This window comes from Salirhabdus euzebyi (assembly GCF_014207435.1).
In the GTDB taxonomy this organism is placed as follows: Bacteria; Bacillota; Bacilli; order Bacillales; family Alkalibacillaceae; genus Salirhabdus; species Salirhabdus euzebyi.
The window spans coordinates 1-57,671 of record NZ_JACHGH010000013.1 but is presented as its reverse complement, the minus strand read 5'-3'; the positions used below and the strand labels follow the sequence as shown (position 1 = coordinate 57,671).

45 protein-coding genes, 4 tRNA genes, 1 rRNA gene, 1 pseudogene and 2 riboswitches (1 of these 53 running past the window's edge) are annotated in these 57,671 nt (G+C 36.0%); of the genes and pseudogenes, 7 read left to right on the top strand and 44 right to left on the bottom strand.

Annotated elements, in window-relative coordinates; translation table 11 throughout:
- From gatC to pcrB, 9 genes are all read right to left on the bottom strand, one after another.
- Window positions 1–258, bottom strand: the 5' portion of a protein-coding gene (gene gatC / locus HNQ94_RS16705) for an Asp-tRNA(Asn)/Glu-tRNA(Gln) amidotransferase subunit GatC (RefSeq protein WP_174497285.1). Its footprint begins 33 nt before the window's first position; 258 of the gene's 291 nt are visible here — the first part of the coding sequence; it begins with the start codon at window positions 256–258; its stop codon lies beyond the left edge, outside the window.
- Window positions 259–679: 421 nt separating this feature from the next.
- A complete protein-coding gene (gene aceA, locus HNQ94_RS16700) occupies window positions 680–1,963 on the bottom strand; it encodes an isocitrate lyase (protein ID WP_174497286.1) in 1,284 nt (427 codons plus the stop codon).
- A 15-nt stretch (window positions 1,964–1,978) separates the two neighbouring features.
- Complete coding sequence (aceB, locus tag HNQ94_RS16695) at window positions 1,979–3,574, bottom strand: malate synthase A (protein WP_174497287.1); 1,596 nt, start codon at window positions 3,572–3,574, stop codon at window positions 1,979–1,981.
- Between the two features lie 261 nt (window positions 3,575–3,835).
- A complete protein-coding gene (putP, locus tag HNQ94_RS16690) occupies window positions 3,836–5,299 on the bottom strand; it encodes a sodium/proline symporter PutP (RefSeq protein WP_174497288.1) in 1,464 nt (487 codons plus the stop codon).
- Between the two features lie 336 nt (window positions 5,300–5,635).
- On the bottom strand, window positions 5,636–7,189 hold the full coding sequence (pruA, locus tag HNQ94_RS16685; RefSeq protein WP_174497289.1) for an L-glutamate gamma-semialdehyde dehydrogenase: 1,554 nt from the start codon (window positions 7,187–7,189) through the stop codon (window positions 5,636–5,638).
- Between the two features lie 160 nt (window positions 7,190–7,349).
- Entirely contained in the window at window positions 7,350–8,555 is a 1,206-nt protein-coding gene (locus tag HNQ94_RS16680; RefSeq protein ID WP_311771635.1) for a CamS family sex pheromone protein, read from the bottom strand.
- A gap of 9 nt (window positions 8,556–8,564) precedes the next feature.
- The gene (gene ligA / locus HNQ94_RS16675; RefSeq protein ID WP_174497290.1) at window positions 8,565–10,571 is read right to left on the bottom strand and encodes an NAD-dependent DNA ligase LigA; all 2,007 of its coding nucleotides are present in this window, start codon (window positions 10,569–10,571) and stop codon (window positions 8,565–8,567) included.
- Window positions 10,572–10,585: 14 nt separating this feature from the next.
- Entirely contained in the window at window positions 10,586–12,829 is a 2,244-nt protein-coding gene (gene pcrA / locus HNQ94_RS16670; RefSeq protein WP_246200043.1) for a DNA helicase PcrA, read from the bottom strand.
- A gap of 12 nt (window positions 12,830–12,841) precedes the next feature.
- Window positions 12,842–13,531 carry a heptaprenylglyceryl phosphate synthase gene (gene pcrB / locus HNQ94_RS16665; RefSeq protein WP_174497291.1) on the bottom strand — a complete coding sequence of 230 codons (690 nt, stop codon included), beginning with the start codon at window positions 13,529–13,531 and terminating at the stop codon, window positions 12,842–12,844.
- Between the two features lie 445 nt (window positions 13,532–13,976).
- Between pcrB and HNQ94_RS16660 the strand changes: the two genes are divergently transcribed.
- Window positions 13,977–15,362: a glycine--tRNA ligase gene (locus tag HNQ94_RS16660; protein ID WP_174497292.1), complete on the top strand. Its 1,386-nt coding sequence runs from the start codon at window positions 13,977–13,979 to the stop codon at window positions 15,360–15,362.
- A 300-nt stretch (window positions 15,363–15,662) separates the two neighbouring features.
- Here the strand turns inward: HNQ94_RS16660 and HNQ94_RS16655 are convergent, their stop codons facing one another.
- From HNQ94_RS16655 to HNQ94_RS16645, 3 genes are read right to left on the bottom strand one after another with little or no spacing between them, the layout of a single operon-like run.
- A complete protein-coding gene (locus HNQ94_RS16655; protein WP_174497293.1) occupies window positions 15,663–15,962 on the bottom strand; it encodes a YerC/YecD family TrpR-related protein in 300 nt (99 codons plus the stop codon).
- Window positions 15,963–15,980: 18 nt separating this feature from the next.
- Window positions 15,981–17,048, bottom strand: coding sequence for a DUF3048 domain-containing protein (locus HNQ94_RS16650; RefSeq protein ID WP_246200044.1), 1,068 nt, complete (start codon window positions 17,046–17,048; stop codon window positions 15,981–15,983).
- Window positions 17,049–17,094: 46 nt separating this feature from the next.
- A complete protein-coding gene (locus HNQ94_RS16645; protein WP_174497294.1) occupies window positions 17,095–18,837 on the bottom strand; it encodes an adenine deaminase C-terminal domain-containing protein in 1,743 nt (580 codons plus the stop codon).
- Window positions 18,838–18,912: 75 nt separating this feature from the next.
- Between HNQ94_RS16645 and HNQ94_RS16640 the strand changes: the two genes are divergently transcribed.
- Entirely contained in the window at window positions 18,913–19,197 is a 285-nt protein-coding gene (locus HNQ94_RS16640) for a YgaP family membrane protein (RefSeq protein ID WP_174497295.1), read from the top strand.
- A 74-nt stretch (window positions 19,198–19,271) separates the two neighbouring features.
- Here HNQ94_RS16640 and HNQ94_RS16635 read toward each other — a convergent pair whose 3' ends face one another.
- Genes HNQ94_RS16635 through HNQ94_RS16620 form a run of 4 tightly spaced genes read right to left on the bottom strand, consistent with a single transcriptional unit; the run spans window position 19,272 to window position 21,844 of the window.
- Complete coding sequence (locus HNQ94_RS16635; protein ID WP_174497296.1) at window positions 19,272–19,742, bottom strand: DinB family protein; 471 nt, start codon at window positions 19,740–19,742, stop codon at window positions 19,272–19,274.
- Between the two features lie 21 nt (window positions 19,743–19,763).
- Window positions 19,764–21,056, bottom strand: a complete 1,293-nt coding sequence (gene purB / locus HNQ94_RS16630; protein ID WP_174497297.1) for an adenylosuccinate lyase — start codon at window positions 21,054–21,056, stop codon at window positions 19,764–19,766.
- Window positions 21,057–21,075: 19 nt separating this feature from the next.
- Complete coding sequence (locus HNQ94_RS16625; RefSeq protein ID WP_174497298.1) at window positions 21,076–21,282, bottom strand: NETI motif-containing protein; 207 nt, start codon at window positions 21,280–21,282, stop codon at window positions 21,076–21,078.
- A complete protein-coding gene (locus HNQ94_RS16620) occupies window positions 21,272–21,844 on the bottom strand; it encodes a DUF2179 domain-containing protein (protein WP_174497299.1) in 573 nt (190 codons plus the stop codon). Before HNQ94_RS16620 ends, HNQ94_RS16625 begins: the two co-directional genes overlap by 11 nt.
- Before the next feature lie 105 nt (window positions 21,845–21,949).
- On the opposite strand from HNQ94_RS16620, the gene HNQ94_RS16615 reads away from it, so the two are divergent.
- Entirely contained in the window at window positions 21,950–22,381 is a 432-nt protein-coding gene (locus HNQ94_RS16615) for an Hsp20/alpha crystallin family protein (RefSeq protein ID WP_174497300.1), read from the top strand.
- A gap of 104 nt (window positions 22,382–22,485) precedes the next feature.
- Here the strand turns inward: HNQ94_RS16615 and HNQ94_RS16610 are convergent.
- From HNQ94_RS16610 to HNQ94_RS16535, 16 genes are all read right to left on the bottom strand, one after another.
- Window positions 22,486–22,558, bottom strand: a tRNA-Ala gene (locus HNQ94_RS16610).
- Window positions 22,559–22,566: 8 nt separating this feature from the next.
- Window positions 22,567–22,643: transfer RNA gene (locus tag HNQ94_RS16605), tRNA-Ile, on the bottom strand.
- Window positions 22,644–22,771: 128 nt separating this feature from the next.
- Window positions 22,772–23,899 (bottom strand): hypothetical protein, encoded by a 1,128-nt coding sequence (locus HNQ94_RS16600; RefSeq protein ID WP_174497301.1) that lies wholly within the window; start codon window positions 23,897–23,899, stop codon window positions 22,772–22,774.
- Complete coding sequence (locus HNQ94_RS16595; protein WP_246200045.1) at window positions 23,886–24,461, bottom strand: sigma-70 family RNA polymerase sigma factor; 576 nt, start codon at window positions 24,459–24,461, stop codon at window positions 23,886–23,888. The genes HNQ94_RS16600 and HNQ94_RS16595 overlap by 14 nt, the downstream gene beginning before the upstream one ends.
- 58 nt (window positions 24,462–24,519) lie before the next feature.
- Window positions 24,520–25,500 (bottom strand): nuclease-related domain-containing protein, encoded by a 981-nt coding sequence (locus HNQ94_RS16590; RefSeq protein WP_246200049.1) that lies wholly within the window; start codon window positions 25,498–25,500, stop codon window positions 24,520–24,522.
- A 298-nt stretch (window positions 25,501–25,798) separates the two neighbouring features.
- The gene (locus HNQ94_RS16585; RefSeq protein WP_174497303.1) at window positions 25,799–27,115 is read right to left on the bottom strand and encodes an NCS2 family permease; all 1,317 of its coding nucleotides are present in this window, start codon (window positions 27,113–27,115) and stop codon (window positions 25,799–25,801) included.
- 138 nt (window positions 27,116–27,253) lie between these two features.
- Window positions 27,254–27,355: riboswitch (purine riboswitch) on the bottom strand.
- Between the two features lie 86 nt (window positions 27,356–27,441).
- Window positions 27,442–28,983 (bottom strand): glutamine-hydrolyzing GMP synthase, encoded by a 1,542-nt coding sequence (guaA, locus tag HNQ94_RS16580; protein WP_174497304.1) that lies wholly within the window; start codon window positions 28,981–28,983, stop codon window positions 27,442–27,444.
- A 126-nt stretch (window positions 28,984–29,109) separates the two neighbouring features.
- A riboswitch (purine riboswitch) is annotated at window positions 29,110–29,209 on the bottom strand.
- Between the two features lie 39 nt (window positions 29,210–29,248).
- Window positions 29,249–31,453 carry a DUF4129 domain-containing transglutaminase family protein gene (locus HNQ94_RS16575; protein WP_174497305.1) on the bottom strand — a complete coding sequence of 735 codons (2,205 nt, stop codon included), beginning with the start codon at window positions 31,451–31,453 and terminating at the stop codon, window positions 29,249–29,251.
- Entirely contained in the window at window positions 31,453–32,718 is a 1,266-nt protein-coding gene (locus HNQ94_RS16570) for a DUF58 domain-containing protein (RefSeq protein WP_174497306.1), read from the bottom strand. Before HNQ94_RS16570 ends, HNQ94_RS16575 begins: the two co-directional genes overlap by 1 nt.
- Window positions 32,719–32,720: 2 nt before the next feature.
- Entirely contained in the window at window positions 32,721–33,677 is a 957-nt protein-coding gene (locus HNQ94_RS16565; RefSeq protein ID WP_174497307.1) for an AAA family ATPase, read from the bottom strand.
- A gap of 205 nt (window positions 33,678–33,882) precedes the next feature.
- Window positions 33,883–34,767, bottom strand: coding sequence for a protease HtpX (gene htpX, locus HNQ94_RS16560; RefSeq protein ID WP_174497308.1), 885 nt, complete (start codon window positions 34,765–34,767; stop codon window positions 33,883–33,885).
- Window positions 34,768–35,308: 541 nt separating this feature from the next.
- Window positions 35,309–39,541 (bottom strand): NACHT domain-containing protein, encoded by a 4,233-nt coding sequence (locus tag HNQ94_RS16555; RefSeq protein WP_174497309.1) that lies wholly within the window; start codon window positions 39,539–39,541, stop codon window positions 35,309–35,311.
- Window positions 39,542–39,691: 150 nt separating this feature from the next.
- The gene (locus HNQ94_RS16550) at window positions 39,692–40,816 is read right to left on the bottom strand and encodes a UvrD-helicase domain-containing protein (RefSeq protein ID WP_174497310.1); all 1,125 of its coding nucleotides are present in this window, start codon (window positions 40,814–40,816) and stop codon (window positions 39,692–39,694) included.
- Window positions 40,800–42,404 carry an ATP-dependent nuclease gene (locus HNQ94_RS16545; RefSeq protein WP_174497311.1) on the bottom strand — a complete coding sequence of 535 codons (1,605 nt, stop codon included), beginning with the start codon at window positions 42,402–42,404 and terminating at the stop codon, window positions 40,800–40,802. Before HNQ94_RS16545 ends, HNQ94_RS16550 begins: the two co-directional genes overlap by 17 nt.
- A gap of 521 nt (window positions 42,405–42,925) precedes the next feature.
- Window positions 42,926–43,225, bottom strand: coding sequence for a hypothetical protein (locus tag HNQ94_RS16540; RefSeq protein WP_282960582.1), 300 nt, complete (start codon window positions 43,223–43,225; stop codon window positions 42,926–42,928).
- A 372-nt stretch (window positions 43,226–43,597) separates the two neighbouring features.
- The gene (locus HNQ94_RS16535) at window positions 43,598–43,834 is read right to left on the bottom strand and encodes a hypothetical protein (protein ID WP_174497312.1); all 237 of its coding nucleotides are present in this window, start codon (window positions 43,832–43,834) and stop codon (window positions 43,598–43,600) included.
- 186 nt (window positions 43,835–44,020) lie between these two features.
- Here HNQ94_RS16535 and HNQ94_RS16530 point away from each other — a divergent pair.
- Window positions 44,021–45,232: pseudogene (locus HNQ94_RS16530) on the top strand (site-specific integrase).
- A gap of 82 nt (window positions 45,233–45,314) precedes the next feature.
- Here HNQ94_RS16530 and groL read toward each other — a convergent pair.
- Both groL and groES read right to left on the bottom strand, forming a co-directional pair.
- Window positions 45,315–46,946 carry a chaperonin GroEL gene (gene groL, locus HNQ94_RS16525; RefSeq protein WP_174497313.1) on the bottom strand — a complete coding sequence of 544 codons (1,632 nt, stop codon included), beginning with the start codon at window positions 46,944–46,946 and terminating at the stop codon, window positions 45,315–45,317.
- Window positions 46,947–47,006: 60 nt separating this feature from the next.
- Window positions 47,007–47,291, bottom strand: coding sequence for a co-chaperone GroES (gene groES, locus HNQ94_RS16520; RefSeq protein ID WP_174497314.1), 285 nt, complete (start codon window positions 47,289–47,291; stop codon window positions 47,007–47,009).
- A gap of 389 nt (window positions 47,292–47,680) precedes the next feature.
- Between groES and HNQ94_RS16515 the strand changes: the two genes are divergently transcribed.
- Both HNQ94_RS16515 and HNQ94_RS16510 read left to right on the top strand, forming a co-directional pair.
- A complete protein-coding gene (locus tag HNQ94_RS16515; RefSeq protein ID WP_174497315.1) occupies window positions 47,681–48,388 on the top strand; it encodes a CPBP family intramembrane glutamic endopeptidase in 708 nt (235 codons plus the stop codon).
- A 6-nt stretch (window positions 48,389–48,394) separates the two neighbouring features.
- Window positions 48,395–48,604, top strand: a complete 210-nt coding sequence (locus tag HNQ94_RS16510) for a YdiK family protein (RefSeq protein WP_174497316.1) — start codon at window positions 48,395–48,397, stop codon at window positions 48,602–48,604.
- Window positions 48,605–48,660: 56 nt separating this feature from the next.
- Here the strand turns inward: HNQ94_RS16510 and HNQ94_RS16505 are convergent, their stop codons facing one another.
- Both HNQ94_RS16505 and HNQ94_RS16500 read right to left on the bottom strand, forming a co-directional pair.
- The gene (locus HNQ94_RS16505) at window positions 48,661–50,076 is read right to left on the bottom strand and encodes an MDR family MFS transporter (protein WP_174497317.1); all 1,416 of its coding nucleotides are present in this window, start codon (window positions 50,074–50,076) and stop codon (window positions 48,661–48,663) included.
- A 135-nt stretch (window positions 50,077–50,211) separates the two neighbouring features.
- Entirely contained in the window at window positions 50,212–50,862 is a 651-nt protein-coding gene (locus HNQ94_RS16500; protein ID WP_174497331.1) for a redox-sensing transcriptional repressor Rex, read from the bottom strand.
- 180 nt (window positions 50,863–51,042) lie between these two features.
- Between HNQ94_RS16500 and abc-f the strand changes: the two genes are divergently transcribed.
- Complete coding sequence (gene abc-f / locus HNQ94_RS16495) at window positions 51,043–52,986, top strand: ribosomal protection-like ABC-F family protein (RefSeq protein ID WP_174497318.1); 1,944 nt, start codon at window positions 51,043–51,045, stop codon at window positions 52,984–52,986.
- Window positions 52,987–53,317: 331 nt separating this feature from the next.
- Here abc-f and tsaD read toward each other — a convergent pair whose 3' ends face one another.
- From tsaD to rrf, 8 genes are all read right to left on the bottom strand, one after another.
- Complete coding sequence (gene tsaD, locus HNQ94_RS16490) at window positions 53,318–54,364, bottom strand: tRNA (adenosine(37)-N6)-threonylcarbamoyltransferase complex transferase subunit TsaD (protein ID WP_174497332.1); 1,047 nt, start codon at window positions 54,362–54,364, stop codon at window positions 53,318–53,320.
- A 2-nt stretch (window positions 54,365–54,366) separates the two neighbouring features.
- Entirely contained in the window at window positions 54,367–54,813 is a 447-nt protein-coding gene (gene rimI, locus HNQ94_RS16485; protein ID WP_174497319.1) for a ribosomal protein S18-alanine N-acetyltransferase, read from the bottom strand.
- On the bottom strand, window positions 54,806–55,513 hold the full coding sequence (tsaB, locus tag HNQ94_RS16480) for a tRNA (adenosine(37)-N6)-threonylcarbamoyltransferase complex dimerization subunit type 1 TsaB (RefSeq protein WP_174497320.1): 708 nt from the start codon (window positions 55,511–55,513) through the stop codon (window positions 54,806–54,808). The genes rimI and tsaB overlap by 8 nt, the downstream gene beginning before the upstream one ends.
- Window positions 55,510–55,965, bottom strand: a complete 456-nt coding sequence (gene tsaE, locus HNQ94_RS16475) for a tRNA (adenosine(37)-N6)-threonylcarbamoyltransferase complex ATPase subunit type 1 TsaE (RefSeq protein ID WP_174497321.1) — start codon at window positions 55,963–55,965, stop codon at window positions 55,510–55,512. Before tsaE ends, tsaB begins: the two co-directional genes overlap by 4 nt.
- Before the next feature lie 10 nt (window positions 55,966–55,975).
- The gene (gene thiL / locus HNQ94_RS16470) at window positions 55,976–56,950 is read right to left on the bottom strand and encodes a thiamine-phosphate kinase (protein ID WP_174497322.1); all 975 of its coding nucleotides are present in this window, start codon (window positions 56,948–56,950) and stop codon (window positions 55,976–55,978) included.
- A 155-nt stretch (window positions 56,951–57,105) separates the two neighbouring features.
- Window positions 57,106–57,182, bottom strand: a tRNA-Asp gene (locus HNQ94_RS16465).
- A 209-nt stretch (window positions 57,183–57,391) separates the two neighbouring features.
- A tRNA-Met gene (locus HNQ94_RS16460) sits at window positions 57,392–57,468 on the bottom strand.
- 110 nt (window positions 57,469–57,578) lie between these two features.
- Window positions 57,579–57,671: ribosomal RNA gene (gene rrf, locus HNQ94_RS16455) — 5S ribosomal RNA — on the bottom strand; the annotation flags it as partial.

Genomic DNA, 57,671 nt, shown 5'->3' with positions numbered 1-57,671 from the left:
GTCTTTTTTATCTGGTGCATTTTTCAACGCTTCTTCTTGTGTTAACCATTGTTTCGACTCGTCTTTACGCATCACATTTTTCAAATCAAGGACGTGTGTTGTTGGTTCTACATTATCTGTATCTAATTCATTTAGTTGCTCTGCAAATGTAATAATGGAGCCTAACTGTTCCGAAAATTTCTCTACCTCTTCTTCTGTTACGGCTAGCCTCGCTAAGTTCGCCACGTGTTTTACTTGTTCCTTTGAAATTTCAGCCATTTTTTGTTCACCTCCGACTATGTTCGAACACTCACAATATTTTTTTATAATAGCAAATTTTCCTTATATATAGCAACTTGTACCCTTACCATTTTAACACTTAATCCATACATTAAAACATGAAAGGCTCATAGGTCTATCTTATGTCTTTCCTTTCATGTAAAGATAAATGCTAGGAGGATAAATCTCGTCTACTCGATATTGCAACTTTTCTAGGTAGCTGTTATGTTATGAAGAAGCCAGAGGGATTAGAAAAACGAAGGCTTGTCGCCAAGTCCTTATGGCGAAAGCCTTCGTTTTTCTTATACTTTAATCCTTTAACAAAGTTAAACTTTCTTAAAGTAAAAAAATAGCCTCCTCCATTAAATGGAGAAGGCGCAAATATCAATAGATAAACGTCGATAAAACTTTGCTTGGTGCTTTACGCTTTGGCGGTAAACTGTTCTTCTTCTGTTGATCCTTTTAATGCAGTAGTTGATGACGTCCCGCCTGAGACAATCATGGAAACTTGATCAAAGTATCCTGTACCAACTTCCCTCTGGTGCCTTGTTGCTGAGTAACCGTGTACCTCACTCGCAAATTCTGCTTGCTGAAGCTCTGAATATGCAGCCATCCCTCGATCCTTATACCCTCGAGCAAGCTCAAACATACTATGATTGAGCGCATGGAATCCTGCCAATGTTACAAACTGGAATTTATAACCCATTTTGCCTAGTTCCTGTTGAAATGCTGCAATCGTGTTTTCATCTAGTTTCTTCTTCCAATTGAAGGACGGAGAACAATTATAAGCTAGTAATTTATTTGGATATTTCTCATGGATAGCTTCAGCGAAACGTTTTGCTTCCTCTAAGTTTGGCTCGGATGTTTCACACCAAATCAAGTCTGCATAAGGCGCATATGCCAGCCCTCTAGCAATTGCTTGGTCTAGTCCTGCCTTCGTACGATAAAATCCTTCTGGTGTTCTTTCTCCAGTTATAAATTCATGATCATATGGGTCTACATCACTCGTTACCATGTCTGCCGCATTCGCATCAGTACGTGCAATTAATATCGTTGGTGTACCCATGACATCTGCAGCTAATCTTGCTGCTACTAAATTTTTTACAGCTGTTTGTGTAGGTAACAATACTTTTCCACCTAGGTGACCGCATTTCTTCTCAGATGATAGCTGATCTTCAAAGTGTACACCAGAGGCACCAGATTCAATCATTCCTTTCATAAGCTCAAAAACATTTAGTTGCCCCCCAAAGCCTGCTTCTGCATCTGCGACAATTGGTTGAAACCAATCAATCGTTTGATCTGATTCTACATGGTGAATTTGATCAGCCCTTTGCAATGCTTGATTAATTCGCTTCACTACGTGCGGAACGCTATTAGCGGGATATAAACTTTGGTCAGGATACATGTGCCCGGATAAATTTGCATCTGCTGCAACCTGCCATCCACTTAAATATATTGCTTTTAACCCTGCTTTTACTTGTTGTACCGCCTGATTCCCCGTCAATGCACCTAGTGCGTTAATATAATCGTCTGTATGCAAGTAGTTCCATAGTTTCTCGGCACCTGTTTTCGCCAATGTATGCTCAATGTCAATCGATCCTCTTAGTTTTATGACTTCCTCTGCTGTATAAGGTCTTTCTACCTCATTCCAACGACTATCGAATGCCCAGCTTTCTTCTAATTTTCTTACTCGTTCAGCAAACATTTTAATTCCTCCCTCTTATTCTAAAATTTCATAGCCTAGTAATGTTAAAAACTCGATAAATTCATCTTCTAATATCAAGCGGTCAAACAATTTGATTGCTTCATAAAATCTACCTTGTTGAAAAGTATCGTTTCCAATTTCTGCTTTGACTTTCCCCAGTTCCTCTGTTTTCAATTTTTCATATAAATGTCCGGTTAATTTTCTTCCGTCACTTAGCACGCCTTTAGGACTTCTAATCCACTGCCATAACTGTGCCCTCGAAATTTCTGCCGTTGCGGCGTCCTCCATTAAGTGATCAATAGGAGCTGCACCTTTCCCTTGTAGCCAAGAGGCAATATATAGGATACCGACTCTAATATTTTGACGGACTCCTTTTTCTGTAATATCACCTGTCGGAATTTCAAGTAGTTGTTCAGCTGTTACTTCCATGTTTTGTTGTTTTTTTGAATCTATTTGATTCTTGCTTTTCATTTCTTTATTAAAAATTTCCATTGCTACAGGTACTAATCCGGGGTGTGCCACCCAAGTACCATCATGGCCATCTCGTGCTTCCCGCTCTTTATCATTTCTTACTTTGTTGAATGCTTCTTCGTTTGCTTTTTCGTCCCCTTTTATAGGGATTTGTGCTGCCATTCCCCCAATAGCTGGAGCATTTCGTTTATGACATGTTTTAATAGTCAAAAGAGAATATGCTCGCATAAACGGAACTGTCATTGTTACTGTTGAACGATCTGGAAATACAACAAGTGGATGCTTGCTAAACTTTTTAAGGTAACTAAATATATAATCCCACCTACCACAGTTTAAACCTGCGGAATGTTCTCTCAGTTCATATAAAATTTCGTCCATTTCAAAAGCTGCTACTATTGTTTCTATTAAGACGGTAGCTTTTATCGTCCCTCTAGGAATACCAATAAATTCCTGGGCAAAAAGAAATACATCATTCCAAAGTCTTGCTTCTAAGTGGCTTTCTAGTTTGGGAAGATAAAAATAAGGTCCTGAACCTTTCTTCATTAGCGTTTTCGCATTATGAAAGAAAAACAATCCGAAGTCGAACAAGCTTCCACTTATAGGATGACCATCAACTGTTACATGTTTTTCCTCTAAGTGCCATCCCCTAGGGCGCACCTTTAGAACTGCTAAATCATCCTTTAGTTCATATTTTTTTCCGTTTTCATTAATAAAGGAAATTGTTCCTTGAACAGCGTCCCGTAAATTCACATGTCCTTGGACGACGTTATCCCAAGTAGGGGACGTTGCATCTTCCAAACAGGCCATAAATACCTTGGCTCCTGAATTCAATGCATTAATAACCATTTTACGGTCAACAGGACCGGTAATCTCTACTCGCCTATCCTCTAAGTCGTTCGGGATAGGTGATATAGTCCAATCACTGTTACGAATACTCTCCGTTTCTTTTAAAAACGATGGGTATTCACCTAAATCAAATTGCTTTTGTCTTTCCTCTCTGTGCTGTAACAGTTCCGTTCGACGAGAACGGAACTTTCTTTCTAACTGTTGTATAAATAGTAGGGCATCAGGGGTTAGGATATCCGCATATTCCCAGCGCATCTTACCATTTACATCAATCCCTTTCGTTTTTGTCGTCATACTTTTTACACCACCTTGTTATATTACAGTTATTATAACTTGTTTTGTATTATATAACAGTATTTGAAAAATGTAACCGGTAAATTGGAAAAAAGTATGGAAAAGTTTTCGACAATATATTTTTCATTAGTCAATTCATTATTCTTTTTGTAGTGAACATCAAAAAGTTTTAACAAGCAAAAAAATGCTGCTAGATTCCTGTTTTTTCACAAAAAAAGAAGCCTTCTCTGCAAAAGAGAAGGCTTCTGTACTATTGAATAATTATTCTTGAGCCATTTGGCGAGCTTTTTCAAACTCTTCTTCCATTTCAGGCTTCGGTTGTGAGAATAAGCTAAATACTACTGCTAAAATAACGTTAAGAAGGAAACCTGGAACAATTTCATATAGATCAAAAATTCCACCTTCTAAGTAGTTACCCCATACTATTACCGTTACCGCACCTGCAATCATACCTGCAATGGCACCAGAAGCAGTAATACGCTTCCAGAATAGAGAAAGAAGGATAATTGGTCCAAATGCAGCACCAAATCCAGCCCATGCGTAACTTACAAGTTCAAGTACAGAGTTTGTTGGATCCCCAGCTAGTAGAATTGCAATTACTGCAATCACAGCTACGGAAATACGTCCCACTGTTACAAGCTCTTTATCTGTAGCATTTCTACGGAAAACACCTTTGTAGAAATCTTCTGCTACAGCTGAAGAAGATACAAGTAACTGAGAGTCAATTGTACTCATAATTGCTGAAAGTATCGCAGCAAGTAAAATACCTGCAACAATTGGATGTGTTAACACTTGAGACATCATGATAAATACTTCTTCGCCATCACCAAGGTTTAATGTACCAACCTGGCTCATTGCGAAACCAGCTAAACCGGCAAATACTGCACCATAAAGACCGATTACCATCCAGCTAATACCGATAAATCTAGCTTTCTTAACATCTTTATGAGAACGAAGACCCATAAAACGAGCTAAAATGTGAGGCTGACCGAAATAACCAAGACCCCATGCGAGGTTTGATAGTATTGCGATTACTCCAACTCCAGCAACCATTTCTAAGTGACCTTCACTTGCTTGCCCAATTGTGTTAAGCGTTTCTTGCCATCCACCTAGCTCTGAAATAGCTACAAGTGGTAAGACAACTAGAGCAAGGAACATTAAGATCCCTTGAATGAAATCTGTCCAGCTTACTGCAATAAAACCACCTAAGAATGTATAAGCAATAATTACTATTGCACCAATCCAAAGACCTTGCGTATAAGTGAGTTCGAATGAAGAACTAAATAATTTTGCACCTGCTGTCATCCCTGATGCCGTGTAGATCGTGAAGAAGAACAAAATAACAATCGCAGAAACAAGACGGAGGATGTGCGTATTATCCTTAAAACGATTTTCAAAGAAATCAGGAATTGTAATAGAATCATTAGATACTTCAGTATAAGTGCGTAAACGTTTTGCTACAAACTGCCAATTTAAATATGCACCAATTGATAAACCTACTGCAATCCATGCACCAGATAAACCGCTTGCATAAATGGCACCTGGTAAACCTAGTAGTAACCAACCACTCATGTCGGATGCACCAGCACTAAGTGCAGCAACACCTGGGCCTAAACGTCTGCCCCCTAAAAAGTAGTCTGATAGATTATTCGTTAGTCGATATCCTATGACACCGATAGCTAACATACCTGCTAAATAAATTATAAATGTAATTAAAGTTGCCATTAACTATCTTCACCTCTCTTAAATAATGATATTGCACATAAAATAATTAGTATCGGCATTGGGACGAAAAACCAAAACCACGTTGCTCCAGATAAAGCGAAATCTTCACCCATGTTTGTCTACCCCCCTTTTTTACCATACTATTAATCTTATAGAAATTTTATGAATATTTCAAAAAAGTATATTTTAGAATATCCTCGAAATATGCTGTTATTGGCGAAAAATGCTAGATTAATGAGTCCATAGTCCTTAATTTGCATGTTAATCATTGTATAAGAAAAAATAAGAGCTCTGTACAAAGGTTATGTACAGAGCTCTTACAATTATTAACAGTTATTAAAGCATTTCAGAAGTTGTTTTAGCTTGTAGGAAGTTCATTAGGTAATCAGGTCCACCAGCTTTTGAATCTGTACCTGACATGTTAAATCCACCAAATGGATGGTAGCCTACAATTGCAGCTGTACAACCACGGTTAAAGTAAAGGTTCCCTACATGGAAATCTTCACGAGCTTGCTCAATATGTTCACGGTTGTTCGTAATAACAGCACCTGTTAAACCGTAATCCGTATTGTTCGCAATTTCGATTGCTTCTGTAAAGTTTTTCGCCTTCGTAAAGGCTACTACAGGACCAAAGATTTCTTCTTGCATGATAGAAGCATTAGGGTCTAAATCAGCAAATACTGTTGGCTTAATGAAGTAACCAACTGAATCGTCACCTTCTCCACCAGTCATTAGTCTACCTTCTTTTTTCCCATCTTCAATGTGTCCCATAATTTTGTTATAAGCCGCTTGATCGATTACTGGCCCCATATAAGTATTTGCACTATTAGGCTCTGCAACCGCTTTGGCTTTTTCTTCTGTAATTTCTACAACACGCTTAAGTAAATCATCATAAATTTCTTCATGTGCTACCACACGAGAACATGCTGAACATTTTTGTCCAGAGAATCCAAATGCAGCACCTACGATTGATTCCGCAGCAAGTTCTAGATCTGACTCACTGTCTACGATCATCGTATCTTTACCACCCATTTCAGCAACAACACGCTTTAACCAAAGCTGACCTTCGTTAACTTTAGCAGCTCTTTCAAAAATACGTGTTCCTACGTCACGAGAACCTGTAAAGCTGATGAAACGTGTACGAGGGTGATCAACTAGGTAATCCCCAACTTCTTTACCGCTACCAGGGATATAGTTAATAACTCCAGCAGGCAATCCCGCTTCTTCTAATACTTCCATAAACTTGTATGCAATTACTGGAGTTGCACTAGCAGGCTTAAGTAATACCGTATTTCCAGTTACCATTGCAGAAACTGTTGTCCCAGCCATAATGGCAAATAGGAAGTTCCAAGGAGAAATGACAACACCTACTCCAAGTGGAATGTAGTTATAACGATTGTTCTCAATTGGACGGCTGTTTATTGGAGCCCCATCTTTTAGACGAAGCATTTGACGTCCATAATATTCAAAGAAATCGATTGCTTCCGCTGTATCAGCATCTGCTTCTTTCCAAGGCTTACCTGCCTCTTTTACTAGCCAAGCACTAAATTCATGCTTACGACGACGCACAATTGCAGCCGCACGGAATAAAAGGTCTGCACGGAATTCTGGTTTAGACTTTCTCCACCATTTAAATGTTTCATCCGCTACTTTCATCGCTTTCTCAGCAAGCTCTTGATTCGCCTTTGAAACGTTTCCTACAACCTCATCTTTTTTAGCAGGGTTTATAGAAACAATTTTATCATCTGTATAAATGCGCTCCCCACCAATAATCAATGGATAATCTTGCCCTAGTTCGGCTTCAACTTTTTTCAAGGCTTCTTCAAATTCTTTACGATTTTCGTCTTTTGAAAAATCAGTAAATGGTTCATGAGTGTAAGGTACTACCACGGCAATTCCTCCTTTTATTCAATTCATAACCCATCCCTTTGCCTAGGGAAAGGGTTCCCTGTATCATTCTAACCTATTCAATCTAGCTGTTCAAATATCATGGATATTATTCTCCTTAAACGACAAAAAGATCCCCTAGCTTTAAGGGATCTTCCTTGTTTTATTGGTAAATATAGACGTGAGGTTCGTCTTCCCCTTCGCCTCTTTCCATCAGTACTTCTTGTTTATCCGTAGACATTACATTTATTTCTAAATCATAATTTGATGTAAATGTCTCCATAATTAGGCCATAGGCATATTGCGCAAAACCAACAACTTCTGCCTTCCCATAAAATTCAATAGGAATTTCAATTTTTAATTCTTCTAGCTCATCATTCACATAAAAACCCTTTCCAATTACACCAACAAAATTTGGAAAGAACTTTCTTACTTCCTTTGTGAAATCTTTCATCATATTTGCATCAGCGACATAATCCTGGTCTGCTTCACCTGAAGGAAATAGCACGTATTTTTCATTGATGGTTGTCCATTCACCAATAGACATATCATTTCCTTCCACCGTCGTCCTAGCTACAAAGTTTCCAGGAACAAGTGAAGACTGCTCCTCTTCCCTAAATAAGGCAATCATAATAGGAACATCAACAAGCCCCTCTATACTTCTTATTCGTTCTAAAATTGTTTGAGCAAGCTTTTTCCCTTCCCTTAGCATTTCTTCCTCATCGATAGGACGATAATAATCCGGACCACCAATTTCTGTTTCGAATTGATAAACTGATTTTAAAGCAAGTCCAATGGAAATACCTTTTAGCTCTACTTTATTTCCTTCTGTTTTTTGCAAATAGTTCTGTTCTAAAATATGCGATAAATATCTAGGATTTTCACGATATGACTCTGGGTCACTTTCATCACCTGTTAAGGTAGGGTTTAACCCACTTTGGTATTCCTCTTTTGATAAAGTGGGTCTTTTTCCTTTGAAGCTCTCCACATAAGCTTCCCACTCTGCATCTGTTTTTTGTCTACCTAACCACCGGTAAACAATATCTTCCGAAAGATATTGTCCTTCTTGGAAGAAATGATTATCAGGATCAAAAGTAGATTTAGAGTGTCTTCTTAATCCTATTTCCATCTCGTCTATATCAAATCGATTAAAAACCTGGTTAACTATTACACCACGTGCTTTACCAGGCTTATATTCCAGAATAACTTTGTATTCATCATCCGAAACGTTGTATTTCGGTATAATTGCTGTTTCTACTTGCTCTTCATCCGTATCCTGAACGATTTCCTCTTCTGATTCATAAGAAGGGGCACAACCCGTAATAGTCAGGATAAGACAGGCAAAGAGAAAGAAAACCTTTTTCATCATTCTCCACCCCTATTGGCTTAAGGCCTCTTCTAACTGTTCCTCATTCCAGATCTCAATACCTAGTTTTTGTGCTTTATCGTATTTTGACCCCGCATCAGCACCTGCTATTAGTATATCAGTAGTTTTGCTCACACTACCAGTTACTTTTCCACCTAATTCTTCAATTTTTTGTTTGGCTTCAGATCGGGAAAATAGCTCTAGCTTTCCAGTGAGAACTACAGTCTTACCTGAAAACGGAGAATCTGTACTTATTTCTTCTTGTCTTAATCCTTTATATTCTAGATTTAGACCTAATTCTTTTAACTCTTGAATTAATTCCTTCACTTGTGGTTTATCAAAATAGCGGACGATAGAATCAGCTACTTTTTCTCCAATATCTTGAATCGAAATTAACTCTTCTTCCGTTGCCATCATTAATTTTTCAATCGTCAAAAAGTGCTCAGACAGCGTTTGTGCTGCTTTACTACCTACGTAACGAATGCCTAAACCAAATAACAGTCTTTCGAGTGAATTTTCTTTTGAGTTATCAATGGACTGTAGTAAATTTTGTACAGATTTTTCACCCATACGTTCGAGCTTGAGTAGCTCTTCCTTATTTAGTTTATATAAATCTGCAATTGTAAAAATTAATTTTTCATCAAATAATTGTTTAATAACCTTTTCTCCTAGGCCATCAATATTCATTGCATTCCTAGAAACAAAATGAATTAAACCCTCTCTTAATTGGGCAGGACAGTTTGGATTGATACAGCGTAAAGCAACTTCTTCTTCTAAACGAACTAGTTCACTTCCACACTCTGGACATTGTGTTGGCATAGTAAAAGGCTGTTCATCGCCTGTTCGTTGATCAACTAAGACACGAACTACTTCAGGGATAATATCTCCTGCCTTTTTAATAATAACTGTATCTCCAATACGTATATCTTTTTCACGTATTAGATCTTCATTGTGTAAAGATGCTCTTTGTACAGTTGTCCCAGCCACTTTAACCGGGTCTAAAATAGCAGTAGGCGTTACAACACCTGTTCTTCCAACACTTAGTTCAATGTCCTTTAATTTCGTAGTCGCTTCTTCCGCAGGAAATTTATATGCAATAGCCCAACGCGGACTTTTAGCTGTAAATCCTAATTGTTCTTGCATTTCAATTTCATCTACTTTTATAACAATACCATCTATCTCATAACGAAGGTCTGGCCGATGTTCCTGCCAGTAGTTGACGTACGCAATAACTTCATCTATATTCTGACACTTTTTTGTCTCTGGGTTCACCTTAAACCCTAACTCTCTTAAATAAGCTAGTCGTTCACTGTGTGAGGTGATTTCCCCAGCTTCCCATTCTCCAACACTGTATATAAAAATGTCTAAGTTTCTAGCTGCGGCAATTTTAGGATCCAGCTGTCTTAAAGATCCAGCAGCAGCATTTCGCGGATTAGCAAACAAATCTTCCCCATTTTGCTCACGAATTTCGTTTAAAGCTGAAAAGGATTTCATTGGCATGAAAGCTTCCCCGCGCACTTCTATTGCACTTTCTTCTTTAATTTTTAATGGGATACTTTTGATCGTCCTTAAGTTCTGGGTTATATCCTCACCTGTTTTCCCATCACCCCTCGTAGCACCTCGAGAGAAAAAGCCATCTACGTAACGCAAAGATATGGCTAAGCCATCAATCTTGAGTTCACATACATAAGCAACCTCTGATACGTCTACACCTTCCCGTACTCTCCGATCAAAGTCTTTTAAGTCTTGTTCATTAAAAGCATTTCCGAGACTAAGCATAGGAATGGTATGCTCTACCTTTTCAAATTCATCAAGCGGGCTCCCACCTACTCGTTGAGATGGGGAATCGCTCGTAATCAATTCTGGAAATTGCTCCTCTAATTTCACAAGCTCCTGCATCAGTTCATCGTATGCTGCATCTGAAATAGATGGTTGATCGAGCACATGATATTCATAGTTATATTTATTTAATTTTTCCCTAAGTAGGGATATTTGTTTTGTTGCCTCTTGAATATCCAACTAGGACACCTCACTTACCCTTTCGTAATTGGAGCAAACTGTGCTAACAAACGTTTAATACCTGTCGGGGCAGGGAAGGCAATATCAAGCTCCATCCCATCTCCTTCACCTTGTACTTTAACAACGGTTCCTTCTCCCCATTTTTTATGCATTGCTTTATCACCAGGCTTCCAAGCAAAATTCTCCCCACCCGTTGTACCTTTCGTAATACGTTGGGATTTTCTTTTTGGCTGACTTTGCGGTGTCGGTTGTGCTTGAAAATTCGTTTGACTAGGAGTAGCAGAAAAGCCTCCCGTAGAAAAAGTGATAACAGGGTCTTCTTGTTTTTCAATAAACTCCTCAGGTATTTCACTAATAAATCGACTAACAGGATTCATCAATGTACGCCCATATAACGTGCGCATTTGTGCATGGGTTAAAAATAACTTTTGCTCGGCTCTTGTTATACCCACATATGCAAGACGACGTTCTTCTTCCATTTCTTCCTCATCCATTAACGAGCGACTATGCGGGAATATACTTTCCTCCATACCAACTAAAAATACAACCGGAAACTCTAATCCTTTTGCAGAATGAAGAGTCATTAAAACAACCTTATTATCTTCCTCATCATCTTCTACTTTATCGATATCTGCTATAAGTGCTAAGTCGGTTAAAAATGCAATTAAGCTTTTATCTTCTGTTGCCTGCTCAAATTGTTGCGTAACGGTTTTAAACTCGTTTATGTTTTCTAAACGGCTTTGGGACTCTAGTGATTTTTCATTCAATAGCATTTCTTCATAGCCTGTTTTTTCTAGCACTTGCTCCACTATTTCCGTTACAGATAAGAAATCTTGCATTTGTTCCCAGTTTTGAATCATTTCCCGGAAAGCATAAATACCATTAGCTGCTTTTTTACTAATATCAATTCGATCAACTTCTCTTGCTGCTTCATATAAGGAAATCCCTTCCCTCGTCGCAAAAGAAAGGAGCTTTTCAATAGACGTTTTCCCAATTCCACGTTTCGGTTCATTGACAACACGTTGGAAGCTAATATCGTCATTAGGATTTGCAATTAAACGTAGGTAAGCAAGTAAATCCTTAATTTCTTTTCTGTCGTAGAACTTTGTGCCCCCAACGATTTGATAGGGAATGTTTGATTTTACTAAAACATCCTCAACAGCACGAGATTGAGCATTCGTTCGATATAAAACAGCCATATCGCGGTAGGTTAAATTCCCCTCATTCATAAGTGTTTCAATTTTATCTACGACATATAAGGCTTCATCTTTTTCAGAAGCTGCTTGATAAAATTGAATCGTTTCTCCATCCAAATTCTCTGTCCAAAGCTTTTTTGGTCTTCGGGACATGTTTTTCTCGATAACATGATTTGCTGCTTGCAATATGGTCTTTGTAGAACGGTAATTCTGTTCTAGCAAAATGACTCTAGCGCTAGGGTAGTCTTTTTCAAAGGATAAAATATTCGCAATATCCGCTCCACGCCAGCGGTAAATGGACTGGTCTGAGTCACCTACAACGCATAAGTTTTGATGGCGCTCTGCTAACATTTTTACGAGCTGATATTGAGCATGGTTCGTATCTTGATACTCATCCACATGAATGTATTGAAAACGACGTTGATAGTATTGGAGTACTTCTGGTAAACGTTGAAATAAGTTAATGGTTTGCATAATTAAATCATCAAAATCTAACGCATGATTTTTTCGTAATGTCTTTTGGTATATTCGGTATACTTCCGCAGTCTTTTCTTCATATAAATTACCTGTTGTCTTCGCAAATTCTTCCGGGTCAACTAATTGGTTTTTTGCGGAGCTAATGCCATTCAACATTGCTCTAGGATCCCATTTTTTAGGGTCTAAATTTAAATCCTTTAATACTTGTTTAATAACCGATAATTGATCACTCGTATCTAAAATAGAAAAATTACGGCTCACACCAATTCGATCAATATCTCTTCGTAAAATTCGTACACATAAGGAGTGGAATGTAGAGATTAAAATTTGACCCGCTTCATTACCTACAATCCTGTGTACTCTTTCCTTCATTTCTCTTGCCGCTTTATTCGTAAATGTAATTGCCAGAATGTTGTGGGCTGATACCCCTTTTTCGTGCATTAAATAAGCTATACGGTGAGTTAAAACACGAGTTTTCCCACTTCCTGCACCTGCCATTATTAAAAGAGGGCCTTCTGTATGCTTAACGGCCTTTGCTTGTTGTTCATTCATTCCTTTTACGATTCCATCAGCTGTAAAACTCACGTCGTTCCCCACCTATCCTCTATTTTTAACAGCTTTCACTGTTTTTAATGCTATTTTTATATTATCGTAAATTGCATTACCCACTACGATAATGTCCGCAAACTGGGCCATTTCCTTCGCTTGGTCCGGCCCTTCAATTCCCCCGCCATAAACAAGTAAAGTATTGTCTAGTGTATGGCTTACTTTTTCTACTAGGCCTGGGTCTCCGTATACACCGCTATACTCCATATAGAAAATCGGAAAACGGAACATTTTTTCCACCATGAGGGCATATGCCAATACATCCTGTGTAGTAGGCATTGTAGCTTTTGTATGTTGAAATGCTTTCGAATCTGGATTCAACATACAATAGCCCTCCATGAACATTTCATCCCAGTCCATCATATGTCCAAATTCCTTAACAGCTTGGTGATGCAATTCCATAAACCATTGCTTGTCCGAACTGTTTAAAACAGAAGGAATGAAATAAAAATCAAATCCAGGTGTAACCGACTCTATATTCGAAATTTCTAATACACACGGGACAGAAAAACGCCTAACACGCGCTAATAAATGCAGTACATTGTCTAATGTAATATCGTCCGTACCTCCGACAATAATTGCATCTGTACCTGATTCACAAACTTTTTCTAGGTCTTCATCGGAAATTTCTTTATTTGGATCTAGTTTAAAAATATGATTCCACTTTTTAATATCGTACATCCTACTATCCTCCAATTAAAAACGAACATCCTTTTCCACCCCATCATTATATCAAAAATCATACCATTGATTGAAACCTTTAAAAAAATGGAAAATAAAATATGTAGGAAACTTGTGACATAAATTGGAGTATGCTAATATTAATAATCAAATATGTTATTCCATGTACGATGACGGATAAATAGTATCTAAATTCTCTTCCAAAAAAGCGAACTAGGGATGGTGAAAGCCTAGGGAATGATTTAGAGAAACGGCAATTCTGAGTGCATTTACTTGAAGTGGATACAGAAACAGTTCTGTATCAATCAGGGTGGAACCGCGGGAGACAACTCTCGTCCCTGGGCTTAGGCCTAGAGACGGGAGTTTTTTAGGTTTATAGCAGTTTTATAGAATAAATTATAGAACATTTGTTCCTATAAATCAACTCATAAGGAGGAAAAATTACATGGCGAAAAACATGGAAAGTATTGTGAATCATGCGAAGCACAGAGGTTTTGTTTTTCAAGGCTCTGAAATTTATGGAGGCCTAGCAAATACTTGGGATTACGGCCCATTAGGTGTTGAATTAAAAAGAAACTTAAAGGATGCTTGGTGGAAAAAGTTTGTTCAAGAATCTCCTTATAATGTAGGGTTAGATGCGGCAATTTTAATGAACCCAAAAACATGGGAAGCATCTGGACATTTAGGAAACTTCAATGACCCGATGATGGATTGTAAAGAGTGTAAAGCTAGACATCGCGCTGATAAGCTCATTGAAGACTACTTTGCCGAAAAAGGAGAAGAAATTGTAGTTGATGGTCTTCCTTTTGAAGAAATGGGTAAAATGGTTGCAGAAAATGATATTGTTTGTACAGAATGTGGAGCAAAAAACTTCACGGATATTCGTCAATTTAACTTAATGTTTAAAACATTCCAAGGGGTAACAGAAGATTCTTCTGATGAAATTTTCTTACGTCCAGAAACAGCACAAGGTATTTTCGTTAATTTCAAAAATGTGCAACGTTCGATGCGTAAGAAGCTCCCATTTGGTATCGCACAAATAGGGAAAAGTTTCCGTAACGAAATTACACCGGGTAACTTTATTTTCCGTACACGTGAATTTGAACAAATGGAAATGGAATTTTTCTGTAAACCAGGAACAGAAATGAAGTGGCATCAATATTGGTTGGATTTCTGTCATAACTGGTTAACTTCACTCGGTTTAAAAGAAGAAAATGTGCGTCGTCGTGACCATAACGATGACGAACTCTCCCACTATAGTAACGCAACAACTGACTTAGAATATAAATTCCCATTTGGTTGGGGCGAGCTTTGGGGAGTAGCTTCTCGAACTAATTTTGACCTAACCCAGCATGCTGAGCATTCTGGTGAGGATTTTCAATACATCGATCAAGAAAACAACAACGAACGCTATATCCCATATGTAATTGAACCAGCTTTAGGTGCTGATCGTCTCGCTCTTTCTTTCTTAGCTGATGCGTATGAAGAAGAAGAACTTGAGGATGGCACGACAAGAACAGTTATGCGTTTCCACCCAGCTCTTGCACCTTATAAAGCTGCGATCTTCCCATTATCTAAGAAACTTTCCGACGATGCACAAAAAGTGTACACGGAACTTTCTAAACACTTCATGGTAGACTATGACGAATCTGGTTCTATCGGGAAGAGATACCGTCGTCATGATGAAATCGGTACACCATATTGCATCACGTTCGACTTTGATTCCTTAGAAGATAAACAAGTAACTGTTCGTGACCGCGATACAATGGAACAAAAACGCATGTCTATCGCAGATTTAAAAGCATTTTTGGATGAAAAAATTACTTTTTAATTAGGAGTAAAAGGGTTTTAAGCAATCGGTGCTTAAAACCCTTTTTTTCACTTCTATTGTTTGGTTCTTCGTTTGTTATGCAAGTTTAGCGCAATAAAAATGCGCGAACCTTTAATTTCTGCCAGCTCACTTGCAATTATCGCTCACGAATCTTTAATTTCTGCCAGCTCACTTGCTATTATCGTTCCCGACCCTTTAATTTGTGACGAAAACCATGCAATTACGGCCCCGGATCTCTAATCCTGTCCCTCTTCTAATATAAAAAGCTCAGCTTATTAAATAAGCTGAGCTCATTTGGCCTTATTCTTCTTCTTTATAAACCCGATCTAATACCATTTCATAGGCATCGTTACCGTAGTTTAGGCATCTTTTTACTCTGGAAATAGTTGCTGTTGAAGCGCCTGTTTGGGATTCGATTTTATGATACGTAAAGCCTTCTCTTAACATACGTGCTACTTCAAGGCGTTGAGCTAACGATTGGATTTCGTTAACAGTTGCCAAATCATCAAAAAGGCGGTAGCATTCCTCAATATCCTCTAGTGCTAAAATGGCATTAAATAACTGATCAAGTTCTTTTCCACGTAATTTATCGATTTGCATAATGCAGATCCTCCTCGCTTATTGCCCTTCATTAAATTGAACAGATTCACTAATTCCTGGTGAAGTTGGCATGATATTCACCCATGTTTTACCTGGGACTAGTTTAGCTGGTTGCCCATCTTTAAAAGGTAAAATTTTTCCATCTACATTTTTCCACTCTACTTCTTCGACAATCCCTTTTCGGATTAAATATCCTTTACCACCTGAAGTTAGGTCAATTGCTCTACGGTGAGAAGAGTCAATCACTTCATGTCCTGTTTCAACAATAAAGATATTATCTAACAGTATGGGCTCTTCTGATTCTAACTCGACTGTTTTCTCCCCATCACTAAACCGAATGTATTGTCCTTTTGTTTCATCGTATTCATACGTAACTTCTTCTACGTCCTCCCGGTAAACGAGGTGTACTTTCGTTGCAGGTTCCCCATCTACTTGAGTAACCTCTTCTTCTGTTAAGAAAGGAAGTGGTTCATGTTCTTTTTCAACCGCTAATCCCTTACCTTCAGCTACTTCATATAGATTCGGGTAGATTAAATAGGAATTATGTGGTGCAACGCGGAAATCTTCTCGTTTAAATAAAAATTGATCATTATCATAAATTGCCCCACTTAATAGGTCGACACCTTTATTGATAATGAGCTGTTCAATATGGGTTGCCGCTCCATGATATACGTAAATCGCGTCCATTCCTTGTGCAATGTCGGCATAATATTCCCTTGCACTTCTAACAGGGCCTACAACTTCTGGCGTTTCACTTTGGAAAAATGCAACGAATCTTGTAATTGCACCTTCTGCCAGTATTTCATATACGATATCGGCCTGGGATAAACCAGACTGCGGACGTGCTGCTGAATGATTATTTACCATGACACCAACGATCCTGTTATTCACTGGATCATCTGTTTTAATTCCTGTCAGCGGGTATGTATTTTTTGGTTCGGGTTCTTCTGGAACTTCTACTGGTTCTTCTACTGGTTCTGGTTGGTTTTTCTCCTCAGTATCATTGGAGGCTTCTTCATCTTTACATGCTGCAAGTACGATCATCATTAGTATTAACATCAATGGTAGCCATTTTGCTTTATTCAAAAGTATCCCCACCTTTAATTCTGTTAAACTTTAATACGTTTATATTTTAACGCATAATCGAGGGAAAGAGTACCTCTTTCTTTTTAACATCTATAATTCCTTTTGGTGTAATCCTAATATACGGTAAATGAACCGAAGATAAGAAGAGTAATGTATATATAGGATCTTCAAATCCATAACCATGTTCTTTTACAATTTGGGAAAGCTTTTTTTGCTTCTGAATTAGCGTTTCCATTTTTTCATTAGATAACATTCCCGCAAGCTGTAAAGGCAGCTCGAACACTATTTTTCCTTGGTCCGCAATAACTATTCCGCCACCTAACTCCTTCATTCTTTCAAACGCTAGACGGATGTCGGACTTACACTTTCCAATTAAGGTTATATCTCCCGTATTGGAATAAGAGCTTACTAGCCCACCTAACGATTTGGTGAATTTACGTAATAAAGTTGCAATTCGCCACTCCCCATTTCGATCAATTAAAATGAGAAAAGAATCGTCATTATCTTTGCTAATTTCATTTTTTTGCAATCCATCTGTGATCGTAAATGGTTTCATAATAACGTCATTGTACATTTCTAATCCTACTGGAACAAAAAAACGAAAATCTGTATCTTCTAGATCCCAATTAAATTGCAGAGGAGTTAGACCATACTTTTCCAGATTAATGGACAAATCTTTTTGCTTCACTTCTTCTTCAAATTTAATCCACTTTCCTTTTGCCAAAACGGATACTGGATTTGGATTATCTTTTGCCGCTAAAAAGTTGATATGCGCAATACGTCCAGGTCCAATACTTCCAACTAGATGATCTATACCGAAATGTTTAGCCGCATTATAAGTTGCCATCGAATAGGCTTCGATTTCGGGTACCCCTTCTTCAATAGCAATTTCAATACACTTATTCATAATCCCACCTTCATAAAAGGCAGGAGAAGAACCATCTGTTGTCATCATCAAATTATCATAAGACTGTAAATCATAGTCTTTCAGTTCTTTTAATAGATTTCGTAAATCAGGTCTAATAGAGGATTGTCTAAGTGCAACACGATAGCCTAATAAAAGCCTGCGATACACCTCTTCCCCTGTTATGGCCTCATGATCACTATCAGCTCCTAAAAGTTTCATTCTCGTTAGTGTCTCCACTGAGGCACCTGGAAAATGCCCTTCCACAGGCTTACGTAATCTTTTCGCCTCTTGAATCCAATGAAGCATGCGATCATCACCATGGAGCAAACTCGGCCACGATGTTAATTCTCCACCTTGGATGACATTATCGTGATTTAACCACGAGAGGATATCGGCATTTTTCACGAATGCTTCATCATCCTGCAAAGAAGATTGCGAGTCAAAACGAGCCCACCAATATAAAGAAACAGGCAATTGATCAAGTTCATCCATTAAAGAAAACGCTTTCTTTTTATTCATTAAATAAAGGTACATAAGATTATCATTTATAAAAACCGTTGTACCTGATTGTGATGCATATTGTGCTAAGCTATGGGGATTATATAATTGAAAAGGGTGTGCGTGTGGCTCTATATAACCTGGAACTAAATAATTCGATTCACAGTCAATAATGCATTCAGAAGAAATCGTATCAGGCATTTTATCACCAACATAAACAATACGATCTTCGTGTATCCATATGTTTGCCTTTACCCATTTTTTCAAATAAACGTTTAAGTAAGTTGCATTCTCAAGCACCATTGAAGGTGTTTTTTGGCCATCTATAACAGAAACATGCTCACGTAACTGTCGATTACGCCAGCGATAGTTATACTCACTCATGATAAGTCCCACCTCTTTAAATCTGTCTCTATGTAAAATTTTAATACATTAATGCTTTGAAGGGAAGGATAAAGATTGATAAAACAAAATATTGGCATTTTAAATGCGTTAATTCGAATTACGTGTGGGCTAACCTTTTTATGTTATGGAGTAGCAAGACTAATAAAAAGACCAGAAAGAGAGAGCAATTCTATCATTATTATGTTATCAGCAATGAAAGTTGCTGAGGGAATTGTTCGCTATTGTCCGGTAACGGATATGATTGACCGATCAAATGTCGTAAAAGAAGCAACAAATTTAGCTGCTGTTTCTCCTAACCAAACTAATCAGACCTCTACAGAAACAAAAGAGGAAGAATAGTAAAAAGCTTGTATCAAATTTTCCAGTTGATACAAGCTTTTTTGCATGGTCGTCAAGCTAAACCAACCTATTTATTATTCGAATAGAGCCACCTTGGGATCGTTTTTTAAACAATGAACAAGCATAGCATGTAATTGTCCTCTATGATGGTAGAGGTGGGCTACAATTTCCAACAACCACTCAAAACGAGTATAGGTCACACCCCAATAAGAAGTTGTTTTCTGAAGAATTTCTTCCTCTGAATAGGACTGATACTTGTCTTGTAAACGTTGTTGATTTTGACGTATCGCACTTTTTATTTCGTCGAGATTTTTCAAATGAACGTTTGCATAATAAGCATTCATTTCATCTTGTGTTGCCTCGTTAGAAATGAGGATATCCGCTTCACAAATAATAGCAATATGCTCTAATAGTTCCCCAATTGAATGTTTTCCTCGTGTTGGTCGACTTTCTAAATCACTGTCCGTTAATCTTTCCATCATTTTTATGATGGATGTGACTGCAACATCGATTTGATGAAAAGCACTTTTACAATAAATCCTCATCCTACTCTCTCCTATACACGGTTACAATCCGATCTTTTCAAAGATACGATCTACATTTTTCAAGTGGTACGTATAGTCAAAACAAGCTTGAAGCTCTTCTTTGGAAAGAGAATTCGTAATTTCTTTTTCTTCCTCTACAAGAGTTTGAAAAGAAATTCCTTTTTCCCAAGCTTCCATTGCTTTAGGTTGGACTAAATCATACGCTTTTTCCCGTGCCATTCCTTTATCAATTAAAGCTAGCAATATTCGTTGTGAAAAAATTAATCCAAATGTTTTTTCCATGTTTTTTTGCATGTTCTCCGGAAAAACAGTTAAATTTTTCACGATATTCGAGAAACGATTTAACATATAGTGAACGGCAATTGTAGAATCAGGAAGAATAATTCGTTCCGCTGATGAATGGGATATATCCCTCTCGTGCCATAAAGGAACGTTCTCATATGCTGTTAACATATACCCTCTAACTACACGTGCAAGGCCAGTCATGTTCTCAGAACCTATCGGGTTACGTTTATGCGGCATAGCAGAGGACCCTTTTTGTCCCTTTGCAAAAAACTCCTCCACTTCTCTCGTTTCGGTTTTTTGAAGCCCTCTAATTTCTACAGCAAATTTTTCAATTGATGTCGCAATTAACGAAAGAACAGATATGTAATGGGCATGACGATCTCTCTGTAGCGTTTGCGTTGATACAGGAGCAGCAGTTAATCCTAAACGTTCACAAACATACTCCTCAACGTATGGATCAATATTTGCATAGGTCCCAACCGCTCCAGAAATTTTACCAACCTCAATATTTTTTCTAGCTTGACGGAATCGTTCCAGGTTACGCTTCATTTCCTCATACCATAAAGCCATTTTTAAGCCAAATGTGGTCGGCTCCGCATGAACGCCATGGGTTCTTCCCATCATAACGGTATTTTTATGTTCTTTCGCTTTTTGAGCTAGCACTTCCACAAAATGAACGATTCTCTCTTCAATCAATTCATTAGCTTGTCTAAGCAAATAGGATTGCGCTGTATCGACTACATCCGTTGACGTTAAACCGTAGTGTACCCACTTTTTTTCATCCCCTAAAGACTCGGAAACAGCTCGAGTAAAAGCAACGACATCATGTCTTGTTTCTTCTTCAATTTCGCGGATTCGGTCCATATTAAAAGATGCTTTTTTCCGCATGACCTCCACATCTTCTTTTGGGATAATACCGAGCTCACTCCAGGCCTCGCAAGCTAATATTTCAACCTCTAGCCAAGCGTTCCACTTATTTTCCTCTGTCCATATTGCACCCATTTCAGGTCGTGTATAACGTTCAATCATCAAGGTTTCCTCCTGTTATCTATTGCTCCAGTAGCCTAGCTTCAAAAATAATTTCTCTACCAGCAGGTTCCACATCTATTTTATTACCTTTTTTTACTTCTTTAAATATAGGTTTTTCTAATCTTTTAACTGCTTGATATCCATCTTTTTCTATTCGGTTTAAACAAGCCTCTATCGTTTCATCATCTTCCACATAAAACTTTTTCTTTTTTGGCTTATTCGACATGCTCACCACCACCATCTTTTTTCTTAAACAACTTACCCTTCTTGACTTTCTTCACCCAGAAACCTCCGTGAATAGTCTTTGGTTCATATGCAATAATGAAAGCTTTCGGATCAAGTTCTTGAATTGTTTTATATAAACTCAGTTCATATTTTCGAGGCGTCAAGATTTGCATGGACAGACGATCTCCATCCATTCCATAGGCAAACCAACTTGTCACACCGTAACCTTTATCCCGTAGCTGCTTCGTAAACTGAATATCTGGATTCGAGCTGATCACATTAACGGTAATATAACCGAGCGCAAGTTTTTCCTCAATTTTCATACCGGAAATAACACCTAGACCGTACCCAATTGCATAAGCAACCAAGTTTTGGATCTCATTTAAATTATCTAATACTAAGCCTAACCCGACAACATAAATTACTACTTCAAATGTACTTAAAAAAGCTGCTTGGTATCGTTGTCCTTTTAAAGTAAGAATCATCCTTATCGTAAAAAGGGATACATACACAACATTAATACTTAAAATAATCAAAACCATCATAACGGCATTCTCTAACATCTTTCTGCCTCCTCTTATTTATGCCAGTTCACCCTCCATCCAAGTCACCTCCCGCCCAATTCCTGCATAAAATAATGCAACAAGAAACATTAGGGGAGGATTAAAATGGACCCATTTAAAAATATGCAGGACTGGAAAAAAAATATGGACCATTTTTTTGGCGAGAATTTTTGGGGTGAATTTGAGGGAATTTTAAAACCTCAAATCCCGCAAGTTAACATGTACCAAGGTGATAATGAAGTTACTTGTATCTTTAATATACCCGGTTTGAAAGATTCAAAAAGTATTGATGTCATTGTAGACTATGCCACACTCGAAGTACGCGGGATTATTAGCGTACAAAATCCTTCTCGCCAAGTAGTAAAAGAAGAAATTTTACAAGGATCCTTTGATCGCAAACTGGATTTACCCTTTCCTGTAAGAAGCGACAAAATCGATGGAACATATCAAAACGGTTTACTCTTCATCACTCTTTATCGACTCATTACTAAAGAGTCTAACAAAAATAGAGTCCCAATACGAATTAGGGATAAATAGATTTTCTCCATTTCCCAGTCATTCCATTAGATTTTTTCTATTTTAGTAAGGGAAAAACAAAAAATCCAGAAAGCATTTAATTGCCTTCTGGACATTCTTTTAAATGGAGCCTAGCGGGATCGAACCGCTGACCTCCTGCGTGCAAGGCAGGCGCTCTCCCAGCTGAGCTAAGGCCCCATAACATATGGTGGGCCTGAGTGGACTCGAACCACCGACCTCACGCTTATCAGGCGTGCGCTCTAACCAGCTGAGCTACAGGCCCCCACCAATACTTACAACGACTTTTAGAATATATCAGCTTTTAACGAATTGGTCAACCGTTTTTGGGAGATTAGTAGATATTAACAGAGAAATATCCCCTTGAAAATGAAATTTTCAAGGGGATACTCTTTATTCTGCACCTATTTCCTCAACCGTGATTCCTGCTTCCTCCAATTTCTCCACACCCACAACTGTCTCTAAATCATCCACTTTAATAGTTCTAATACTATTGGATTCGGCAAGTACCGAAATATCTAATGGTTGATTATATATTTCTTTTAATATAATTTCTTCTAGACTCTCTAACTTATTAAGCTCCTCCAATTTTGCTAAAACGCCTGAATTATCATACGTTAAAGTTGTTAAATTTTTAAAATGGACGACCACTTCTATTGGAAGTTGCATATCTGTCATGGCTAATGATGTAAGGTTCTCCATCTTTTTAAAATAATTATGATCCTGTTCCATATAATTTGCGTGGTACACAGAGGAGGATGGTTTTAATGTAAGTGCCTCTATTCGAAGTAAGTCCTCTTCTGTTACCGCTTTAGCATCTTTCCCTAACGCTGTAGCAATGGATTCAACAAAATATTCCGTAGCATCTAATTGGTATAAGGCATTTCCTAAAAATTCATTATCTTTGTGTATTTGACCATCTGAACCAAATTGGATTCTCGTGTACTCATTTTGTTCATCCAAATAATTGATAAATGCGAAACTACGGTCATTTTCATACCATATAATATTAAAATTTAAGCCAATTTCCCCATTTATATAAGGTTCCTCCCCATCCATAAACGGATGCAACAAGTCATCGCCATCCCGTTCACCAAAAAATTGATATTCTATTGCTTCGTATGGCTGACCATCTAATTCAGACTGTCCTTCATAAGGAATTCCTTCCCCAAATAAAGCAGTTACTTCTTCTTTAGTCATTCCAACTGTATAAGTAGACATAATTTGATTGATTTTTTCTTCCACTTTTTCAAAAGGTACCCTTATATTTTCGACCACAGGAGGGTTCTCAACCTGATTAGGTTGTTCAATAGTTTGGTTTAATAAATACATTGCCCCGACTAACAACACTACTAACAATGCAGTAGCTAATCTAGGAATCATATGCCGAGTAGGCTTTTTCTTCTTATGCTGTAGCCAGTCATGAAATTTTTCTTTATCGGTAGATTTTACTAAAGGTTCTACTCCAATATAACGATCAAAAGACTTTTTCAAGTTGTTATTTTGATTAGATGTCGGCAAAACCTTCACCCCCTAGTCTCGTTTCAAGCTTCTTCTTACCACGCGCCAACCTTGTTTTAACAGTAGACTCATTCATCTCAAGCCACTCGCTAATTTCTTGGATACTAAGAGACTGGTAATATCTAAGCACAAATATTTCACGATATTTAATAGGAAGCTGGAATATAGCATTGACTATATGTTGTCTGTTCTCTTCCTCAATGGAAATTTGTTCGGCAGACTTTTCAGAGTTGCTCACCTGAATTTGATCCTTTAAAAGAATGAGCCGATGGAGAGGAGAGCGTAAATAATCCTTACACTTATTTATCGCTATCCTACACAACCAAGATTTTAATTTTGCCTCTCCCTTAAAGGTATCTAGCTTTTGATAAACAGTAATGAGGAACTCCTGAAATATATCATCCGTTTGCGCATGATTTTTGAGATAAGTAAAAATGATTCGCTTCACTATCTCACCATAATGATCTATTACATATTCAATGGCTGCTTCTTTTGGCCACTGTTTAATATTCTCTTCCCCTAGCGAATCAAGTGGATCCATCATTCCACCACCAACTTTCATTCCTTTTCCTTTAAGACGATTGAAACTTGAAAAAGTCCCGTTTTTTTATATATTTATTTTAGCATGGGGATTTCTTTATAAGTGAGTAAAGGTGCTGTAGGGGTAGTTTATAAGTACGGTTAATCGTCGTACCTGTTTGAGGGGTATTTAAAGATTGTAGTAATTTTTGGGCTACGGAAGGAGAGGAAATATGTAAAAATGATCTAACCTCTTGGTTTGAAATGGTTGACCTGCAGAGTAGAGAATAATCTAACAGAGCGTTAAGATGAGCACCTTTTGCTGAAGTATCACAATCTCTGCATATCCATTTTCCATATACTCGATCCATTGGAAGATAGGAACAATTGGGACAACGGACGCCTGATAAAAGATCTGTTTTTGACAAATTATAAAGCTGTAAAACGTCCGGATTATAAGGAGTGTTGTTTTTGAGGAGTAATTTTTTTATTTTTTTTATATCTTTATCTGTTAGATGAAAATCCTTATAGAGTTTTTTAAAGTTATCTATTTTAGGAAGAAGCATTGTACTGTGAAGAACTTTTTCTACATATTTAGATTTTTCATCCATTGTCTTTAATATTGCATTCCTATTTACAATTAAAACAAGTGCTTCTACTGGCGCTGGTTCTATATGTTTCCGTTTTAGCCAATTTAAAAACTGAAATTGCTGATGCTTAACTTGTTGAAGAGGGTCTTGAAATGGTTCTTCCTCACCATCTTTTATTCGTATTACTTGATTAAATCTATCATCAAATAATAACGTGCCAGCCATATTTTTTACTTCTAGAATAAGAAAAAAACGTTTTGATAGGAGCAAGACATCAATTTGGAAAAAGTGGTTGTTAAAAGATAATCTGAGGTCATATAAAATGTGGAATTCCTTTTCAGGGAGAAAGCTTAAGTAATAATGTAATGACTGCTCTCCCTTATAACCAGCCACTCTTTTTCCGAGATCACTTTCTACTTTCTCTCGAACTGGATGGTTAAGAGGTAAGCGTGAAAGAAGTGCTCTTAATTTTTGAACAAAAATTGGTTCCATAGTCAACAAATCACCTCTATATTTTGTTTTCTATAGTACCTTTCGACAAAAGAGGAAAAATACCTACAACCAAGAAATAAACTCCATTGATTTATTGATCATTTTTTCGAATTCAGCGACTTTTGCGGTTAATCCCGCCACTTAAGGAGCTTATCACGCCAAATCGCCATCTTATCACGCCACTTTTTCTATATATCCTGCCACTTTTTTATTCTATCCGGCAACTTAGGTATAAAGACCTATCCAAACTCCAAACAAAACCCCAGCTCGACATTTGAGCTGGGGACAACATCTTTGCTTAATGTAAGAAGAATAGATAACCTACAAACACGATGAATAGGAAAATCATAATTGGATGGATCTCTTTTGTGCGACCTTTAATTAGCATCGTGATTGGGTAGAAAATGAAGCCCATTGCGATCCCTGTTGCGATGCTGTATGTTAACGGCATTGCGATAACTGTTAAGAATGCAGGTACAGCAATTTCAAATTTGTCCCACTCAATATGTCTTAAACTTGATGCCATTAAGACACCGACAATAATAAGAGCAGCTGCTGTTACTTCAGAAGTAACAACTCCTAGAAGTGGTGAGAAGAATAATGCTAGCAAGAATAAACCTGCAGTTACGATTGAAGCAAAACCTGTACGTCCACCTGCTGCTACACCAGAGCTAGACTCGATATAAGAAGTAGTAGTAGATGTACCAAATACCGCACCAGTAACTGTTGCAGCAGAGTCAGCAAATAGTGCTTTGCCTGCGCGTGGTAATTTATTATCTTTCATAAATCCAGCTTGGTTAGCTACTGCAACTAATGTTCCAGCAGTATCAAAGAAATCTACGAATAGGAACGTTAAAATGACCACTAGAATTTGCCATGTAAAGATATCACCAAAATGTGCAAAAGCTTGCCCGAATGTAGGCGCGATGCTTGGAACGCTATCTACAATTTTGTCTGGTGCATCAATTAATCCAAACACCATACCAGCGATAGCTGTTAAAATCATTCCGTAGAAAATTCCACCTTTGAATCCTCTTACTAGGAAAATAACGGTAGCAACGATCCCGAACACTGCTAGTAATGTAGTAGGTTTCGTCATATCACCTAATTTAACTAAAGTTGCTGGGTCAGCTACTACGATTCCAGCATTTTTCAAACCGATAAAGGCGATAAATAAACCGATACCAGCACCTACCGCTAATTTAAGTTGAGCCGGAATTGCATTAATAATTTTTTCACGTAAGCCAGAAATAGTTAAAATGACAAAGATTAGTCCAGAAGCTAAAACACCTGCTAAAGCTGTTTCCCAAGGAATCTGCCAAGTTAAAACAACTGTGTAAGCAAAAAATGCATTTAATCCCATACCTGGTGCAAGGGCAATTGGGTATTTAGCCAAAATTCCCATGATTAATGTACCAACTGCAGCCGCTAAAGCCGTAGCTGTAAATACTGCTCCTGCATCCATTCTGTTTGGTAGATCAGGTACGTCTGCTAGAGTTAAAATATTTGGGTTTACGAATAAAATATAAGCCATAGATAAGAACGTTGTTAAACCAGCAATACTCTCTGTGCGATAATTTGTACCAAGCTGATCAAATTGAAAATACTTTTTCACAAGTAAATCCTCCCTTTTTTTCAACACCGTTTTGGAATACTAAACTTTTTCCCCAAAAACAAAATAAACACTCATGGCCATTAGGCTATGAGTGTCTACGTAACATACAGAAGGAATTGCATACGAAAAAACAAAATAAAGTATATGCAATCACCTCGTAGTCAGACCATTTACGGTAGTCCGGTAGAAACTCATGGGCCTTATCCCCAAAATTATACGACGGTGTATTTATTCTTTTTATTTTCATTTAAATAGTAACCCGTTAACATACATATGTCAATATAAAAGCGAATATTTTGTAAGATTTTGTTGATTAATGTTCGCTTTTATTCCCATTCGATTGTTGCAGGTGGTTTACTCGTAATATCATAAACAACTCGATTAATGTGCTCGACCTCATTGACAATTCTAGTTGAAATTTTTTCTAATACATCCAATGGGATACGAGCCCAATCTGAAGTCATTCCATCAATGGAAGTTACCGCACGGATTGCAATCGTATGATCATAAGTTCTGGCATCGCCCATTACCCCAACACTTTTAATATTTGGGAGCACCGTGAAGTATTGCCAAATGGCACGATCTAAACCAGCCTTCTTAATTTCATCACGTAAAATAGCATCTGACTCACGGACGATATGCAGCTTATCTTCAGACACTTCTCCTAAAATTCTAATAGCTAAACCTGGTCCTGGAAATGGTTGTCGCCACACAATTTCTTCAGGTAACCCTAGCTCTAAACCTAGCTCTCTTACTTCGTCTTTAAACAGCGTGTTTAACGGTTCAATTAATTCAAACTGCATATCTTCAGGTAATCCACCAACGTTATGGTGAGATTTAATCGTCTGGGCAGTATCCGTTCCGCTCTCAATGATATCTGTATATAGCGTACCTTGTGCTAAAAACTCGATATCTTTTAATTTTTCCGCTTCATCATCAAATACGTATATAAATTCATTACCGATAATTTTTCGTTTTTGTTCAGGATCCGATACGCCTGCTAACTTATTTAAGAAACGATCTTTTGCATCTACTTTAATCACATTCATTTGGAATCTATCACGGAATGTATTCATTACGCTTTCGGCTTCGTTTTTCCTCAATAAACCATGGTCAACAAAGATACAAGTTAGTTTATCACCAATTGCTTTATGAATAAGGGCTGCCACAACAGATGAATCTACTCCACCACTTAGAGCACACAAAACTTTACGATCACCTACAAGTTGTTGAATTTTCCCAATTTCCATTTCGATGAAGTTTTCCATTGTCCAATTCTTTTCACAAGAACAAATATCAAAAATAAAATTCTTTAACAAGTCATTTCCGTATTCAGAATGGCGAACTTCTGGATGGAACTGAACCCCATAATATCCTTTTTGTTTGTTACTAATAGCAGCAATAGGACAAGAAGCACTAGTAGCATCAACAACAAAACCATCTGGTGTACCGATTACTTTATCACTGTGGCTCATCCATACCGTTTGAGTTGAAGGTAAATTTCCAAAAAGCCCAGTCGTATCGCTTAGGTCAATAGTCGCTTTCCCATATTCTCTTTCATGAGCACGCTCTACTGTTCCACCAAATTGATCTACCATTAATTGCATTCCGTAGCAAATGCCTAATACAGGAATATTTAGATTAAAAATTTCCGGGTCACATCGGAAACTATTTTCGGCATAAACACTATTTGGACCACCAGAAAGAATAATTCCTTTTGGATTAAACGCTTTTACTTCTTCCAGTGAAATTTTGTGTGAATGAAGTTCACTATACACACCCATTTCACGAATTCTTCTCGTTATTAATTGGTTGTACTGGCTTCCGAAGTCTAGCACTAAGATCATATCACTCTTTACTTGTCCCATCCCTAATACCTCCTGCTAGTTTTCTAATCAACTGCTATACTTACACTTTTAACAACGTTAAACCTTCTTCAAATATAAAAAAAGGCTTCTGCCCGAGATAGGCAGAAACCCAGTATATCTTAACCTATATACCTAATCTGCCTTCATAGTCGGATCTTTTTGGTGTCCGGTAGAAACGCTCGAACCATACTATCGAGCATATATGAAGGATAACATAACTTCTATGATTTTGATGTTGTTATTCTATCAACACGTGTAAGGTTGGTCAAGACATTATCTTTTTAATTAATTTTTCCCACAATTCATTCATTTGCTTCCACTGACCATTTTCTTGGTCCCCACGATACAAAATGAGCTCATAATGGTGTGTGAGTCTTCTCATATCATTTGTTTGCATATAACGATCAATTTGATAAGCAAACTCTCGCAAAGTTTGATCGGATTTTAACTTCATTCCTCTACTAGCTAATAGTGCTAATAAGAATTTATATGCCTTTATGAAGGTCTCAACATCGGATTTATTCTTATATTGGCGTAGTTTAATCCATGTTAGCCATAAGTAACGTTTACGGTAAACATAGTAACCTACTAATACAAGGAAAATTCCTATTAACCCCATTAACTTCCAATTAACCTTGGATAAAAAGGAGTCTCCACTACCTGATTTAGCAGAACCAGTTTCGTCTTCTTCTGTTAACTCAGGCTTCTCCATCTCACTAACCGGAATATCTTCTTCCGGATCTTCACTATTTAACAGGTCCTCTATGTCTACACCTGATGTGAAATCAGTAGGATTAAAAAATCCTGGTGTAGGCTCGAAAGGCACCCAACCGATTTCCGGAAAATAAACCTCTACCCATGAGTGGGCATTCGAATTAGTCACTTCATACCCGGTTTCACCATTCGGACCTTCCACTTCTTCCCCAGGTCCAAATCCTTTTACCCACCTAGCTGGTATATCTAAAGATCGAAGCAGGACAACCATTGAGGTAGAAAAGTTATCACAATATCCGACTTGTGTTTCAAATAAGAATTGATCAACATAGTCTTCCTCTCCAGTCGGAACAGCAACTCGATCCGTTTCGTATTTAAATCTTGAAGGTACATTTAAATAGCTTTCAATAGCTTTTGCCATATCATAACGATTTTCTTCCCCTTCAACAATTTCTACAGCCAAGTCCCTTACTCGCTGTGGCAACGATTCAGGTAATTGCGTGTACTTTTGCTGTATATCTAAAGGATCATCTTGATGGCCTTCCCTTAATGCCTTTAATGAAAAAGTAGGTTGGTCAAATTCAACACTATAATTGGTTACTCGGATAGTATTCCCACTACTGATTAATTCGGTGAAAACTTCTCCAGATTCTGTATTAAACTTAAAATGGTGTAACTGAATAGGATCCTGTATATCTACATTTGTTAATCCATAAGGATAGACTATTTTAGGAAGTAACTCTTGATCATTAAAAGCAATTTTTGCATTTTTTTGCTCGACTTCAACAGTATCTACAAAGTCTTTCAAAACGACTGTTCCATTTTCGTTTACAACAAACGTCCCTTCTTCGGAACGAATCCAACCCTTCCCAGTGTATAGGTCCTTTGTTTCTACTTTCCAGTACTGGGCATCATCGACTGCAGCAGTAAACACGAGCGTTTCATCCTGAACAAAAGCCCCACCTAATTGCTCGTCATTTTCCCCGTATCCTACTTTCCTAATGCCTGGACCTGAACCTTGTCCTGACACACCCTCAGCAGTACTTTTAATAAATGGTACAGGGTCTGGCCATTGTGGACTAAATTTTGGTGCAATGAATCCTATGAAACTAGAAAACACGACAAAAAAGATAAGTGGAAATAGCCAAGAAAAATACCTTTCTTTTGGTAGACGGAATATTTTTTCTTGAACTAACAAACGTTGAAAACTCGTTAGACCTAAAACAACCATCGACAACAAAAAGGCTCTCATAACGGCATACTTACCATCGTATACGGTAAATGTGTCAATTACGGTTATATAAATAAAAGTTAGGACGACGAAGAAAAGTGTTCTTTTTGCAATAACAAACCAATAGTAGAGTAAATAGCTCATTAACCAGAGTAGTATTAAAAATAAGAGAGAACGGAATAAAGCTGTCATTTCCCACCATTGTTGAGAAACTATTGCTTGGATATTCAAGCCAAGATCTGCTACTAAATAATCAATCCAGGCTTTGGAAAGAAAGCCTTCTTGAATGAATAGCCCATCTAGAATAAAAAGTAGGCCGATTAACTTTAGAGGAGATGTAATCCACCATTGTAGTTGCATATAAGAAAGGAAAAAACAGAAAGCAGTGTAAACAATAAAGATGAAGACACTTCCTGTATCCGTTATTTCCTGTAACGGTCTTAACCATTCCCAAAATAACAAGAAACTACAAATATAAATCACAGCGTTTAACATGATATGATTTTGTTCTGAATTTAAACGCATTATGCGTTCACCTCGAAACTTTGCTTGGTTAATTTCTCTTCTGTCAATTGATTGACAATAATACCATTATTTTTTAACAGCTTGAACCAATCCCGTTCAACTGAGGTAATAGCCCTTTCGGCATGCACAAAAAACAATACAATCCTCGGACTTCTCTGTCTCAGCTGTAACAATGTTTCATATAAATCTACTGACAAAGATGTTGTGACGACCATAAACAAAAACCCTTGCGGAAGCTTTCCCACCTCTTGTTTTATCATTTGTGAGAATGGTAAAGAAGGAAGTGGTGTTATTTTTGTTAAATGATTCCTAATTTTTTCTTTACTCAAATGATCTTGATTGAGGGTAAAGACACGTCTCTCTGCTCCTAATGAGGAAAAGATAAGCCTAGCTGAATCATCCCTCAGCGCTTTAACAAGGGAAAGCCCGACTTCAACCGAGCCTTCAAAAGCCAACCAGTTCATTTTTTCATGTAAGGTTCCATCAAAAAGTACAAGCATGTCGAAGCTTTTTTCTTGTTCAAATTCTTTTGTCATCATCGTATTCTTTCTAGCACTTGCTTTCCAATCAATCCATGAAACTCTATCACCTGGTGCATACTCTCTCACACCAGAAACGACTGTCGTATTTTTTAAAGTACGATTAAAGGAAGATGCAGCGCCTTCTTCAAAACTCTCTGCATTTTTCCGTAACGTGAGTTTTCTTTCTGCTGGATAGACAAATAACTTACTTTCTACTTGAAATACATAGTCTTTTCGAATCAGACCAGTAAAGTCACCAGTACTCACTCTAATATTTTGGATGAGATGTTCCCCTCGTGGAATATCCTTTAGCCGGTATTCAAAAGAGAAAGTACTTTTAAACCAAGGAAAGATAACCTTTTTTGCCCCTTGCTTTTCTTTTAACATGCTTGGCTTGGATAAAAAATTATACTTACTATATTTTGTATCTCGCCAATCCATTGAATCGGGCATTATATCCTCAATAATGCAGTAATATAGCGGAAAGAAACTATCTCTTTTAAACCTGATTTCTACTTTGATTGAATTACCAGCTTCCACTATATTTTGGGAAATCCTTCTTTCTAACTTCAATCTAGAAATTGGATAGATTAATAGTAAGGCCATATAGATAAGAATAGGAAGGGCTCCGAAAAATAGAAACCAACTAACAAACCCTCCTTGAAACATTGCATAGGAAAAAAGCACACCAGTAGAGAGAAAGATTAAAAATAGTTTTGTGACGAACTGTAAACTTTTTTTCATTCTTATCCCCTATCTATCGGAACTTTTGTTTGTGCCAATACTTCATCTACGATTGTTTTTTCATCTTTCCCTTCAAATTTCCCTTCTGATGTCAGTATAATCCGGTGTGAAAGAACAAATGGTGCAAGGTATTTTACGTCATCTGGCAAAACATAGTCACGGTCATGTAAAAGTGCATATGCTTTTGCAGCCTTCATTAGGGCGATAGATCCGCGAGGGCTAGCACCTAAATAGACTTTCGGGTGATTTCTTGTTCCGGTTACAATATCGACAATGTATCGTTGAATAGCTTGACTAATAACAATTTCATTTACTTGATTTTGTAGAACGATTAGCTCTTCTTTTTCCATGATAGGCTCAATGGAATCTATTGGATGGACATTTGACGTTCTTTTTAACATTTCCATTTCTTCTTGAGGAGTAGGATACCCCATATTTAACTTTAATAGAAAACGATCCAGCTGTGCTTCTGGCAATGGATACGTTCCTTCATATTCAATTGGGTTTTGAGTAGCCATAACAAAGAAAGGCTGCTTCAATTTAACTGGTACTCCATCTACTGTAATACTTTTTTCTTCCATTCCCTCTAATAAAGCAGACTGTGTTTTAGGGGATGTACGGTTTATTTCATCAGCCAATACGATGTTTCCTAAAATTGGACCTGGACGAAACTCAAAATTAAGTTCTTTCGGGTTATAAATAGAAACCCCTGTAACATCGGATGGTAACAAGTCCGGTGTGAATTGAATTCGCTTAAACTCACAGTTAAGGGATTTTGCTAATGAGCGAACAAGCATTGTTTTCCCAACACCCGGAACATCCTCCAACAGAACATGTCCTTGAGCCAATAGAGCAACAATGCTTAATTTTGTAACTTCATCTTTTCCAATAATAACCTTCTGAATGTTTTTTACTAGTTTCCCTGCTTGCGGATGATAGAAATAAGTTTGTTGGGTCATTTTGCTGTTTTCCTCCCTATGTGTTTATCAATTATTATAATTGTGACAATTTTTTATACAATTAACTATACTATAATCACAAAAAGTTCACCATTGTAACATTATATTTTTTCGGTAAAAATTGGATATACCCTTTTATAACGCAATAAAAAACATGCAGTTTTTAACCAACTACATGTTTTTTAAAGAGCACTTACACTTATATTTATTTCATTTCTAAACGGCGTATTCTTTCATCTAAGTCCGGGTGTGTAGAAAATAATTGAACAACATTTCTTTTGTTGTTGATTTTTAATGTAGCAACAGACGTTTGTTCTTCACCCGTCACACGATTGGAATAAGCCTTTAACATACGTAAAGCATGTGCCATTTTATCTTTTCCAGCTAAAGCCGCTCCACCACTATCTGCATGGAATTCGCGATAACGAGAGTAAGCAAATACGACAAGACTACCTAATATCGAGAACACAATTTGGAATACGATGACTGCAATAAAATGAACAATAGGTGCTAAATCTTCTTTAACGAAGCGTGATACTGTCCAAGCAGCAATACGTGATAGGAACACGACGAACGTGTTAACGATACCTTGTAACAACGTCATTGTAACCATATCTCCGTTAGCAACGTGCGCAACCTCGTGGGCAATAACACCCTCAACGGCAGCATCATCCATTTCTTGAAGTAAACCAGTAGAAACGGCTACAAGTGACCTTTTTTTAGATGGGCCAGTAGCAAAAGCGTTAACTTCTGGTGAATTATAAATACCAACTTCCGGCATATGCATTAAACCTGCGGCTCTTGATAAGCGATGAACTTTCTCCACTACATCTCTTTCCGCAGCAGAAAGATTTCCATTTGGATCTAGCACGTGTACATTCATCATCTTTTTCGCCATCCAGCGAGACATTCCTAAAGAGATAAATGCACCTGTAAAACCAATAACAGCACTAAAAATAAGCAAAGTACCAATATCAATTCCACCCTGGGCATTAATATAACTGCCGATTGGAAGAACAGAGAAGATGATACTAATTGTTAATAAAACTAGAATGTTTGTTAAAAGAAAGTAAAATATACGTTTTCCCATACTATCACCCTTACTATAGCTAATAGATATATTTTACACTTTTTCTCGCTAAATTGATAGTATTTCTCATTTAGAAAAGACTGACAAATTAGGGTTTGGTGTTATCAAAATTATCTCGGGATTGGGCAGATGAAACTGCGTGATTATTTTTGGCTATTTAAATTTTACAAAATGTAGATTAACCATAAACAAAAGCACTCTAATAGTCGAATCGACTATTAGAGTGCTTCTAGTTAGAGCATTTATTTATCCCTGATAGCACATGTGGGACAAATTCCTGTCATAAACAGAAATTATTAGGCAGATTACATCATGCCGCCCGTAGTTTGCTAGAGTGTAATATTGTTAACGTTGAGTGCAAAAAGTGCGGTAAATGAACGTTTTGGATATTACTTACTGTAACATCTTTAACGATGATTTACCGTTTTTTATGGGAAGGCGTTAGCAAAATGTTAGCATTTTTAATAATGAATTAATCACTTTATTGAACTAGAAGTAGTTAAAATTATATATCAATAATTACCTCTCTAATATTAGCTAATTAAAATCTATCCTCCATTTCTAATTCTTTATATTCATCTAAAATAGTGTGCTTTATGTCAGTTCCATTATCAGTCCAACATATGAACCATTCTTCTTTTCTACTACGCTCCGAAATCTTCTCCATATAAAAATCCCATACGAGAGTTAGATTATTTTCTCCTAAAAATTGCTCTAAATAATCTGCTCTAAATAATAAATTTCTCTCGTATCCAAAATGCTGAGCATCAAATGCAATTAAATTATCCTCACTATCCTTCCAAATACCCTCAGAAATTTGAATTAATCCAAAGAATTTAACTAAATTTGCATTCGGCAATAGGTAGCTGCAAGAAGTTCTTTCTCCAGATGCAGGATTTATATTTGTTTCCCAAAGATATTCCCATATTGCATCTTCACATTCTATACCTTCATATTCACTTTCATAGGAAGTATCCAAGAAAGAGGGATGCCAAAAATGTTCAAATGCGAATACACCATCCGCATTTTCCCAAGATACACTTATATCTCCTTTTTTTTCTGACTTCAAGGATAGATATTTTTCTTTATCTTCATTAGGTAAAAAAACCGCCTTTGACTTTACGCAAAATTCATCTCTATCAACAAACTTTTTACCATCTTCTCTTTTTTGGATTAATAATTGAGCCAAAGATATATATTTATTGCCTTCGTAATCTATATATATAAATTCACCCAAAGTATTAAACTCATCTTTATTTTGCGCCCACATTTTATTAGACCTATATGGCAAGTAGTTTTTGGTTAGATAAAGGTTTTCATTTTTCATAGGGTACTCTAACAAACTTGGATCAATAGTCCGTAAGAAAGGATCCCAAGGCCCATTGTACTGCTTGTAATATTCCTTGTTAATTTCAAGTATAATTTCTTCTTCTTTTAAAGGTTTATCAATTTCCTCAATCTCTACGTCTTCCACAGATTGACTTTCTAATAATTTATTCAGATATTGGAGTGTTCTTTTATTTTGCAATTCCTTATATTTTTGATATTCGGGAGTATATACCTTTACCTCTTTGTATATAGGATAGTTATCTGTTAATTTCGCTAATATCTCATATAATGCAATCCATTGATATTTTTTTCCAATACGCTCTATAAGATTTTCATGTCTATTGTAATATCCTAAATTTCTATCATAATATCCGTGTTTTTTTTCATCATATCCATATTCAATAATCCTCATTGTAGCAATATTACTTAAATCTTGGTCGTTAAATTGATTTCTCCAGTCATATAAGGCACTACCAAAGACATATCTTCCAAAATCTCCGTAAGCTCCAGTTTCCCTTCCATATTCAGTTGTCATAGAGTTAATTATTTGATGAAATCCACAAAAATCATTTTTAGCAACCTGCTGCATTTCTTTTAACTTTTTATCAACTTCTTGTAATGTATACATTATTTCATACCAATTACTGGAGTAAGGAGGGTTAATTTTTTCATACTCTTTAGGTTCAATAATGCCTTTATTAACAGCAGTTAAAATAATCCCTCTTGCATAATCCCTAATCAGAACATTCGGATACACTTCTTCTTGTTCAAATATTTTTGTATAAATTACTTCAATTATTTCCTCTAATTGTGGAACTTCATTAGTTCTAAGTATTGCACCATATGCACTTGCAAGAAGTCTTTCCAATACATATGGGTCATTAACATCAATAAACTGAAGTATATTCTTGAAAATAATTGATGGTTCATTCATATACAGTTTTACTAGAGCTATAGTAGAAAGATCTCTAAGCTTACGATCTGTACTAGTAAATAGCCAAATAACGCTCAAAGAAAGCAACTCAAAATTTTCAAACTTGAAGTGTCTAAAACTCAAGTTTTGATCTAGAATGATTTCTAAAAGTCGCTTAGGTACTTCTGAGTTATTATTTATAGATATAGTCCAACTTCCATCCCTTATCGACATTGCCATAGGATAGATGTTGTCATGTAAAAAATTTGCATTTAAAGGTGATTCTATTATATAAGACTGCTTTAACAAGTTTTCATATACTAAACTTTGTAAATCTATATTTTCTTGTCTTAGGCATAATTTTATCCAGTTCAAAGTTTCTTCGTTTATATTTTGTACATTTCTCCACGAGAGTCCTCTTACAAAGGATTCAGCTATATCAAAAGTTATAGACTCTCTATCAATTAAGTCTAGCAATTCCAAGTTTAATTTTTCAGAGACAATTATTGAAAGACTCTCATAAACTCCATAAAATAACGGATTATCGGAAGATAACATTTCACCAAGTATTTTTTTATCTTGGCCATACTTTTCTAATAAAACTAATGATATATATATATCTGCAAATCTTTCATAAGTGAAATATACTAAATTTTTTCCACGATATCCCGAATTAATTGATAAAATATTTTCTTCTTCTAATCCTAAAACCAATTCTCGATAACCGTTAGTATATGGACTCGCCGTACTGTTTAGTATTTCATAAAGTTCACTCAATTCAATAAGGTGACTTTTATTCTCAATAAATTTTGCAGCAATTTCTTTCAATATCTTATCAACAAGATTTAAAGAATTTGTATATGAAAATCTTTGATCTATTGATAATCTACTATTAATCTTATCTATATATCTCTCTAATACTTCAACTATACTCCAACCTCTATATCCTACGTATTCTTCTTGGAATGCTTCACAATAAATGTGTAAAAACAGAGGGTTATAGCACTCACTTTCTAAAGAAGGGAATACTAATGGATTTATATTATAGTAATTAAAAAAAGGCTCTAAAGCATCCAAACCTACATTCTTAAATCCCTTATGTTCTATTTTTTGTAACGGAAAGTCAGCCTCTATATTTTCAGGTAATACACTTCTTACGTAATTACTTCTTACAGATAAGACCACAGCAATATTTTCAAACTCCTTAATGGAATTTAGGAAATTTAATAAGTAATTTTTCCAAAAATATTTTCCTTCCCCTTCATTTAAAGCATCTACTATAATTACAGTTCTCTTATTTTTATTATTCGCTCTATCATTAAATTCTTTTAGAAAAGATTCTTTAGAACCTTTGTAATCAATCAAGTCAAATAATTGTTTGAAAGGATGATCATGAGTATTTAAATGTTGGCCTAAAAATAAAAAAACACTATGGCCTGCTTCCTGCATTCTTTTTGCATTATCAGCTAATAAATGAGATTTACCTATCCCAGCATCTCCATATATCAATAAATATGGTTCATTAATTAAGGCTGGCCTTACCAAGTCTATATAATCATTTAAATCTCTTTCATAGCTATTTATTTTATCGATTGGATTGATTAATTTTTCCCTAATGCTCTTTTTCCCTTCTTCATATAGCTTGTATCTCACTCCTTCTACTTCTGCCATAAAGCCATTAATCTGTTCAGAAAGATTCTTCAAACTACTTTGTAGATAAAACTCTTTTTCTTCACAGTCAATCTCTTTTAAATAATTTATAACCTTTTCAATAAAGTTTATATCACCATACCCTAAATCTTCTTTATATTTATTGAAGGTTTCACTAAATTCTATAATACACATTTGCAAATTACCTAATAACTCGCCGAAGTGTTGAAAAATCTGCTTATTACTTACTAAAGAATCAAATATTGCATTTAAATCTGTTTCTACATTCGCTTCTGAAATATACCTTTTTCCCAAATCCAATATATTTCGATCCAGTATTTTCTCTAAATATTCATCGGTATATTTTTCTAGATAGGCCCTTTCTTGAATTTCCAACAAATTTTTTTCAAAGTATTCTTTTAAACTATTATTACTTTCTACAATGCTATTTTGAACATTAGCCAACATACTCTTTTCATTTACATTAAAACTTTTGTCTCTATACTCTATAAGATATGTAATCAGGTCATTAAGATATTGATTTACAATGGGGTGATTATCTATTTCTTTTAGTTGCACAGATTTTCTATAAAGATTTATCTCATTGATTGCTAATTCAGATAATTGTTCGATAAAATCCACCTTAGTAACTGAACTATAAGTAGCACCAAATACAAAGTTAATTATTAAAAGTCCATTTCTTTCATCATTTAGAAATCTTTGAAATGAATTTGAGTCAACAAATGTATCTTCATATTCTTTTTTAAAGTTTTTTATTTTTTTGAGTTTCCATTTAATCTTCAATTGTTCAATTAGCTTCCCACTTATCAGAACTGTAAATTTTCCAATTAACGGTCTAACTAAAAATGAAATATCTACCATCTCTATATCTTCCTCACTACTTTATTATTTTATTTCGTTGGAAAAGTTCTATTCTAAATAACTACTTTAAAATGAACTTTTGTAATCAAAAGTAAATATTCGAAAGAGAAAGCGATGTATTAGAGACATTAATGGTAGAATTAGGTGCCATTAACTATCAGCCACCGCTTGCTTTTTATCACTTAAAGTAAATTCTTTAACATATTCATTAGAAATTACTTTTTGATCCGTTACAAACGTAACACTATATCTCGCTCTTGTTAAAGCAACATACAAACCTGCTTTGGTTTTGGGTTTACTCACAGCTTCAAAATCACCTTTTAAAAACTTAGTAGCTGGACCATTTGGATAAATAAGGACTCTATCAAACGTTAATCCTTTGGACTTTCCAAAATTTAAAGGTGAAAAACTATCAGGTATATTTTTAGTCCTTTTATCATATCTCAGCACCACAGGAGAATATTTTTTTACATATTCCAATACTTCGCCGCTTCGAATGCAGAAAACACCATCGTGTCCAGTTTCCATATCATTCATGGAATTGGTTTTAGGCATTTCGGGATAAAGTGAATCTGCAATGTCACAGATAAATTGGTTACATCGGAAACATTCTGTCTTATATGTAATAGAACAGAGTCCTTCTTTCTGCCATTCACTAAACAGTTCAAAAATGGTTTGCCCTCTATATTTTTTGTTTTTCCTTGAATTATTGGTGAAGTACGTAGCCTGTCGGTTATCTCCAACAATAATATTATGTATATTAGATTTTAATAATAGATAAAGGAAGTTCAAATCACTTCCAGCTAGATCCTGCACTTCGTCGATCATAATGATATCATACAAATCTTCTAATCGTTCTATAATTAAACCGTTTGATATTTTATTAACCTCAAGCACGAAATCACACAACTTGTCAGTATAAATATATTTTCCATCACGAAAATAGTACTTTTCAACTTCCGTTTTAGCTATATATAGTGTAGATTGACCATTAACAAATTCTATATTTTCAATTCTTTTTTTATCGTATAAGAAGTTTTGATAAGGCCTTACACATTCTCTTAGTAGGAAGGAATACCATGTTTGAACCACAACATTCTTAGGGACATATCCAATTTTATCAAAAAACTTTTTCTCAATTTCTTTTGTATTATCTATTGTAAATGTTGTTATCAATATCCTTTTGTCATTATTGTTCAATGCTTGTTCAACTAGATCTGATGATTTTCCTGAACCTGCTGCAGCAATAATAATTTTGTTATTGAATTGCATCATTTATATACCCCGGTATAATAATTTTTTGGTTTGAATCAAAAATACGCATTGCACACTCACTTTTATTACCTGAACTTGTCATAAATTTAATAAGCTCAGCCTCTGATGTATAATCCTTCCCTAAAATATCATTTAAAATAGATAACTCATTTACTGATACCAACTGTGGTTCTAATGTTGCATATCTCGTGTCGTCACTATAGCAAATTTTGATTGTTGGATGTTTTAGGTAATGATCACCATATTTTTCAATAATGTGCTTATCAATATCTCCATCATTATCGGTAACAACAGCAACCTCTTTATTTAGAAGATCAGCTATCTCAAGAAAGCGCTTAAATGACAATCCTCTTACAGTAATAATATCTATACCATCTTCGATAGGAAGCCTATTATGTTTTTGAAGATATGCCTTTTGAACAATTAACTCATCTGATGGGCCTTCTACTAAAATAGCCTTATCAGCTAGCAATAATCGAAGTGTATCGTAACCGGGTAACTTTTTAAAATAATTAAAAGTATCCTCATTTAAATCTCTTAATGTAATGTGTTTTCCATTATTCATCAATACTACTTTATCTAAACCAAGTTTATTTAAAACGTAAGTACTATGTGTTGTAATTATTAACTGCTTCCCTTCACATTTTTCGGAGATTTGGTTAATTAATTTTTGCATATTTGAATGAGACAAGTGATTTTCTGGTTCTTCAATTAAGATTACTTGAGCCTCTTCAGCATTTGATTCGAGTGATAACTTCAATTTTACCGAGTTTTGCTCACCTTTCCCAATGAAATCAAAAGGTATATCATCCAGATAAGCAGTCAAATTGGATTCCCATCCATTCTTTTGAGATATATCTAGAGAAATAGCAAGTTCTTTATCTGAAATATCACCTGTTTTTTCAGAGAGTGTACTATTAATCTTTGATATAGATTCAATTTGAGAGAAATTCTCTTTAATATCTCTAAAATTAAAATTTAAAGTTGCGCGCTGTTTAGGGTCTAGGGTATCACCAATTACACTTGAAATATACCTGTCTGTTCCGTTCCATGCCTTTCCTTCAGTAGGATCAATTAATACACATTTAATAGGATTGCTTCGTGAAGTTATTGGATTAGATGCAAAGGAATACGAATTAATTTTATAATACTCTATCGGTATATTTCTTATATTAGTCGATTGTTCTATGTATTGTTGATATTCTTCAGTGTAGTCATCATCAAATTCTATGGAAAAACTAATGCCACATGCATTTTCTTTAATTGAATTGTTTGACCCCTTCAAAGATGCATTCTGATTATCTTCCTTAAAATATATTTCTATAAGTATGCTAGGTGGGGTTACACGCTTACCTATACTAATTTTTTTTATGTAGTCTTCAACAACAGTCTTATTAAAAAGAAACGGATTTAGTTCATTATGTATATTTCTCTTATTTAATGTACTAGTTAGTGCTAAATTAACGGCTTCTAATATAGTAGATTTTCCTTGTTCATTATTACCAACAAGAATATTTATTGTGTCGTCTAATTTTAAATCTAGATAATCAATAGATTTATAGTTTTTAATAATTACTTTTTCTATCAATGGGTGAACTCCTTTCAATGCTCAGTCTTTGTGAAATATCTCTTTATAACAAAAAGACAGAAGTACACTGTTTTAGTGCTAATCTTCTGCCTGTCCTAAACATGTTTTATATAGTTAATATATAGCTCATATTTCTATACATTGAGGATTAGGTGATTTTTCCTTTTACCTCTATTTATACATTGAAAACAAGTATGAGCATAATTTTTATATGGCATTAATTTTAGCCCTAAATTCAGCCTCGATTTCATCTTCAATTTCACTTTCTAATGTCCAATTATTTTTTAATAGGGTTCTTTTATAACCACATTTAGGACACTTATATTTATATCTACCAAAATAGGTTCTTGATACTTTCATCCTTCTATAATCATTTTTACAATAGGGTCCATCTACTCTACCAACTTTTATATCTAGTATTCAGTGAAAAATGTAGCTCTACGTTTAGCATCAGCATATATCTTCCACTTGAATCCATATCCTTCTCCACTATCCTTCTTAGGATGATCAAATACATCGATTTAAGCATCTTCGAAAGCTGGCTCATCTAAAACGATTGACCGCCCGACAAAATCATTCATTAGCCTCCCAGCTCTACCCCTTAAATTCGAAAATTCATATCCTGTTAACTTAGGATTATCACCAGCTGATTTGGCTTTTATAAACAAGTTGGGATTTCTTGTGATAATATTTTTTGCTGGAAGGTTTACACCTTGCATCAGGGTAGTTGTACACACAACTTTATTAATAACCAAATTCTTAAAAGCCTTTTCTACAGCATTTCTAATATGTTTAGGTATTTTGCCATGATGATATGCTATTCCTCTATCAATACAATCTATTAAAAAGTAATTTTTATGTACAGTATCTCGAATATAGTCGTTTAAACTCTCTAATATATCATTGCTCTCAGTAGAGGTATTAATTTCCCCTCACTTATACATTTAAAAAGGTTAACGGAAAACTTTACATGCAATTAGCGAAATAAATATTTATACTACTATTTTGAAACTATTGGTGAAAATTGTCAATTGAAATAATGTTTTGCAAGTATATTTATACAAGTATTTTATCTTTACTTTAAACAATTTATTAGAGGAACTTGCTTAAAAAGGAATAAGTATATATTTCATTTCTTTTTAACTGGCCAGTAGAATGAAACGACCGTAACATACCTTAGCATGTTACGGTCATTATTTAACCTGATTATTTGCATTCATTTCCAAAATCTTTGTCAATTCTGCTCCCGGTGGTAAATAGTGAATTGTCGTAGCAAGCTTTGCATGTCTTAATTGTTCTTGAATCGTCGCTACGCTTATTTCCCTCGAATACATAAAATAAGCCATTGTATGGTCACCTGAAAATGTCGCAGGAAGTATCTTTACTTTTCTTCCTGTATCATTAAAATAAATTAACTTCATTTCTTTCACTACTACCTCCTAAATAGAAACCTATTAATGTTTTACTTATCTAACATAACCATTAATAGTTCTCTCTAAAAGTAAAACGTATTAACTACTCCTTTCTCATTAATTACATAACGATTATTCACACTTAAATTGGGAATAATGAACATTTGTAAAAGAATAAAAAATAAAGTGAGGTTTTTTAATGAAATGAAAGGATATTTTTACAGAAGAGGCTGTAAGTGCAAAAAGAAAAAGTGTAATTGTGGTTCAAAATGGGCTTTCACAGTCGATATTGGAATAGATCCAATCACTGGAAAGAGAAAGCAGAAGGTTAAAAGTGGCTTTAATACTAAGCATGAAGCTGAAGAAGCTGCTGCCTCTCTAATACATGAAGTAAACGAAGGAATATATTTGGAGGAAACAGATAAAACCTTCAGTAACTTTGCATTTGAGTGGCTCCCAATCTACAGTGATTCTAAAGATGTAAAGCCCGGAACAATTCGAGTCCGTCTTCATGAAATCGGGAGATTGTTACCCTACTTTGCTCAATTAAATTTAAAAGACATTACAAGAAAAATGTATCAAGATGCTCTCAATGATTTAAAAGATCAAGGGTTATCTGATAGTACAAGGGAGGGAATCAGTCGAACTGCAGGAATGATTTTTCGAAAAGCATTAGAACTTGAGCTTATTAAGAAAGATCCGACGGAATTCGCTTATGTTAAAAAAGACAAGAAAACGATTGAACAACTAGAGGAAGAAGAAGTACCAAATTATCTTGAAAAAGAAGAGCTTGCCTTGTTTTTAGAAACCGCAAAACAAAATGGGCTTGAACATGATTATTTGGCATTTTAAATTCTAGCCTATACTGGAATTAGAGTTGGAGAGTTAGTTGCTCTCAAGTGGAAAGATGTAGACTTCTTAAACCACACGATAAGCATTACCAAGACGTATTATAATCCAAATAATAATGCTGTGGAGTACCAATTAATCACACCGAAAACCCGAAAATCAAGGCGAAAAATTGTAATAGATGAAGATGTTATTCGAGCTTTAAAAGATCACAAGGAAAATCAAAACCAAGTAATACAGCGATTAGGTGACGACTATTATAACAAAGATTTTATCTTTGCAAAGATGGAGCGACAGTTTGGTTTCCCAATTGTGATAAAAAACGTTCTAGACCGTATGAAAAGGCTGCTTAAAATAGCTGGCCTAAATAAAGAATTGACTCCGCATAGTTTAAGACACACGCATACGTCACTTCTTGCTGAAGCAGTTGTCTCACTCGAACAAATTATGGACCGGCTTGGTCATACCGATGACCAAATCACCAAAAGTGTGTATCTCCATGTCACGCAAGAAATGAAAAAAGAAGCTTCCCAAAAGTTCAGCGAACTTATGAGAAGCCTCCGTTAATATCCTCAATGTGAGCAAAATGTGAGCATTACACTCTCACCTTACTTAAAAACCCACTTATATCAAGGGTTTGAGGGCGATATTACATCATGCCGCCCATTCCACCCATACCGCCCATAGCGGACATGTCTGGACCAGCATTTTCTTCAGGTAGGTCTGCAACTACTGCTTCAGTAGTTAGGAACATAGCCGCTACAGATGCTGCGTTTTGAAGTGCAGAACGTGTAACTTTAGTTGGGTCTACGATACCCGCTTCTACCATGTTTACCCACTCGCCAGTTGCAGCGTTGAAGCCTACTCCAACGTCTTCTTTCTTCAAGCGTTCTACGATAATAGAACCTTCAAGACCAGCGTTGTGAGCGATTTGACGTACTGGCTCTTCTAGAGCGCGAAGAACGATGTTAATACCTGTTTGCTCATCGCCTTCTTTATCTAGTGCAGCTACTTTTGTATAAATGTTTACAAGAGCAGTACCACCGCCAGATACGATACCCTCTTCTACTGCAGCACGAGTAGAGTTAAGAGCATCTTCAATGCGAAGCTTACGTTCTTTTAATTCTGTTTCTGTTGCAGCACCAACTTTGATTACCGCAACACCGCCACCTAATTTAGCTAGGCGCTCTTGTAGTTTTTCTTTATCGAATTCAGAAGTAGTTTCTTCTAATTGCGTGCGAATTTGGTTAACACGAGCAGAGATTTGCTCTGGGTTTCCAGCACCTTCTACGATTGTTGTATGTTCTTTTGTCACAACTACTTTAGAAGCACGACCTAAGTGATCAATTGTAGCACCTTTTAGATCAAGGCCTAGATCTTCCGTAATTACTTGACCACCAGTTAAAGTAGCGATATCTTCAAGCATTGCTTTACGACGATCACCGAATCCAGGAGCTTTAACAGCTACTGCATTGAATGTTCCACGAAGCTTGTTAACTACTAATGTAGCTAGTGCTTCACCTTCAACATCTTCAGCAATGATAAGGATAGGTCTAGATTGTTGAACAACTTGCTCAAGTACAGGTAGTACTTCTTGAATGTTCGCAACCTTTTTATCTGTAATTAAGATATAAGGATCCTCTAGAACTGCTTCCATTTTATCTTGGTCAGTAACCATGTATGGAGAAGCATATCCACGATCAAATTGCATACCTTCAACTACTTCTAGTTCTGTGTTGAAGCCTTTTGACTCTTCAATTGTAATTACACCATCGTTACCTACACGGTCCATTGCTTCTGCAATTAATTGACCTACTTCGTTATCACCTGAAGAAATAGCAGCAACTTGTGCAATAGAATCTTTGCCTTCAATTGGCTTAGAAATTTCTTTTAAGCTTTTAACCGCAACTTCAACTGCTTGCTCAATTCCACGGCGTACGCCTACAGGATTAGCACCAGAAGCTACATTTTTTAGACCTTCACGAATCATAGCTTGTGCTAGTACAGTTGCAGTAGTCGTACCATCACCAGCTACATCATTTGTTTTAGATGCCACTTCAGATACAAGCTGTGCACCCATGTTTTCAAAACGATCTTCTAATTCGATTTCTTTTGCAATCGTAACACCATCATTTGTAATAAGTGGAGAACCGTATTTTTTCTCCAACACAACATTACGTCCTTTTGGTCCAAGTGTAACTTTAACAGCATTTGCTAATGTATCTACACCACGAAGCATTGCGCGACGAGCGTCTTCGCTAAACTTAATTTCTTTAGCCATTATAATGCCCTCCTTAAAAATAAATGAATTATGATATGCGTAACGTGTTCTTCGTTTTTATTAGCCAATAACAGCTAAAATATCACTTTCACGAAGAATTAAGTATTCTTTACCTTCAAACTTTACTTCTGTGCCTGCATATTTGGAATAAATAACGTGGTTTCCTTCAGCTACTTCCAATGCTACACGTTCACCATTCTCTGTCACACGACCTGAACCTACCGCAACTACCTTACCTTCTTGTGGTTTTTCTTTAGCAGAATCTGGAAGCACGATACCACTTGTAGTAGTTTCTTCCTGTTCAACTACCTCAATAACTACGCGATCACCTAGTGGCTTTAACATTAGGACAACCTCCTCAAATTTATCATTTTATATTAAATAGTCGATTATTAGCACTCATCACCAACGAGTGCTAATACCAATTATTATAATAATGAATTCATCTAAATTTTGCAAGTAATGTAATTTTTTTTTTTAAAACAATTTTTTGATTTATAATGGTAACCGAGCATACTTGAAATCCATTCACTATTTTTGCTCCTTAAAAGTATTACCATTTATATCAAATGCATATGATTTTTAGGACAGGGTTTACATTAAACTTATTAAGCTAATAACAATAGCATCCTGTCCATAAAATAGTATGATTAAACCTGTAGAAATATTTCTAAATGTGTAATAAAACATCTTATTTTACATTCTTAGAATTTGTACAAAAGGAGTCGTGTAAATTGCCGAGAAGATACTGGTATGTTATTTTAACTTATGTTATTGGATTATTTTCAGGAATACTAGGGGGACCACTATTACTGTTACTAGGGGTGCCTAGACAAAATATAACCGCCATTTGGTCAATTATTGCCTTTTCAATCATGACCATTGTCATTTTGTCTATTTTAAAACCAGATATGAAGAGAAATAAAGAGCGTAGTAGTAAGTTAGGTGTAGGAAAAATTATTTTATGGACTGTCATCGGATTTTTCCTAGTTTTGTTTGTCCAATATGCTGCAGCTTTAATAGAAATGAATTTAGGAATTGAACCAGGATCAAACAACACATCTGCTTTAATGGAAGTGGCACGTGCTACTCCCCTGTTTTTAATTGTAACGGCAATTTTCGCGCCAGTACTTGAAGAAATTGTATTTCGTAAAGTCATTTTTGGGAGTATTTTTAAAAAATATAATTTCTTAATTGCTGCCATTATTTCAGCGATTGCATTTGGCATACTGCACCAAGAACCGGATCATTTATTAATCTATACTTCTGTTGGAATGGTGTTTGCCTATTTATATGTAAAGACGAAAACAATTTTAGTACCTATCCTTACACATGTGTCCATTAATACTTTTGTTTTTATCATACAATATAATGTATCCCCAGAAGACTTAGAAAGAATGAGAGAACAGATCGAACAATTGCAGACTATACTAGGAGGATAAATATTTATGAGAGCATCACCATTATTTATGGCCCTACTTTACTTCATCATGGGCTTTGTCTTTACTTACATCGCCATTCAAAGTGTAGAAGAAACAGTTTGGAACTTTACAACGATCATTTTGGCCGTTGTTGCAACTTTTGATTTTGCAGTAGCAATCCGACTGATAGGTGTCCACATGAAAATAAAGGACGCAAAAAATAAAAGCAAAAAATAGATCGTTATAAACGCGAAAAAGGAGTACGTTCCATTATTAGAACGCACTCCTTTGTTTTATTCACTTGCTGTTTTTCCCTCTTGTTCCTTCGTACCCTTCAGCAAAAATGCCCCAGGTACTGTAATAAGCAAGATAACTCCTGAAACGATAAATGCTTCATTAATAGCTTGTAATGCAGCTTCTTCTGGCCCTATTTGACTTGCTAAAGCAACTTGGGCACGTCTTACCTCATAATAAATGGCAAAACAGACAATTCCGAACGAGGAGGTAATTTGTCTTAAAACATTATTCATTGCAGAGCCTTGTGCTACTAGATGTTGTGGAATAGCATTCATTCCAGCTGTTGTTGCTGGCATATTTCCAAAGCCCATTCCAATACCCCGTACTGCATTTAAAAACAAGATATACCAATAAGAACTAGTGATGTCTAAAAAGCCGAGTAAAATAGTACTAACTGCCATCACACCTAGCCCGATTGGCACGACTGCCTTAGGTCCTTTCAAATCAAGGAGCTTTCCACCAATAGTCATAAAAATACCACTACAAACGGCAAATGGGAGAAATAGTAACCCCGTTTCCGTTAAGCTGTAGCCATAAACCTCTTGCATTAATAGTGGTAAGAGAAACAGCCCTGAAAATAACCCAATAGAAGCCGACGCTGTTATAAATATGGAAATCCTATATGTACGAACCTTGAAAACAGATAAATCCAATAAAGGCTGTTCCTGCTTCCATTCATATTTAACAAAAATAAAGATGAAGATTAAACCAAATATAATTAGGAATATATTACTCGTTTGTGTTAGTAATTCCCAAGTTGACCCTCTACCTAGTGCATATAGTATGGCTCCTACACCAGCTGTTACAAGAACAAAACCAACTAGATCGAACTTCAGATTCGGCTTTGTCTTCGTCGGTTTTAAATATTTACTAGATATAAATATCCCGACTACCGCGAAAGGAATATTAATTAAAAATAAAAACTGCCATTGTAGAAATTCAGTCATTAATCCACCAATAGTAGGTCCAATAGCTGGTGCTACCATCGCAGCAATACCATAAATTCCTACTGCAAGTCCCCGCTCATTTTGTGGAAACGCAGTAAAAATTAGTGCCATAGCATTCGGCAACATTAACCCGCCAGCAATTCCTTGTATGGCTCTTGCGATAATGACCAAAGATAACGTTTGGGAAACAGCCCCCACTATAGATCCTATGGTAAATAAAATCAATCCAACAATATAAATCTTCTTTTTCCCAAACCGATCCCCTAAATATCCTGTAATCGGCATGGTCATCCCCATGGCAACCATAAAAATGGTTAATACCCAGCCTACAGAGACGGCATCGGCATTAAATATATCAATAAAGTGCGGTAGAATTGGATTAAGCATACTGTTGTTCAAAATAACTGTAAATGTTCCAAATAAAACAGAAATCACCACAAGCCATTTTGTCGGTAATTTACTCATACAAAAGATCCCCCAGATTGTAAAACAGACATTTCGTTGTTGTTAATATTTCGATACACGAACTATTTTATATGAACTTAATAAAAATGAAAAGAATTAATTTTTCTCAAATGAAAAAGAGGCTTTTCGCCTCTTTTACTCTCCTTCTTCGTCCTGTAAGGGATAATGCTTCAAGAAATATGCAAATGATTGAAGTTCGATCGATAAGTCTATATGATGGACACGTATATGATTTGGTACTGTTATCCTAGCAGGAGTAAAGTTTAAAATACCTTGTATGCCTGCTGTTACAACTCTATCTGTGATTGGTTGAGCAACCTGTGCCGGAACAGTAAGTATCGCAATAGAAATATCGCTTCCTATTTTTTGTTCCAATTCATCGATATGGTAAACAGGAACTCCCCCTACTTCCTTCCCAACTTTTTCTGGACTTGTATCAAACGCCATTTCAATCTTTGTATTATTGTTTTTCATAAAGTTATATTGTAAAAATGCAGTCCCTAAGTTTCCTACTCCAACTAAAACAACTTTTGTAAAAGCATCTTGATCCAGCGTTTTTCGAAAAAAGGAAAGTAAATAATTCACATTATAACCATACCCCTTTTTACCAAGTGCTCCAAAATAAGAAAAATCCCTTCTAATTGTTGCAGAGTCAACTTTTACAGCCTCACTCAACTCTTTGGAGGAAACTCTCGTTTTTCCTTGACTATGTAAATTATTAATAAAACGATAATATAGGGGAAGTCTTTTGGCGGTTGCTTGCGGTATTTTGGTTTGATCGTCCATCGACATTTCTTTTCCTCCTCACCACACTTTTCAAGCTGTTACTTCATGTGGATACTATGACTATATCATATATGATAAAAACAACTTTTTGAATGATAAATAGAACAAAATGATGTAACGTCCTATCTTGCCAATGTTCTAAGCAATACGATACACTTAAACACATCGGGGTGAAAATTAATGATTTTAATGCAATTAAATAATATAGTGAAATATTTTGGTGCTGACATCATTTTATCTAATATTAAATTGGAAGTACACAGTAGAGACAGATTAGCTATTGTTGGCCGTAACGGAGCAGGGAAATCTACCTTGCTTAAAATAATGTCTGGTGAGCTTTCTAGTGATACCGGAGACATTTTTCGACCTAAGGATACTACTATTGGTTATTTGGCGCAGCATACTGGATTAGAATCCAATTTAAGTATGTGGGATGAAATGGAGCAAGTTTTTCTACACTTAAAAAAGATGGAGCAAGATTTACGACAGCTAGAGTTAAAGATGGGGGACCCAACTATCATCAGTGATTCTAATGCTCATGCACAGCTATTGGAAGAATATGACCGCAAACAAGAAGAGTTTAAAAGGTTAGGTGGCTTCCAATACGAGGCTGATATTAAAAGTGTGTTAAACGGTCTGCAATTCCAAGAATATAGCTTCCAAACACCAATTAGAGAATTAAGCGGTGGACAGAAAACGAGATTAGCGTTAGGGAAATTATTATTATCAAAGCCTGACATTTTAATTTTAGATGAGCCTACCAACCATCTGGATATAGAAACATTGTCATGGCTAGAACAATATTTAGTTGGCTATCAAGGAGCTGTCGTTATTGTTTCCCACGATCGCTATTTCTTGGATAAAACCGTAAATACCATTTATGAAATCGCCTTTCAAACGTCTAATAAATATCTTGGAAATTATAGCGATTATTTATACCAAAAGGCAGAAGAATATGAGCGCAATATAAAACAATATGAAAAACAGCAAGCTGAAGTAAAACAACTGGAAGAGTTTATCCAAAAAAATATTGCCAGAGATTCCACGACAAAGCGAGCTCAAAGTCGTCGTAAAAAACTGGAAAAAATGGAACTGATGGATAGACCGAAATTGGATAATAAATCTGCTAAGTTTTCTTTTGAAATTAATCGTCCTAGTGGCAATGACGTATTTAAAATTAAAAACCTTGCCTTCCGTTATCAGGATGATGATGATTTTATTTTTCAAAACGTTGATTTAGCTATTCAAAAAGGTGACCGAATTGCCTTAGTAGGCCCTAATGGGATAGGAAAGTCTACTTTATTAAAAGCAATTGTAGGGCAGAACAAGCCAAATCTTGGAGAAATACAATACGGTACAAATGTTCAAATTGGCTATTACGATCAAGAACAAAGTAATTTGTCAAAAGGAAAATCTGTATTAAATGAACTTTGGGATACGTATCCCTCTAAACCCGAAAAAGAAATTAGGACCGTTCTTGGTAATTTTCTTTTTAGTGGGGATGATGTGTTAAAGCCTATTTCCTCCTTAAGTGGTGGAGAAAAAGCTAGGGTAGTTTTAGCAAAACTAATGTTAGAGAAAGCTAATGTCCTTATTATGGATGAACCGACTAACCATCTTGATTTAGATAGTAAAGAAGTATTAGAATCGGCCCTGATTGATTTTCCAGGAACGATACTCTTTGTCTCTCATGATCGGTATTTTATTAATCGTATTGCGACCACAATTGTTGAAATGTCTAAACAAGGAACACATACTTATTTAGGCGATTACGATTATTACGTAGAGAAAAAACAAGAAGAAAAAGAGATTGCTGAATTAGATAATCAGCAAAGTAAAATAGCTGAAATAGATCAAGAAGAGAAAACAAAGTATTTCAAAGACAAAGCGGTAAAACGTGAAATGAGAAAGCTTGAAAGACGTAACGAAGAACTAGAAGATGAAATACAGCAATTAGAAGAAAAAATAGAAAACATTGAAGCAGAAATGTTTAATCCTGATATAGTGGACGATCATCAAAAACTTGGTGAGTTAACAGCAGAAAAAGAAAACTATCATCAGCAACTCGAAGAATTACTTGAAGAATGGACCAATATCCAGGAACAACTATCTGAATATTTGTAGTGGCTAACCTCCTTGGAGGATAGCCACTTTTTTTTGCAACTTATTCACAGTTATCCACATACATACACACAAGTTAATAGCTTTAAAATAGACTTACAATACATTTATTCACATTATCCACAGAAAAACACATAGTTATCCACAAGCACTTTCCACATATAAAATACGTTAAAAATAAGTGTTTCGTCTTTTTGTCCACATATTATAAATTTGTCTGTGGATAATTAGAAAAACTTGGCTTGTCGCCAAGTCCTTATGGCGACAGCCTTGGTTTTTCTTATACTTTAATCCTTTAACAAAGTTAAACTTTCTTAAAGTACAAAAAACATTCCTATTGACTAGGAATGTTTTTATTTCGTTTTGCGTATTTTTCCAGACTAAGTCCAGGATTAGCATTTAAATCAAGCTCGGCACGATGACCTTGTTGAAATGCAATACTACCAGCTGCACCAATCATTGCCGCATTATCTGTACAAAGATGAAGTGGTGGGATTACTAACTCAACTTCTTCATTTGCAAACTTTTCTTCTAAACGCTTACGTAAGCCCTTATTGGCAGAAACTCCACCAGCAACAATCAGTTGTTTTACTTTATACTCTCGTGTTGCACGAAAAGTTTTTTCCACTAGAACATCAATCACACTTTGTTGAAAGCTTGCTGCTATATCTTCAGAAGAAAGTTGTTCCCCTTTTTGTTTCGCATTGTGCATCGTATTCATGACAGCTGTTTTAAGACCACTAAAACTAAAATCATAGGATTCTTCATTTAGTAACGCCCTTGTAAAATGGAACGTATCTTTTCCTTGCTGAGCTAGCTTATCAATATAGGGACCACCTGGATAAGGCAATCCTAACGTTTTAGCTACTTTATCATATGCTTCTCCTGCTGCGTCATCACGGGTTTCCCCTATGACTTCAAACTGACCGTGGTCTTTCATGAGGATAAGCTCTGTATGCCCACCTGAAACGACTAATGAAAGTAAAGGGAAAGAAAACTCTTGAAGTAATCGATTCGCATAAATATGTCCTGCAATATGATGTACCCCTATTAAAGGCTTTTGGTGAGCAAATGCTAAAGATTTTGCTGCAGTTACTCCTATTAGTAAAGCTCCAACAAGACCAGGCCCTTCTGTTACAGCAATAGCATCGATGTCATCCATTGTCATGTTAGCTTCTGCTAAAGTCTCATCTAATACTACTGTAATTTGTTCAATATGGTGTCTGGATGCTATTTCAGGAACGACACCACCGAATCTTTTATGACTTTCAATTTGTGAGGCAACAACATTAGCTACTAATTCCCGTCCATTTTTGACGATAGCCATTGCTGTTTCATCACAACTCGTTTCAATCGCTAGAATAATTTCTTCTTTATTCAACATTATAATTTCACCCACATTACGATAGCATCTTCTTGATTATCTTGATAATAATTCTTTCTAAGTCCAACAGGTAACAACCCAAACTTACGGTATAGTTTTTGTGCAACTACGTTAGATAATCTGACTTCCAGAGATAATTCAGTAGCTCCTTTTATTCTTGCTTCTTTTATAGCGTGTGAAAACAACTTATCACCATATTTATGACCTCTGTAGTTTGGCATAATAGCAATATTAGTAATTTGCGCTGCTTCAAACACCACCCACAAACCACAGTACCCTACTACTTGCTCATTATTTCCTATCACATAATATGTAGCATACTCATTTTCATAAAGTTCATTAATAAAGGCGCTCAAGTCCCAAGGTGTTGCAAAAGACGCATTCTCTATTTCCATAATTTTTTCTAAATCTTCCTTCGTCATTTCCCTAATAAATGTTTCAGCCATTTTTATTTTTTCCTTGATTATTTGCTAACCAATTTGCCTCTGCTTCTGCTAGTCGCATATAATTTGGCACAAAATTATGTATAGGGGCTGCTTCGCGATTACTAGCTAATAAACCTAACACAGCTGCTTTAGGTAAAGAAAGATAATTTGAAGCGAAGACTGCCTTATCACCTAAAATTTGATCAATCGTTTCTTTATGCAACGATAAGTCGTTGCTAACAAATAACACCTTTTCATTTAGATTAGCTAAATCTTTAAGCATATCTTCAAATAAAATATTCTTTTCTTCACCTATTACTTTTAAATGATCTCCATTGCTTTCATAAAGACCTGCATAAACTTGTCCTCTTCTCGCATCAAAGAAAGAACATATCTTTCCGTTAAAGAGAATACAGTTATAAGCAACTAACTCCAAACTTGAAACACCCACTAAAGGGATATTTAAGCTCCAAGCCATTGTTTTTGCTGTTGTCACCCCTATACGTACTCCAGTGAAAGATCCAGGGCCAACAGCAACTGCCATTTTCTCTATTTCATTTGGTTGTATACCTGCATCTTTCATTACTCTATCTATTGCCGGCATTAGTCTAACAGAATGATTTTGCTTAACGTTCGTCGTGTATTCACCAATTACTTGGTTATCATTTAGGATGGCAACGCTCATCACTTGATTAGAGGTGTCCATTGCTAACACTTTCATGATAGTAACTCCCTACATTTATTTTCATAACGATTACTATTAGGATTCAGTATTATATTTCTTTCCTTTTCACTTATGGTTACGAGTTGGATATCCAAGTGTTCTTCAGGAAGAAACTCCATAATAAATTTCGCCCACTCCACAACCGTGATGCCATCACCAGCAAAGTACTCCTCAAATCCTATATCTTCATCACTACCTTCCAAGCGATAGGCATCGATATGGTAAAGAGGAAAGTCCCCATTATATTCCTTCACGATTGTAAAAGTAGGACTATTAACCGTTCTCGTTATATGTAGGCCCTTTGCAAGACCTTTCGTAAAGGTTGTTTTCCCTGCACCTAAATCCCCTTCTAACGTAATGACATCTCCTGCTGTCAGTACAGAGGCTAGACGTTCTGCAAAAGCCATTGTTTCTTCAGGACTATTTGTTTTAAATTGATAACTCTTCATTTTGTACCACCTATTTAAGCAAATGTGTGTAGCCCGTTTTGTTTAATATAGACGTCTTGTTATCCTTACTCAGAAATACGCTACTTTTTCCCTGTGAGGTTGCTGTATAACCAATAGCTGTTATTTCTGTGTCTGTATTTAAGGCTATTTGTTTTATATTTTCCCAATCTTCTTTACAAGCAGTTCCGATAAGTTCAAAATCTTCTCCACCAGACAATATAAATTCCCTTTGTGTACTGTTAGGAAGCTTTTTTAGTTGCCTTTTTATTGGAATATCTTCATATTCAAGATACAAATCTATATTTGAAGCAGCTGCAATTTCGTTCGCTTCATTCGCAATTCCGTCACTTATATCATTTAAACATACTCGCTTAAAAGTTTGTAGCTTTTGAGCAAATTTTACTCTTGGTGTGGGCATACGATGCCTTTGTACAAAATAATTTTGTTCAACACCTATATTTTCTCCGTTTTGCAGAAGATATAATCCATATGCAGAGTCCCCTAAGGTTCCCGTTACAAAAACAATATCATTTTCTTTAGCATGGCTTCTATATCTACTTTTATCATAAGGTACAAACCCATAAACTGTGATAGATAGAACTAACTGTTTTCCCGATACAGTATCCCCACCGATTAAATCCATATTATAAACTTGTGCAAGTTCATTCATACCTTTATAAATTCCTTCAAGTTGTTTTGGTGTCCAATCGTTAGGGATCACTAATGAGACCATATAGTAAGCAGGCGAACTACCCATAGCAGCTAAATCACTTATATTGGCAGCTAATGCCCGATAGCCTACATGGTATGGGTCCATTGTATTTAAACTAAAATGTACATCCTCCACCATCGTGTCAACAGCAGTTACCAGATCGAAACCAGTAGGTGGGCGGATGACAGCCGTATCGTCACCAATTCCTTTTAATAGAGAGGATTGTCTATAATAGAACGGAGTAATTGAATCAATAAATTGAAACTCATCCATAAACATACTCCTTTCCTTCATATTCTATTTAATGATAGCAGAAAATAATGGAATTAGAAAAAGCACTGCACATATTAAAATAAGAAAAAACTATTGAAAAATATAAAAACCTTAGGAAATCCCTAAGGTTTAATGTTAACTATTATGTATTTATATGGCGGTCCGGACGGGACTCGAACCCGCGACCTCCTGCGTGACAGGCAGGCATTCTAACCAACTGAACTACCGGACCATAATAATTGATTTCATATTACCTGGCTAGATGTATTTCAACGTAGTTTCGGTAATTTAATTGGTTGCACCCTAACGGGTACTATTGATTTCATCATAACGAAGATGTTATTCAACGTTGTAAAGATGAATAAATTTGGTTGCACCCTTTCGGGCACCACTGATATTACCTTGCTAGATGTATTTCCAGCGTAGTTATGGTAATTTAATTGGTTGCGGGGGCAGGATTTGAACCTACGACCTTCGGGTTATGAGCCCGACGAGCTACCAGACTGCTCCACCCCGCGATGTTGTAAAAGCACTTAAGCTTTTATAAAAATTGTCACTCGTTCATTATACCTTATTTTGCTCTTCTTGTCTTTAACTATTCGTAAAAATAATAAGAAAATAATGAATTGCCCAGCAGCGTCCTACTCTCGCAGGGGAAGAACCCCAACTACCATCGGCGCTGGAGAGCTTAACTTCTGTGTTCGGAATGGGTACAGGTGTG

Coding starts and splice junctions, on each gene's coding strand:
- HNQ94_RS16510 (WP_174497316.1), top strand. CDS start 48,395: ATGAGAGCATCACCATTATTTATGGCCCTACTTTACTTCATCATGGGC.
- HNQ94_RS16635 (WP_174497296.1), bottom strand. CDS start 19,742: ATGAGGATTTATTGTAAAAGTGCTTTTCATCAAATCGATGTTGCAGTC.
- HNQ94_RS16590 (WP_246200049.1), bottom strand. CDS start 25,500: ATGGAACCAATTTTTGTTCAAAAATTAAGAGCACTTCTTTCACGCTTA.
- rimI (WP_174497319.1), bottom strand. CDS start 54,813: ATGGCTGAAACATTTATTAGGGAAATGACGAAGGAAGATTTAGAAAAA.
- HNQ94_RS16505 (WP_174497317.1), bottom strand. CDS start 50,076: ATGAGTAAATTACCGACAAAATGGCTTGTGGTGATTTCTGTTTTATTT.
- HNQ94_RS16500 (WP_174497331.1), bottom strand. CDS start 50,862: ATGGACGATCAAACCAAAATACCGCAAGCAACCGCCAAAAGACTTCCC.
- HNQ94_RS16595 (WP_246200045.1), bottom strand. CDS start 24,461: ATGAAAGTTGGTGGTGGAATGATGGATCCACTTGATTCGCTAGGGGAA.
- HNQ94_RS16660 (WP_174497292.1), top strand. CDS start 13,977: ATGGCGAAAAACATGGAAAGTATTGTGAATCATGCGAAGCACAGAGGT.
- HNQ94_RS16655 (WP_174497293.1), bottom strand. CDS start 15,962: ATGCAAATCGATAAATTACGTGGAAAAGAACTTGATCAGTTATTTAAT.
- tsaB (WP_174497320.1), bottom strand. CDS start 55,513: ATGAAAGTGTTAGCAATGGACACCTCTAATCAAGTGATGAGCGTTGCC.
- htpX (WP_174497308.1), bottom strand. CDS start 34,767: ATGGGAAAACGTATATTTTACTTTCTTTTAACAAACATTCTAGTTTTA.
- groES (WP_174497314.1), bottom strand. CDS start 47,291: ATGTTAAAGCCACTAGGTGATCGCGTAGTTATTGAGGTAGTTGAACAG.
- HNQ94_RS16570 (WP_174497306.1), bottom strand. CDS start 32,718: ATGAAAAAAAGTTTACAGTTCGTCACAAAACTATTTTTAATCTTTCTC.
- HNQ94_RS16550 (WP_174497310.1), bottom strand. CDS start 40,816: ATGATGCAATTCAATAACAAAATTATTATTGCTGCAGCAGGTTCAGGA.
- tsaE (WP_174497321.1), bottom strand. CDS start 55,965: ATGAAGAGTTATCAATTTAAAACAAATAGTCCTGAAGAAACAATGGCT.
- abc-f (WP_174497318.1), top strand. CDS start 51,043: ATGATTTTAATGCAATTAAATAATATAGTGAAATATTTTGGTGCTGAC.
- HNQ94_RS16625 (WP_174497298.1), bottom strand. CDS start 21,282: ATGTCGAATAAGCCAAAAAAGAAAAAGTTTTATGTGGAAGATGATGAA.
- pcrB (WP_174497291.1), bottom strand. CDS start 13,531: ATGTACGATATTAAAAAGTGGAATCATATTTTTAAACTAGATCCAAAT.
- HNQ94_RS16565 (WP_174497307.1), bottom strand. CDS start 33,677: ATGACCCAACAAACTTATTTCTATCATCCGCAAGCAGGGAAACTAGTA.
- purB (WP_174497297.1), bottom strand. CDS start 21,056: ATGATTGAACGTTATACACGACCTGAAATGGGTGCAATATGGACAGAG.
- HNQ94_RS16575 (WP_174497305.1), bottom strand. CDS start 31,453: ATGCGTTTAAATTCAGAACAAAATCATATCATGTTAAACGCTGTGATT.
- groL (WP_174497313.1), bottom strand. CDS start 46,946: ATGGCTAAAGAAATTAAGTTTAGCGAAGACGCTCGTCGCGCAATGCTT.
- HNQ94_RS16645 (WP_174497294.1), bottom strand. CDS start 18,837: ATGAGTGAGTATAACTATCGCTGGCGTAATCGACAGTTACGTGAGCAT.
- HNQ94_RS16620 (WP_174497299.1), bottom strand. CDS start 21,844: ATGTTAGAGAATGCCGTTATGATGGTTTTGATTATTTTAAGTATTAAT.
- HNQ94_RS16680 (WP_311771635.1), bottom strand. CDS start 8,555: ATGATGAAAAAGGTTTTCTTTCTCTTTGCCTGTCTTATCCTGACTATT.
- thiL (WP_174497322.1), bottom strand. CDS start 56,950: ATGGATGAGTTTCAATTTATTGATTCAATTACTCCGTTCTATTATAGA.
- HNQ94_RS16615 (WP_174497300.1), top strand. CDS start 21,950: ATGGACCCATTTAAAAATATGCAGGACTGGAAAAAAAATATGGACCAT.
- HNQ94_RS16555 (WP_174497309.1), bottom strand. CDS start 39,541: ATGGTAGATATTTCATTTTTAGTTAGACCGTTAATTGGAAAATTTACA.
- guaA (WP_174497304.1), bottom strand. CDS start 28,983: ATGGGACAAGTAAAGAGTGATATGATCTTAGTGCTAGACTTCGGAAGC.
- aceB (WP_174497287.1), bottom strand. CDS start 3,574: ATGACGACAAAAACGAAAGGGATTGATGTAAATGGTAAGATGCGCTGG.
- aceA (WP_174497286.1), bottom strand. CDS start 1,963: ATGTTTGCTGAACGAGTAAGAAAATTAGAAGAAAGCTGGGCATTCGAT.
- putP (WP_174497288.1), bottom strand. CDS start 5,299: ATGGCAACTTTAATTACATTTATAATTTATTTAGCAGGTATGTTAGCT.